45 protein-coding genes and 3 tRNA genes (2 of these 48 only partly in view) are annotated in these 57098 nt (G+C 73.3%); 25 read left to right on the top strand and 23 right to left on the bottom strand.

Annotated elements, in window-relative coordinates:
• The 3 genes in view from ACFYNX_RS07700 to ACFYNX_RS07690 are tightly spaced (at most 33 nt apart) and all read right to left on the bottom strand, a layout consistent with a single transcriptional unit that may run on beyond the window.
• Positions 1–547, bottom strand: partial view of a response regulator transcription factor gene (locus ACFYNX_RS07700; RefSeq protein ID WP_365537927.1) — the 5' portion only. It extends 137 nt beyond the left edge of the window; 547 of the gene's 684 nt are visible here — the first part of the coding sequence; its start codon is at positions 545–547; its stop codon lies beyond the left edge, outside the window.
• A 33-nt stretch (positions 548–580) separates the two neighbouring features.
• Complete coding sequence (gene murJ / locus ACFYNX_RS07695; RefSeq protein ID WP_388658733.1) at positions 581–2254, bottom strand: murein biosynthesis integral membrane protein MurJ; 1674 nt, start codon at positions 2252–2254, stop codon at positions 581–583.
• Positions 2251–3429, bottom strand: coding sequence for a lipid II:glycine glycyltransferase FemX (locus ACFYNX_RS07690; protein WP_388659752.1), 1179 nt, complete (start codon positions 3427–3429; stop codon positions 2251–2253). Before ACFYNX_RS07690 ends, murJ begins: the two co-directional genes overlap by 4 nt.
• Before the next feature lie 204 nt (positions 3430–3633).
• On the opposite strand from ACFYNX_RS07690, the gene ACFYNX_RS07685 reads away from it, so the two are divergent.
• The 4 genes from ACFYNX_RS07685 to ACFYNX_RS07670 all read left to right on the top strand — a co-directional run bounded on the left by ACFYNX_RS07685 (position 3634) and on the right by ACFYNX_RS07670 (position 7122).
• A complete protein-coding gene (locus tag ACFYNX_RS07685; RefSeq protein WP_388658731.1) occupies positions 3634–4794 on the top strand; it encodes an Ig-like domain-containing protein in 1161 nt (386 codons plus the stop codon).
• Between the two features lie 122 nt (positions 4795–4916).
• Positions 4917–5741, top strand: a complete 825-nt coding sequence (locus ACFYNX_RS07680) for a DUF5753 domain-containing protein (protein ID WP_388658728.1) — start codon at positions 4917–4919, stop codon at positions 5739–5741.
• Positions 5725–5919: a DUF397 domain-containing protein gene (locus ACFYNX_RS07675; protein ID WP_388658725.1), complete on the top strand. Its 195-nt coding sequence runs from the start codon at positions 5725–5727 to the stop codon at positions 5917–5919. The genes ACFYNX_RS07680 and ACFYNX_RS07675 overlap by 17 nt, the downstream gene beginning before the upstream one ends.
• A 192-nt stretch (positions 5920–6111) precedes the next feature.
• Entirely contained in the window at positions 6112–7122 is a 1011-nt protein-coding gene (locus ACFYNX_RS07670; RefSeq protein ID WP_388658722.1) for a quinone oxidoreductase family protein, read from the top strand.
• 166 nt (positions 7123–7288) lie between these two features.
• Here ACFYNX_RS07670 and ACFYNX_RS07665 read toward each other — a convergent pair whose 3' ends face one another.
• Positions 7289–7948, bottom strand: a complete 660-nt coding sequence (locus tag ACFYNX_RS07665; protein WP_388658719.1) for a pirin family protein — start codon at positions 7946–7948, stop codon at positions 7289–7291.
• Between the two features lie 92 nt (positions 7949–8040).
• Here ACFYNX_RS07665 and fasR point away from each other — a divergent pair, with 92 nt between their 5' ends.
• From fasR to fabF, 5 genes are all read left to right on the top strand, one after another.
• Positions 8041–9222, top strand: a complete 1182-nt coding sequence (gene fasR / locus ACFYNX_RS07660) for a fatty acid biosynthesis transcriptional regulator FasR (protein ID WP_365537953.1) — start codon at positions 8041–8043, stop codon at positions 9220–9222.
• A gap of 89 nt (positions 9223–9311) precedes the next feature.
• Positions 9312–10232, top strand: a complete 921-nt coding sequence (locus ACFYNX_RS07655) for an ACP S-malonyltransferase (protein WP_388658717.1) — start codon at positions 9312–9314, stop codon at positions 10230–10232.
• An 18-nt stretch (positions 10233–10250) separates the two neighbouring features.
• Positions 10251–11282: a ketoacyl-ACP synthase III gene (locus tag ACFYNX_RS07650; protein ID WP_125664663.1), complete on the top strand. Its 1032-nt coding sequence runs from the start codon at positions 10251–10253 to the stop codon at positions 11280–11282.
• Positions 11283–11337: 55 nt separating this feature from the next.
• Positions 11338–11586 carry an acyl carrier protein gene (locus tag ACFYNX_RS07645; RefSeq protein ID WP_125664665.1) on the top strand — a complete coding sequence of 83 codons (249 nt, stop codon included), beginning with the start codon at positions 11338–11340 and terminating at the stop codon, positions 11584–11586.
• Positions 11587–11665: 79 nt separating this feature from the next.
• Positions 11666–12928: a beta-ketoacyl-ACP synthase II gene (fabF, locus tag ACFYNX_RS07640; protein ID WP_125664667.1), complete on the top strand. Its 1263-nt coding sequence runs from the start codon at positions 11666–11668 to the stop codon at positions 12926–12928.
• Positions 12929–13006: 78 nt separating this feature from the next.
• Here fabF and ACFYNX_RS07635 read toward each other — a convergent pair whose 3' ends face one another.
• Positions 13007–13501 (bottom strand): DUF3145 domain-containing protein, encoded by a 495-nt coding sequence (locus ACFYNX_RS07635; RefSeq protein WP_388658712.1) that lies wholly within the window; start codon positions 13499–13501, stop codon positions 13007–13009.
• Between the two features lie 259 nt (positions 13502–13760).
• On the opposite strand from ACFYNX_RS07635, the gene ACFYNX_RS07630 reads away from it, so the two are divergent.
• A complete protein-coding gene (locus ACFYNX_RS07630) occupies positions 13761–14639 on the top strand; it encodes an SGNH/GDSL hydrolase family protein (protein WP_365537962.1) in 879 nt (292 codons plus the stop codon).
• Positions 14640–14700: 61 nt separating this feature from the next.
• Here ACFYNX_RS07630 and ACFYNX_RS07625 read toward each other — a convergent pair whose 3' ends face one another.
• Positions 14701–17238, bottom strand: coding sequence for a beta-glucosidase (locus tag ACFYNX_RS07625; RefSeq protein ID WP_388658709.1), 2538 nt, complete (start codon positions 17236–17238; stop codon positions 14701–14703).
• Positions 17239–17394: 156 nt separating this feature from the next.
• Between ACFYNX_RS07625 and ACFYNX_RS07620 the strand changes: the two genes are divergently transcribed.
• Positions 17395–17970, top strand: a complete 576-nt coding sequence (locus ACFYNX_RS07620) for a TetR/AcrR family transcriptional regulator (RefSeq protein WP_365537968.1) — start codon at positions 17395–17397, stop codon at positions 17968–17970.
• Between the two features lie 33 nt (positions 17971–18003).
• Positions 18004–18723: a carbon-nitrogen hydrolase family protein gene (locus tag ACFYNX_RS07615; protein WP_388658706.1), complete on the top strand. Its 720-nt coding sequence runs from the start codon at positions 18004–18006 to the stop codon at positions 18721–18723.
• 133 nt (positions 18724–18856) lie between these two features.
• Here ACFYNX_RS07615 and ACFYNX_RS07610 read toward each other — a convergent pair whose 3' ends face one another.
• Entirely contained in the window at positions 18857–21067 is a 2211-nt protein-coding gene (locus ACFYNX_RS07610) for a M4 family metallopeptidase (RefSeq protein ID WP_365537974.1), read from the bottom strand.
• A gap of 315 nt (positions 21068–21382) precedes the next feature.
• On the opposite strand from ACFYNX_RS07610, the gene ACFYNX_RS07605 reads away from it, so the two are divergent.
• Entirely contained in the window at positions 21383–22366 is a 984-nt protein-coding gene (locus ACFYNX_RS07605) for a LysR family transcriptional regulator (RefSeq protein ID WP_125665175.1), read from the top strand.
• Between the two features lie 153 nt (positions 22367–22519).
• Here ACFYNX_RS07605 and ACFYNX_RS07600 read toward each other — a convergent pair whose 3' ends face one another.
• The 3 genes from ACFYNX_RS07600 to ACFYNX_RS07590 all read right to left on the bottom strand — a co-directional run bounded on the left by ACFYNX_RS07600 (position 22520) and on the right by ACFYNX_RS07590 (position 25024).
• A complete protein-coding gene (locus ACFYNX_RS07600) occupies positions 22520–23359 on the bottom strand; it encodes an EI24 domain-containing protein (RefSeq protein ID WP_388658703.1) in 840 nt (279 codons plus the stop codon).
• A 156-nt stretch (positions 23360–23515) separates the two neighbouring features.
• Positions 23516–23938, bottom strand: coding sequence for an organic hydroperoxide resistance protein (locus tag ACFYNX_RS07595; protein WP_388658701.1), 423 nt, complete (start codon positions 23936–23938; stop codon positions 23516–23518).
• Between the two features lie 72 nt (positions 23939–24010).
• Positions 24011–25024 (bottom strand): NADP-dependent oxidoreductase, encoded by a 1014-nt coding sequence (locus ACFYNX_RS07590; RefSeq protein ID WP_388658699.1) that lies wholly within the window; start codon positions 25022–25024, stop codon positions 24011–24013.
• Between the two features lie 104 nt (positions 25025–25128).
• Here ACFYNX_RS07590 and ACFYNX_RS07585 point away from each other — a divergent pair, with 104 nt between their 5' ends.
• Positions 25129–25563, top strand: a complete 435-nt coding sequence (locus ACFYNX_RS07585) for a MarR family transcriptional regulator (RefSeq protein ID WP_365537983.1) — start codon at positions 25129–25131, stop codon at positions 25561–25563.
• Between the two features lie 48 nt (positions 25564–25611).
• Here ACFYNX_RS07585 and ACFYNX_RS07580 read toward each other — a convergent pair whose 3' ends face one another.
• Positions 25612–26592 (bottom strand): hypothetical protein, encoded by a 981-nt coding sequence (locus ACFYNX_RS07580; RefSeq protein WP_388658696.1) that lies wholly within the window; start codon positions 26590–26592, stop codon positions 25612–25614.
• A 394-nt stretch (positions 26593–26986) separates the two neighbouring features.
• Between ACFYNX_RS07580 and ACFYNX_RS07575 the strand changes: the two genes are divergently transcribed.
• From ACFYNX_RS07575 to ACFYNX_RS07560, 4 genes are all read left to right on the top strand, one after another.
• A complete protein-coding gene (locus ACFYNX_RS07575) occupies positions 26987–28078 on the top strand; it encodes a rod shape-determining protein (protein WP_125665185.1) in 1092 nt (363 codons plus the stop codon).
• Between the two features lie 53 nt (positions 28079–28131).
• Complete coding sequence (locus tag ACFYNX_RS07570; RefSeq protein WP_388658693.1) at positions 28132–29901, top strand: GAF domain-containing protein; 1770 nt, start codon at positions 28132–28134, stop codon at positions 29899–29901.
• Positions 29902–30119: 218 nt separating this feature from the next.
• The gene (locus ACFYNX_RS07565; RefSeq protein WP_388659749.1) at positions 30120–31304 is read left to right on the top strand and encodes an MFS transporter; all 1185 of its coding nucleotides are present in this window, start codon (positions 30120–30122) and stop codon (positions 31302–31304) included.
• Positions 31305–31429: 125 nt separating this feature from the next.
• On the top strand, positions 31430–32920 hold the full coding sequence (locus tag ACFYNX_RS07560) for an acyl-CoA synthetase (RefSeq protein ID WP_388658690.1): 1491 nt from the start codon (positions 31430–31432) through the stop codon (positions 32918–32920).
• Between the two features lie 50 nt (positions 32921–32970).
• On the opposite strand, the gene ACFYNX_RS07555 is transcribed toward ACFYNX_RS07560, so the two are convergent.
• The 3 genes from ACFYNX_RS07555 to ACFYNX_RS07545 all read right to left on the bottom strand — a co-directional run bounded on the left by ACFYNX_RS07555 (position 32971) and on the right by ACFYNX_RS07545 (position 38683).
• The gene (locus tag ACFYNX_RS07555; protein WP_388658687.1) at positions 32971–36660 is read right to left on the bottom strand and encodes a S8 family serine peptidase; all 3690 of its coding nucleotides are present in this window, start codon (positions 36658–36660) and stop codon (positions 32971–32973) included.
• Between the two features lie 281 nt (positions 36661–36941).
• On the bottom strand, positions 36942–38210 hold the full coding sequence (locus tag ACFYNX_RS07550) for an MFS transporter (RefSeq protein ID WP_388658685.1): 1269 nt from the start codon (positions 38208–38210) through the stop codon (positions 36942–36944).
• Complete coding sequence (locus tag ACFYNX_RS07545; RefSeq protein WP_388658682.1) at positions 38207–38683, bottom strand: GNAT family N-acetyltransferase; 477 nt, start codon at positions 38681–38683, stop codon at positions 38207–38209. Before ACFYNX_RS07545 ends, ACFYNX_RS07550 begins: the two co-directional genes overlap by 4 nt.
• 574 nt (positions 38684–39257) lie before the next feature.
• Between ACFYNX_RS07545 and ACFYNX_RS07540 the strand changes: the two genes are divergently transcribed.
• Entirely contained in the window at positions 39258–40889 is a 1632-nt protein-coding gene (locus tag ACFYNX_RS07540) for a prenyltransferase/squalene oxidase repeat-containing protein (protein WP_388658679.1), read from the top strand.
• Positions 40890–40956: 67 nt separating this feature from the next.
• On the opposite strand, the gene ACFYNX_RS07535 is transcribed toward ACFYNX_RS07540, so the two are convergent.
• Entirely contained in the window at positions 40957–41454 is a 498-nt protein-coding gene (locus ACFYNX_RS07535; RefSeq protein ID WP_388659746.1) for a MarR family winged helix-turn-helix transcriptional regulator, read from the bottom strand.
• A 116-nt stretch (positions 41455–41570) separates the two neighbouring features.
• Here ACFYNX_RS07535 and ACFYNX_RS07530 point away from each other — a divergent pair, with 116 nt between their 5' ends.
• Together ACFYNX_RS07530 and ACFYNX_RS07525 are read left to right on the top strand one after the other, a co-directional pair.
• On the top strand, positions 41571–41987 hold the full coding sequence (locus tag ACFYNX_RS07530; RefSeq protein ID WP_388658677.1) for an organic hydroperoxide resistance protein: 417 nt from the start codon (positions 41571–41573) through the stop codon (positions 41985–41987).
• A gap of 250 nt (positions 41988–42237) precedes the next feature.
• Complete coding sequence (locus ACFYNX_RS07525) at positions 42238–44292, top strand: phosphocholine-specific phospholipase C (protein ID WP_388658674.1); 2055 nt, start codon at positions 42238–42240, stop codon at positions 44290–44292.
• Between the two features lie 206 nt (positions 44293–44498).
• Here the strand turns inward: ACFYNX_RS07525 and ACFYNX_RS07520 are convergent.
• From ACFYNX_RS07520 to ACFYNX_RS07510, 3 genes are all read right to left on the bottom strand, one after another.
• A tRNA-Ile gene (locus ACFYNX_RS07520) sits at positions 44499–44572 on the bottom strand.
• Positions 44573–44738: 166 nt separating this feature from the next.
• Positions 44739–44811 (bottom strand) — tRNA-Asn (locus tag ACFYNX_RS07515).
• Positions 44812–44816: 5 nt separating this feature from the next.
• A tRNA-Asn gene (locus tag ACFYNX_RS07510) sits at positions 44817–44889 on the bottom strand.
• A gap of 181 nt (positions 44890–45070) precedes the next feature.
• On the opposite strand from ACFYNX_RS07510, the gene ACFYNX_RS07505 reads away from it, so the two are divergent.
• The 4 genes from ACFYNX_RS07505 (at position 45071) to ACFYNX_RS07490 (ending at position 50641) form a co-directional block, all read left to right on the top strand.
• Complete coding sequence (locus ACFYNX_RS07505) at positions 45071–45382, top strand: YtxH domain-containing protein (RefSeq protein WP_125665157.1); 312 nt, start codon at positions 45071–45073, stop codon at positions 45380–45382.
• A 27-nt stretch (positions 45383–45409) separates the two neighbouring features.
• A complete protein-coding gene (locus tag ACFYNX_RS07500) occupies positions 45410–46849 on the top strand; it encodes an FGGY family carbohydrate kinase (RefSeq protein WP_388658670.1) in 1440 nt (479 codons plus the stop codon).
• A 130-nt stretch (positions 46850–46979) separates the two neighbouring features.
• The gene (locus ACFYNX_RS07495) at positions 46980–48713 is read left to right on the top strand and encodes an ABC transporter ATP-binding protein (protein WP_365538018.1); all 1734 of its coding nucleotides are present in this window, start codon (positions 46980–46982) and stop codon (positions 48711–48713) included.
• Entirely contained in the window at positions 48713–50641 is a 1929-nt protein-coding gene (locus tag ACFYNX_RS07490; RefSeq protein WP_388658667.1) for an ABC transporter ATP-binding protein, read from the top strand. The genes ACFYNX_RS07495 and ACFYNX_RS07490 overlap by 1 nt, the downstream gene beginning before the upstream one ends.
• 50 nt (positions 50642–50691) lie before the next feature.
• On the opposite strand, the gene ACFYNX_RS07485 is transcribed toward ACFYNX_RS07490, so the two are convergent.
• From ACFYNX_RS07485 to ACFYNX_RS07465, 5 genes are all read right to left on the bottom strand, one after another.
• Positions 50692–51807 carry an RNA polymerase sigma factor gene (locus ACFYNX_RS07485; protein WP_388658664.1) on the bottom strand — a complete coding sequence of 372 codons (1116 nt, stop codon included), beginning with the start codon at positions 51805–51807 and terminating at the stop codon, positions 50692–50694.
• 53 nt (positions 51808–51860) lie between these two features.
• Entirely contained in the window at positions 51861–53753 is a 1893-nt protein-coding gene (gene dnaG / locus ACFYNX_RS07480; protein ID WP_388658661.1) for a DNA primase, read from the bottom strand.
• Positions 53754–53782: 29 nt separating this feature from the next.
• A complete protein-coding gene (locus tag ACFYNX_RS07475; RefSeq protein WP_388658658.1) occupies positions 53783–55042 on the bottom strand; it encodes an NAD(P)/FAD-dependent oxidoreductase in 1260 nt (419 codons plus the stop codon).
• 127 nt (positions 55043–55169) lie between these two features.
• Positions 55170–56525 (bottom strand): deoxyguanosinetriphosphate triphosphohydrolase, encoded by a 1356-nt coding sequence (locus tag ACFYNX_RS07470; RefSeq protein WP_365538029.1) that lies wholly within the window; start codon positions 56523–56525, stop codon positions 55170–55172.
• Between the two features lie 36 nt (positions 56526–56561).
• On the bottom strand, positions 56562–57098 hold the 3' portion of the coding sequence (locus ACFYNX_RS07465) for a sirohydrochlorin chelatase (RefSeq protein WP_388658654.1). It continues 270 nt past the right edge of the window; the window shows 537 of its 807 coding nt (coding positions 271–807); its start codon lies beyond the right edge, outside the window — the gene reads right to left on this strand; it ends in the stop codon at positions 56562–56564.

Raw genomic sequence — 57098 nt, 5'->3', positions numbered from 1 at the left:
CCCAGACGTGTTCGAGGAGCTGCTGCCGGCTGAAGACCTGCTCGGGGGCGGCGGAGAGGTGGAGCAGCAGCCTCATCTCGGAGGGGGCGAGGGCGATCCGCTCGCCCGCCTTGGCGACGGTGAGCCCGGCCCGGTCGACGGCCAGCTCCCCGTGGACCTCGACGGCCGACCGCCCCGAGCCGGGCTCCTCGATGCGGCGGAGCACGGCCCGTATCCGCGCCTCGATGACCTCGGTGCGGGCGGGCTTGACGATGTAGTCGTCGGCTCCGGCCTCCAGGCCGACGACGACGTCGAAGTCGTCGCCCCGGGCGGTCAGCATGATGATCGGGAGCTGGCTGCCCTCCCGGACCCGGCGGCAGACCTGGACGCCGTTCATGCCGGGCAGCATCAGGTCGAGCAGGAGCAGGTCGGGCCGGAACTCCCCGAGCGCGGCGAGCCCCGCCTCCCCGGTGGGGGCGGTCCGCACCTCGTGCCCGCGCCGCCGCAGCCCGAGCTCGACCCCCTCGCGGACGGAGGGGTCGTCTTCTATCAGGAGCACGCGGGGCATGTGTGGAGTATCCCAAGGTCGTCGGGGCGGGTTTCACGCACGGCGGGCGGAGGGACGCGACCGCCCCGGGAGCCCGTCCAGGAGGGCGCGCACCTCGGTGAGGCGCAGGGGCCGGGCCAGGACGGCGAAGACGGCGAGGATCGCGAGCGCCCCGGCGAGCCCGGAGGGCACGGCCCCGGCCGGGCCGACGAGGTCGGTGACGAGGATCCCGTACCCGGCGGCGGGCACGGCGGCGACGAGCAGCCGCGCGAGCCCGGCGACGGAGCCCCCGGAGACGCCCGTGCTCCCGGCCTTCCCGGAAGCACCGAGCCGCCGCCGCAGCACGTACGCCGTCACGCCCCAGCCCGCCCACAGCGCCAGCGAGTACGCCCCCGCCATTCCGGCGACGGTCCAGCGCGCGGGAAGCAGGAGGTACGCGGCGTACGAGAGGCCCGCGTTCAGGCCGGCGATCACCAGGTTGAGCAGGAAGGGCGTGCGGGTGTCGCGCAGGGCGTAGAAGGCACGGGTGCACACGTACTGGCCGGAGAGGGCGATCAGGCCGGGCGCGAGGGCCATCAGGATCCAGGACATCGCGCGGATGTCGTCGTCGCCCGTGGCCCCGTACCGGAAGACCACCGTCATCAGGGGCACGGCGAGCGCCAGGAGCGCGCAGGCGGCGGGGACGGCGGCGGCGGAGCTGGTCCGCAGCGCGTACGAGACGTCCCGCCGGACCCCGGCGAGGTCGCCGTCGGCCGCCGCCCCGCTCATCCGGGGCAGCAGGGCGGTGACCAGGGAGACGGTGACGATCCCGTGCGGGACGGCCCACAGCAGGTAGGCGTTGTTGTACCCGGCGAGGCCCGCGCCGCCCCCGGTCGCCGCGCCGCCCGCCGAGGTGGCGATCCAGGTGGTCACCCAGTACGCGCCCTGGTTGGTGAGGACGAGCAGCACCAGCCAGCCGGCCGACCGCAACGGGCCCGTGAGGCCGCTGCCGCGCCAGTCGAACCGGGGCCGCCAGCGGAACCCGGCGGCGCGCAGCGAAGGGACGAGGGCGAGGGCCTGGAGCGCGATGCCGGCGGTGGTGCCCCATCCGAGGAGCGCGGTCTCCCCCGCGCCGAGCGCGCCCCCGTCGCTCACCACCAGGAAGAGGCCGAAGACCCCGACCACGACCACGTTGTTGAGGACGGGCGTCCACATCATGGCGCCGAACCGGCCCCGGGCGTTGAGGACCTGTCCGAGGAGCGTGAAGAGCCCGAGGAAGAGGATCTGCGGGAGGCAGGTGCGGGCGAAGGCGACGGTCATCTCCCGCTGCGCGCCCGTGTAGTCGGTGTACGTGTCGACGACGAGCGGCGCGGCGAGCACGGCGGCGGCGGTGAGCGCGACGAGGGCGAGCGCGCACAGGGTGAGCAGCCGGTCGGTGTAGGCGACGCCGCCGTCCTCGTGCTCCTTGGCGGCCCTGACCAGCTCGGGGACGAAGACGGCGTTGAGGGCGCCGCCCAGGAGGAGCGTGTAGACGATCGTGGGGACGGAGTTCCCGACCGCGTAGCCGTCGGCGACGGCGGCCGCGCCGAGCGCGGCGGCGACGACGGCGGCGCGGACGAACCCGGTGGCGCGGGAGACGAGCGACCCGGCCGCCATGAGGGCCCCGCTGCGCAGGGCGGAGGGGGCCTTCGCCTCCTTCGGGCCCGGAGCGGCGGCCGGGGCGTCCGTCACGGACACGGGCGCCGTCATCGACGGGCCAGGTACGCCCGGAAGGCGCGGTAGAGCGCCTGGTTGGCCGCTCCGTGCATCGGTGTCTCCCACTCCCCCAGCGTCTCGACGACCCGGCCGCCCGTGCCGAGCTTCCAGCGGAGGAGGCCGTGGGCGCGGTCGTCCGGATCGAGGGTGGAGGGTACCCCGCGCAGGTCGTAGACGGCGGCGCCGAGGGCGTGGGCGTCGAGCAGCATGCGCCACTGGAGGGCGTTGGAGGGGCGGACCTCGCGCCGGTGGTCGGCGGAGGCACCGGTCTGGTACCAGACGCGCCCGCCGACGGCGACCATGGTGTGCGCGGCGAGGACCTCGCCCTCGTGCCGGGCCAGGTAGAGCCTCATCCGCCCCGGCTCCTCGGCGTTGAGGACGGCGTACTGGCGCTCGTGGTACGCGAGGGACCGCCCGAGCCGGAACCCGTCCCGTTCCTCGGTGATCCGCAGCAGCCGGTGGAACTCGGGCAGGTCGGCGGCGGAGCCGACCGTGACCTCGACCCCCGCCTTGCGCGCCTTCCGCACGTTCCTCCGCCATTCCTGGTTGAGCCCGGACCACAGGTCGTCGGTGCTGCGGCCGGTCAGCGGGACCTGGAAGACGTGCCGGGGCTGGGCGTCGGCGCCGTCCTCGGAGTCGCCGCCGCAGCGCCGCCAGCCCCGGGCCCGGAGGCGTTCGGCGACGGCGGTCCCGAGCGGGTCGACCTCGTCGGCGAGGACGTCGGAGAGCCGCCGCCCGGTTCCGGTGGCGGCCTTGACGGTGGAGGCGTTCCAGCGGCGGTGGGCGGGTGCGGGGCCGATGCGGACGGCGAAGGCGCCCGAGGTCCTCAGGTGCCGCAGCAGCGGCCCGAGCCATCCGTCCAGGTCGGGGTCGGCCCAGTCGGCGACGGGCCCCTCGGGCAGGTAGGCGAAGTACTTCCGGGTGCCGGGGAAGGGCCGCAGCAGCACCAGCGCGACACCGGTCAGCCCGCCCCCTTCGGGCCCCCACCCCACCAACTGGTGGCACCAGCCCTCCTTCACCCGGGCCCACGCGGGCACTTGGAGGAAGCTGGGCCCGTCCGCGCCGGTCCGGGTCGCGAGGAACGCGCGGTACGCCTCGGGGGACACGGGACCGAGCCGGAGGGGGACGGTCCGTTCGACGGACGCGGCCGTCACGAGCAGCGCTGACACCACGGGACCTCCTGGTTCCGCCCCTCGGTGGTGGGGCGCACAGCAGGCTCACAGCCGAATGCGACGGAGCCGCGCGGCGCGTGTGACCGGACGATGACCGTTCCGTCGCAGCCCACGTCACAGCGGTACGCGGCAACCCATCGGCGATTCCGCCCGTCATAGGGTCCGGAACATCCACCTTTCCCACTCCGCGGAGGCCTTTCCGTGCTGCCGATACGCACATCCCGTCCCACCCTCGCGGCCGTCGCCCTGGCCGTCTCCCTCACGGCCTGCTCGGCCCAGGCGGCGGACAGGGAACCGGCGGCGGGGCGCCCGGCGGCGCCGGCCCAGGTGACCGTCGCGGACCGGACGGCGGGCAAGCCGGTGACCGTGACGGCCACGGGCGGCAAGCTGACCGCGGTGAAGGTCACCGACGCGAAGGGCGAGCCCCTCACCGGCCGTACGGACGCGAACGGCACGCGCTGGACCTCGGACCGCAAGGCGGCCCCGGGCACCACGTACACGGCGGAGATCACCTCCCGGGGCGCCGACGACAAGGAGACGACGACCCGTTCGTCCTTCTCCACCCCGGCCGCCGGGAAGGTCAACAAGCTGACCCTGGCCCCGGGCAAGAACACCACCGTGGGCATCGCCCACCCCCTCTCGATCGTCTTCGACCTCCCGGTGACGAAGAAGGCGGAGGTCGAGAAGCAGCTCAAGGTGACGACCTCGAACGGCACCGAGGGCTCCTGGGGCTGGATCAAGGACTGGTCGGGCCGGGACCGGGCGGACTGGCGGCCGAAGGAGTACTGGAAGCCCGGCACGAAGGTCACGCTCGAGGCGGACCTCAACGGCACGGACTCGGGCGGCGGCTGGTTCGTACGGGACTACGCCACGGGCTTCACGGTCGGTGACGCCCAGGTGGTGAAGGTCGACCTGGACGGCCACGAGCTCACCGTCCGGAAGAACGGCGCCACCGTCCGCACGATCCCGGTCTCCGGCGGCACCCCCGGCGGCGACAAGCGCTCCTGGCGGGGCACGGCCGTCCTGATGGCGAAGGAGGGCACCATCAACATGAACTCGGAGACCGTCGGCCTCGGCGACGCCTACGACAAGATGGTCGACTACTCGATGCGCCTGACCTGGTCGGGCATGTACGCGCACGCGGCCCCGTGGAACGCGCGCTACTTCGGCAACGCCAACCACAGCTCGGGTTGCATCGGCATGAGCGACGAGAACGCCGCCGCCCTCTACGCCCTGGTGAAGCCGGGCGACCCCTTCGAGATCAAGGGCGCCGAGACGAAGGGCACGGTCGCCGAGGGCAACGGCTACGGCGCGTGGAACGTGAGCTGGGCGGACTGGAAGGCGAAGAGCGCCCTGAACTGAGCCGGGGCGCCAACGGGCCCACTCCCAGGGGTGGTTCACGCGATTCACGCCTCCGGCCCGCGACCTCCTGACTACGCTCGGCGACGCGGCGACAGGAGAGCCGCAGGCCGGAGGTGCTGACCGTGGTCAACATTCAGGAACTCGATCCCAGCGCTTCGCCGCTGGACTACTACGGGTGGGAACTCCGCCGCCGACGGGAGGAACACCGGCTCACACAGCAGCAGTTGGGGGACGTCATCTTCTGCACGGGGTCTCTGGTGGGTCAGGTCGAGACGACGAGGAAGGTCCCCACCCGGGAGTTCTCGGAGCGGGTGGACGCGGCGCTCGGCACGGGCGGGACGTTCTCCCGGCTGATCGGCCTGGTGCTGCGCAGCCAGTTGCCGACGTGGTTCCAGCCGGTCGCGGAGCTGGAGGCCCGCGCCACGTACATCTCCACCTTCCAGACGCAGGTCGTGTACGGACTGCTGCAGACGCCGGAGTACGCGCGGGCCCTGCTGGCCGTCGACTACCCGGACAACGCCGAGGAGATGGTGGCGGCCCGGCTGGAACGCCAGCGCGTCCTGGAGCGCGACGAGCCGCCCGCCCTGTGGGTCGTGCTGAGCGAGGCCGTCCTGATGCAGAAGGTGGGCGACCGCGAGGTCATGCGCGGCCAACTGGCCCACCTGTTGACCTTCCGCGACAACCCGTGGGTCCAGATCCAGGTGCTTCCGTTCGGTGCCGGCGAGCACACGGGACTGATGGGGTCGTTCACCCTCTTCAGGTTCGACGGCGACCCCGACATCTTCTACGTCGACGGCTACGACCAGGGTCACATGACCGCCAACCCTCCCGTGATCAAGGAGCGTTCCTTCGGTTACGCTCGACTGCAAGCCACGGCCCTCTCCGTCGAGGACTCGGCGGCACTGATCGCGCGCGTGATGGAGGAACGTTATGGAGACCCGTCCTGACCTGACCGGAGCGCGGTGGCGGAAGTCGTCGTACAGCGGCACCAACGGCGGCGAGTGCGTCGAGGTCGCGGACGGCTTCCCCGGCGCCGTCCCGGTCCGCGACAGCAAGAACCCCTCCGGCCCGGCCCTGGTCATGGGCCCCGGGGCGTGGCAGACGTTCGTGGACGGGCTCCGCTAGGCGTATGCCTCGTCAGGTCGGGGACGCGGCGGGTGGTGCATTCGTCGCCCCTTGACGGCCTCGGTCTCCTGTCCCGGACCCGGGTGCGGAGCAGGCTTCTCAGCTCTCGGCAGCGGCGGGCTGGTCCGCTCGCCGGGAATCGGATCGCCGTCAACGGAGTTGGTGGGGGGACGAGCCGTTACCGGAGGGGTCATGCGAGCGATTCAGGTGTACGAAGTGGGCGGTCCCGAGGTGCTGCGGGAGGCCGAGGTGGACCAGCCGCGGCCGGGTCCGGGCGAGGCGGTCGTGGAGGTCGCCGCGTCCGGGGTCAACTTCCTCGACGTCTACCACCGCGAAGGCCGGTACCGCCTCCCGCTGCCCTTCACCCCGGGCTCTGAGGGCGCCGGCACGGTCGTCGAGGTCGGACCCGGCGTCGCCGACGTCGCGGTCGGGGACCGGGTCGGCTGGGTGGAGATTCCCGGCACGTATGCCGAGCGGGCCGTCGTGGACTCCTCCCGGCTGGTGCCGCTGCCCGACGACATCGACTTCGAGACGGCCGCCGCCGTGCTCCTCCAGGGCATGACCGCGCACTATCTCGTCAAGGACGCCTACCCGGTCCAGGAGGGCGACACGGTACTCGTGCATGCGGCCGCCGGTGGCATGGGGCTGCTTCTGACCCAGCTCGTCACCCGTCTCGGCGGCAGGGTGATCGGCACGACGTCGACCACGGCGAAGGCCGAGCTGGCGAAGCGTGCCGGGGCCGCCGAGGTGATCCTCTCCTCCGCGGTCGACGATCTCGCGGCCGAGGTGAGGCGGCTCAACGGCGGTCGGGGACTGCCGGTCGTCTTCGACGGCGTCGGCGCGCACACCTTCGACGCGAGCCTCGCCAGCCTGCGGCCCCGAGGCCATCTCGTGCTCTTCGGCGCGGCAAGCGGTGCCGTGCCGCCGTTCGATCCGATCCGGCTCGCCCACGGCGGTTCGCTGACCCTGATCCGGCCCAGCCTCGGGCACTTCATCGCCGATCGGTCCGAACTGCTCCGACGGGCCGTCGACGTGTTCGAGTGGGTGCGCTCCCAGGCGCTCGAGGTCACCGTGACGGGCCGCTACGCATTGTCCGAGGCCGCCCGGGCCCACAGCGATCTGGAGGCTCGGCGCACCACCGGCAAGCTGCTCGTCGTACCCGGTGCGGCCGCCACGGGACGCCGCGAGGAGACGCAGAGCTGATCGCGGGTCTTGAAGCAGTTCGTCCTCTCGGGCGGAGATCGCCCCGATCGCGTCGACTGGAGATCCGTCGAGTTGTGATCCGCGCCCGTCTCCCGCCGGGAGGACGGGCACTCCGTGGAGCCGGCCTTCTGGTGTCCCTTCTGGCGTGGCGGTGCCACGCCACCGCTCAAGCGGCCGGGCGCCGCATCTCCCACACCAGGACCTCCGCGTCGCCGGTCGCGAGGAGGGTGAGGCCCTTCTCGTCGGTGGCGCGGGCCGCGTCGCCGGGGGCGAGGTCCTCGGTGCCGACGCGGACCGTGCCGCGGGTCACGTGGACGTACACGAAGTCGCCGTCCGGGAGCGGCGTCCGCTCGTCCTTCTCCGGGCGGTGGACGCGCAGGGTCGCGCCCGGGACCTCGTATGCCAGGTCTCCGCCGCGTCCCCGTACCACCTCGTACGCCGGTTCCCCGTCGAACGACAGCGGGGCGAGCCACATCTGTACGAAGGTCAGCGGGGCGTCGCCGTCGTTGCGTTCGGCGTGGCGGACGCCGGACGCCGCGCTGAGGTGCTGGAGGTCGCCCGCGCGGACGAGCGTCGCGCGGCCCGTCGAGTCGCGGTGGGTGAGTTCGCCCTCCACGACCCAGGTGACGATCTCGGTGTGGCCGTGCGGGTGCTCGTCGAAGCCGGCCCCCGGGGCGAGGCGCTCCTCGTTGCAGGCGATCAGCGAGCCGAAGCGGAGGTTGTCCGGGTCGTAGTGCGGGCCGAAGGAGAAGGCGTGCCTCGTTTCGACGCCGGTCGCCGGGTCGCCGCCGGGGTAGCGCTCGCCCGCGCGCTGGATGCGTATCACGGGCCCCACCGTAATCGTCCGGCCGCCCCCCGCCGGAGGGGAACCCGCCCCGGCCCCGCACGCCGGCGTCCGGATGAGGCAGTCTTGTCCCCGTGCCTGAACCCGTGAACGCCTCCCATCCGCACGCCGCGACCCTGAAGCGCCTCGAACAGTCCTCGGGGCGGCTCGCCGCCGGCGCCATCGCCCGCATGGACGAGACGCTGCCGTGGTACCGCGCGATGCCGCCCGAGAACCGGTCGTGGATCGGGCTGGTCGCCCAGGCCGGCATCGCCGCGTTCACGGAGTGGTTCCGGCACCCGGAGACCCCGCAGGCGATCTCGACGGACGTCTTCGGCACCGCGCCCCGCGAGCTGACCCGGGCGATCACCCTGCGCCAGACCGTGGAGATGGTCCGGACGACCATCGAGGTGATGGAGTCCGCGATCGAGGAGGTCGCCGCCCCGGGCGACGAGTCGGTGCTCCGCGAGGCGCTCCTCGTCTACGCCCGGGAGATCGCCTTCGCCACCGCCCAGGTGTACGCGCAGGCCGCCGAGGCCCGGGGCGCGTGGGACGCGCGCCTGGAGTCGCTCGTCGTGAACGCCGTGCTGTCCGGCGAGGCGGACGAGGGGGCGGTGTCGCGGGCCGCCGCGCTCGGCTGGAACTCCCCGGAGCACGTGTGCGTGCTGCTCGGCACGGCTCCGGACGGGGACAGCGAGCTGACGGTGGAGGCGATCCGCCGGGCCGCCCGGCACGCCAAGCTCCAGGTGCTCACCGGGGTCCTGGGCAACCGCCTCGTCGTGATCGCGGGCGGCAGCGACAACCCCCTCGGCGTGGCGAAGGCGCTGATCGGGCCGTACGCGGCGGGGCCCGTCGTGGCCGGTCCCGTGGTGCCGGACCTGCTCGCGGCGACGCGTTCCGCGCAGGCCGCCGCGGCCGGGCTCAAGGCGTGCACGGCCTGGCAGGACGCGCCGCGACCCGTCCTCGCGGACGATCTCCTTCCGGAGCGCGCCATCGCCTCGGACCCTTCGGCGCGCGAGCAGTTGGTGGAGGAGATCTACAGACCACTGGAGGAAGCGGGGTCGGCGCTTCTGGAAACTCTCAGTGTGTACCTGGAGCAGGCGAGCAGCCTGGAAGGCGCGGCGCGGATGCTCTTCGTCCACCCGAACACCGTGCGCTACCGGCTCCGACGTGTGACCGACGTCACCGGCTGGTCACCCTCCGACGTCCGCTCCGCCTTCACCCTGCGGATCGCGCTCATCCTGGGACGCTTGGCCGACGGCGACACGCAGTCCTAGACTTTTGTCGAACACCAACAATTCCCCCGACGGTTCTTCGTCCTTGTCCTCACGGGCGCTCGGAGCCGTCCCCAAGAGAGAGTGTGAGGGTGCTCGTACTCGTCGCTCCCGGCCAAGGCGCCCAGACGCCCGGCTTCCTGACCCCCTGGCTCGAACTCCCCGGCGCCGCCGACCGCGTGGCGGCCTGGTCCGACGCCATCGGGCTCGACCTCGCCCACTACGGCACGAAGGCGGACGCGGACGAGATCCGTGACACCGCCGTGGCGCAGCCCCTCCTCGTCGCCGCCGGCCTGCTCTCCGCCGCCGCGCTCGGCGACGACCTCGCGCCCGGCGTCGTCGCCGGTCACAGCGTCGGCGAGTTCACCGCGGCCGCGTTCGCGGGCGTCCTCGACGACACGGCGGCGCTGCGTCTCGTGCGGACCCGCGGACTCGCGATGGCGGAGGCCGCCGGGACCGCCCCGACCGGCATGTCGGCGCTGCTCGGCGGTGACCCCGAGGTGACCGTCCCGCACCTGGAGAAGCTCGGCCTGACGGCCGCGAACGTGAACGGCGCGGGCCAGATCGTGGCCGCCGGCACCCTGGAGCAGTTGGCCGCCCTGGAGGCGGACAAGCCCGAGGGCGTCCGCCGGGTCGTGGCGCTCAAGGTGGCCGGTGCCTTCCACACGCACCACATGGCCCCGGCGGTGGCGAAGCTGGAGGAGGCGGCGGCACTGCTGTCGCCGGCCGCTCCGACCACCCGCTACGTCTCCAACAAGGACGGCCAGGTCGTCATGGACGGCGCCGAGGTCGTGTCCCGGCTGGTCGGCCAGGTCGCGAACCCGGTCCGCTGGGACCTGTGCATGGAGACCTTCCACGACCTGGGCGCGACGGCGCTGATCGAGGTGTGCCCCGGCGGCACCCTGACCGGCATCGCCAAGCGGGCGCTGCCGGGTGTGGCCACGGTCGCCCTGAAGACTCCCGACGACCTCGACGCGGCCCGTACGCTCGTCGCCGAGCACGCGGCCGTCTGACTAGGAGTGTCGAGAAGCATGTCGAAGATCAAGCCCAGCAAGGGCGCCCCGTACGCGCGGATCCTCGGCGTGGGCGGTTACCGTCCCACCCGGGTCGTGCCGAACGAGGTGATCCTCGAGAAGATCGACTCGTCCGACGAGTGGATCCGCTCGCGCTCCGGCATCGCCACCCGTCACTGGGCCTCTCCGGAGGAGACCGTCGCCGCGATGTCGGTGGAGGCCTCCGGGAAGGCCATCGCGGACGCCGGGATCCGCCCGGAGCAGATCGGCGCCGTGGTCGTCTCCACGGTGTCGCACTTCCACCAGACCCCGGCGATCGCGACGGAGATCGCGGACCGCATCGGGGCGGGCAAGCCCGCCGCGTTCGACATCTCCGCCGGCTGCGCGGGCTTCGGCTACGGCCTGACGCTCGCCAAGGGCATGATCGTCGAGGGTTCCGCGGAGTACGTGCTCGTCATCGGCGTCGAGCGGCTGAGCGACCTGACGGATCTGGAGGACCGCGCGACGGCCTTCCTGTTCGGCGACGGCGCCGGCGCCGTGGTCGTCGGTCCGTCGGACGAGCCGCACATCGGCCCCACGGTCTGGGGTTCCGAGGGCGACAAGGCGACGACGATCAAGCAGACCGTGCCGTGGGACGCGTTCCACGGCGGCGACGTCTCGAACCTGCCGCTCGACTCGCAGGGCGCGATCAAGTTCCCGGCCATCACGCAGGAGGGTCAGGCGGTCTTCCGCTGGGCCGTCTTCGAGATGGCGAAGGTCGCCCAGCAGGCCCTGGACGCCGCCGGCATCACGGCGGACGACCTGGACGTCTTCATCCCGCACCAGGCGAACATGCGGATCATCGACTCGATGGTGAAGACGCTGAAGCTGCCGGAGCACGTCACGGTCGCCCGTGACGTGGAGACCACCGGCAACACCTCGGCCGCCTCGATCCCGCTCGCCATGGAGCGGCTCCTGGCGACCGGGAAGGCGAAGAGCGGCGACACCGCGCTCGTCATCGGCTTCGGGGCGGGTCTCGTCTACGCCGCGACGGTCGTTACCCTCCCCTAGGCACCCGGATCTCCCGGAAGCCCCTTACCGAAGCAATCACAGAAGGAGCGCCACCATGGCCTTCACCCAGGAGCAGATCGTCGAAGGTCTCGCCGAGATCGTCAACGAGATCGCCGGCATCCCGACCGAGGACGTCGAGCTCGACAAGTCCTTCACCGACGACCTGGACGTCGACTCGCTGTCCATGGTCGAGGTCGTCGTCGCCGCCGAGGAGCGTTTCGAGGTCAAGATCCCGGACGAGGACGTCAAGAACCTCAAGACCGTGGGCGACGCCGTCGACTACATCCTGAAGCACCAGGGCTGATCCGGCCCTCGCTGTTCCGGTCAGCCACCCGGCGGTGGCGCCGCATTCCGACCATCACACACATGGAGAACGAATTCCTGTGAGCTCGACCAATCGCACCGTGGTCGTCACCGGTATCGGCGCAACCACACCGCTGGGTGGCGACTCCGCATCGACCTGGGAAGGTCTGATCGCGGGGCGCTCCGGCGTCCGTCCGCTCGAGGGCGAACGTTTCGCCGAGCTGCCCGTCAAGATCGCCGCGACGGCCGCCGTCGACCCCGGCGATGTCCTTCCCCGTCCGCTGGCCCGCAAGCTGGACCGCTCGGCGCAGTTCGCCGTGATCGCGGCCCGCGAGGCGTGGGCCGACGCGGGCTACACCGCTCCGGCCGGTGAGGACGAGAAGATCGTGCCCGAGCGGCTCGGTTCCGTCATCGCCTCCGGCATCGGCGGTGTCACCACGCTGCTCGACCAGTACGACGTGCTGAAGGAGAAGGGCGTCCGCCGCGTCTCCCCGCACACCGTCCCCATGCTCATGCCCAACAGCCCCTCGGCGAACGTGGGTCTGGAGGTGAACGCCCGGGCGGGCGTCCACACCCCGGTCTCCGCGTGCGCGTCGGGCGCCGAGGCGATCGGCTACGCCGTCGAGATGATCCGTACCGGCCGTGCCGACGTGGTCGTCGCCGGTGGTACCGAGGCCGCGATCCACCCGCTGCCGATCGCCGCCTTCGCCAACATGATGGCGATGTCCAAGAACAACGACGCGCCGGAGAAGGCCTCGCGCCCGTACGACACCGGCCGTGACGGCTTCGTGCTCGGCGAGGGCGCGGGCGTCGTGGTCCTGGAGTCCGCGGCGCACGCGAAGGCGCGCGGCGCGCGCGTCTACTGCGAGGTCCTGGGCCAGGGCCTGTCGGCCGACAGCCACCACATCGCGCAGCCCGAGCCGACCGGCCGGGGCATCGCGGCCGCGATGCGGAACCTGCTGGACTCGACGGACCTGAAGCCGTCGGAGGTCGTCCACCTGAACGCGCACGCCACGTCGACGCCGCAGGGTGACGTCGCCGAGGTCAAGGCGCTGCGGAAGGTCCTGGGCGACGACCTGGACCACGTCGCGATCTCCGCGACGAAGTCGATGACGGGTCACCTCCTGGGCGGCGCGGGCGGCATCGAGACCGTCGCGACGGTCCTGGCGCTCCACCACCGCCTCGCCCCGCCGACGATCAACGTCGACGACCTGGACCCGGAGATCGACGCGGACGTGGTCCGCGGCGAGCCGCGCGCGCTGCCGGAGGGCACGATCGCCGCGATCAACAACTCGTTCGGCTTCGGCGGCCACAACGTGGTGCTGGCGTTCCGTACGGTCTGATCACGGATCCCGCTGGACGTGTGAGGCCCGCTCCCCCGGCTGAGGGGGGGGGCGGGCCTCCGTCGTGTTCCAGGGCCGTCAGACGACCTGGTGGAGCCAGCGGACCGGGGCGCCCTCGCCCGCGTAGCGGAAGGGTTCCAGTTCGTCGTCCCAGGGCTTGCCGAGGAGTGCGGCGATCTCGGTTTCCAGCGGGGTCTCGCCCTGCGCGGAGCGCGCCAGGGCGGCCCGGAGGCGGTCCTCGGGGACCAGGATGTCGCCGTGCATGCCGGTGACGGCGTGGAAGATGCCCAGGTCGGGGGTGGCGCTGTAGCGCTCGCCCTCGGCGGTGGGGCAGGGCTCCGCGGCGACCTCGAAGCGGAGCATCTGCCAGCCGCGCAGCGCCGAGGCGAGCCGGGAGGCGGTGCCGGTCTCGCCCCGCCAGGAGAGCTCGGCTCTCCAGGTGCCGGGGGACGCCGGCTGGCGGACCCAGTCGAGCTGGACCCTCGCACCGAGGACGCCCGCCACCGCCCATTCGACGTGCGGGCAGAGCGCGCGCGGTGCGGAGTGTACGTACAGGACTCCACGTGTCGTCACCGGGACCTCCAGTGTGGGACGAGGTTCGCCTTTTCCCAGCGGCCTCAGTAAACATCATCGGGAGTAGATCTTCACAAACCCTCAAAAAGTGGACAGGTTGTGACCTGATGTAATTTACCGGAGCCGATCGGCGAGGGCGCCTCTGGTTCGACGGGGGAAAAGCTACCGTGCCGCACCGTCATCGGGGTGACGTACGGTCGGACCGATGACGGTGCACACGAAGCTTTCACCCACCAGGACGCCGAAGGAGGGACCCGGGATGCGCGCCCGACGCCGTTTCCCCACCGCCGTCGCCACCGCGACGGCGGCGCTGCTGTGCGCGGGAGCGCTGGCCGGGTGTTCGTCCGGGACCCCCGGGAAGGCGGCTCCCACGAGCACGCCGGCTCCCGCGCCCACCTCCTCCTGGGACGTCTCCCCCGCCTCCCTCGCCGCCGTCGGCGACTCCATCACCCGCGCCTTCGACGCCTGCTCGCTCCTCTCGGACTGCCCCGAGGCGTCCTGGGCGACCGGCACGGACGCGGCCGTCAACAGCCTGGCACTGCGCCTCCTGGGCCCGGAGAAGGCGGCCGGCCGGAGCTGGAACCTGGCGCGGACGGGGGCGCGCATGGCGGACCTCCCCGGGCAGATGACCGCGGCCGCGGCCCGGAAGCCGGAGCTGGTGACGGTGATGATGGGCGCGAACGACGCCTGCCGGCCGACTCCCGGCCTGATGACCCCGGTCGAGGAGTTCCGCGCCTCCTTCGGGGCGGCGCTCGCCCGACTGCGGAAGGCCGCGCCGAAGGCGCAGGTGTACGTGGCGAGCGTGCCGGACCTGAAGCACCTGTGGTCGACGGGGCGGATCGGCGGTGCGGCGAGCGTGTGGGACCTGGGCATCTGCGGCGCGATGCTGGCGGACGCCACGGACCTGGGGCCCGCGGCCGAGCGACGGCGCGCGACGGTGTCGGAGCGGGTGGACGCGTACAACCGGGTCCTGGCGGAGGTCTGCGCGCAGGACGAGCGCTGCCGCTACGACGGCGGGGCGGTCCACGGGTTCCGCTTCGGCGAAGGGCAGTTGAGCCCCTGGGACTGGTTCCATCCGAGCCGGGACGGCCAGGCGCGACTGGCGGAGCTGGCGTACCGGCGGATCACGGCGGGGTGAGGGGCCCCGGGGCGGGTGTCAGGTCCCGCCCCGGAGCCGTCCCGGGGCCCGCGCCGGAGGGTCAGTCGATCTCCAGCGCGACCGTCAGGCGCACGTCGTCGAGGGAGTGTGCGGCCCTGACCTCGTATGCCCCGGGAACGAACGTCCAGTCGTCCTTCTCCTCGTCCCAGACCTCGAAGGCCCGGCGGGAGAGCGCGATCGCGGTCTCGACGGTCTCCCCGGGGCCCGCCGCGACGCTCGCGAAGCCGGCGAGGACGCGGGCCGGGCGCTCGACGGCGCCCGAGGAGGGCGCGGGCGCCAGATAGACCTGGACGGTCTCGCGGCCCGGCCGGTCGCCGGTGTTGGTGATCCGGACGGTGGCCGTGTCGGGGCCCGCGACCAGGGAGTCGTACGACCAGGTGGTGTAGCCGAGGCCGTGGCCGAAGGCGTACGCGGGGGTCCGCCCGCTCCGGTCCCAGGCGCGGTAACCGATGAAGGGGCCCTCGGCGTAGGCGAGTTCCCCGTCGACGGGGACGACGTCGGTGACGGGGGCGTCGGCGAGGACGGCGGGCCAGGTGGTGGGGAGGCGTCCGCCGGGCTCCTCGGCGCCGGTGAGGACGTCGGCGAGGGCGGCGCCGCCCTCCTGGCCGGGGAACCAGGTGAGCAGGACCGCGGCCACGTCCTCGCGCCAGGGCATCTCGACCGGGGAGCCGGCGTTGACCACGACCACGGTGTTCGGGTTGGCGGCGGCGACGGCCCGTACGAGGTCGTCCTGGCGGCCGGGGAGGGCGAGGTCCGTGCGGTCGAAGCCCTCGGACTCGACGCGTTCGGTGGTGGCGACGACCACGACGGCGGTGTCGGCGGCGCGGGCTTCCTCGACGGCTTCGGCGATCAGTTCGTCGGGGTCGCGGCGCGGACCGAGGTGGACGAGGGAGAAGGCGACGACCGGCAGCGGGGCCGCGAACTCCTCGTCCAGGGTGTGGAGCAGGGAGACCTCGACGGTCTCGCCCGCGGTGAGCGGGACCCTGGCGCGCTCGACCGGGGAGCCGAAGAAGGCCTCGAAGGGGTCGGTCTCGGAGCCCATGGCCTGGACGCCGTCGAAGACGGTCCCGCCGGCGACGGTGAGGACGAAGGCGCCGAGGCCGCGGGTGCCGAAGGAGTGCTCGCCGGTCTCGCGCGGGGTGAAGGTGCCGACGACCTCGACGGAGGCGAGGGCCTCGTGGGTGACGCCCTCGGGCAGGTCGTCGCCGATCCACTGCACCTGGCCGCCGGGCAGGGAGCCCTCGCCGAGCAGGTTCCCGGCGGCGTCGCGGCAGCGGGCGCGGAGGGCGAAGCCCTGTCCGGCGGGGGCGGGTTCGTCGCTGGGGTCGGCGCCGACCGCGTACGTCAGGGCGCCTTCGGGCGGGGCGGCGGCGAGGCCGTCGAGCGGGGAGACGACGTGGTCGGGGAAGACCTGGGCGGAGCCGCCGCCGAGGACGCGGGCGTCGCGGGCGGCGGCGCCGGAGAGGGCGACGGTGGTGCCGGGGGCGAGGGGGAGGACGGGGTCGCCGGTCCGTACGGGGTCCTCCGTCCGTGCGGGGTCCCCGGCCCGTACGGGGCTCCCCGCGGACTCGCGGACGGCGTTCCGTACGAGGACGAAGCCGCGGTGGGCGAGTTCGCGGGCCAGGGCGTCGCCGTCGATCGGGGCGGGAGGCTCCGTGACGGCCGGCGGGGCGCCTTCGAGGGCGCCGACGCGGGCGGCGAGCCGCAGGACGGTGCGTACGGCCGCGTCGACGGCGGACTCCGCCACCTCCCCGGCGCGGACGGCGGCGGCGAGGGCCTCGCCGTAGACGGTGGCCGGTCCGGGCATGGCGACGTCGAGACCGCCCCGGAGGGCGCCGGCGGTGGAGCGGGCGGCCATCCAGTCGGAGACGTTGATGCCGTCGAAGCCCCACTCGCCGCGCAGGACCTCGTTCACCAGCTCGTGGTGTTCGGTCATGGTCACGCCGTTGACCTGGTTGTAGGCGGTCATGATCCCCCAGGGGCGGGCGTTCTTGACGATGGCCTCGAAGGGGGCGAGGTAGAGCTCGCGGAGCGGGCGGGGGGCGACGCGGTTGTCGACGGTGAAGCGGTCGGTCTCGGCGTCGTTGGCGACGAAGTGCTTGACGGTGGTGCCGACCCCGCCGTCCTGGACGCCCAGGACGTAGCCGGTGCCGATCGCGCCGGTGAGGAGCGGGTCCTCGCCGTAGGCCTCGAAGTGGCGGCCGCCGAGGGGGCTGCGGTGCAGGTTGACGGTGGGGGCGAGCAGGACGTGCACGCCCTTGCGGCGGGCCTCCTGGGCGAGGAGGCGGCCGGCCCGGCGGGCGAGCGCGGGGTCCCAGGCGGCGGCGAGCGCGGTCGGGGAGGGCAGGGCGACGGAGGGGTCGTCGGCGGTCCAGCGGACGCCCCGGACGCCGATGGGCCCGTCGGACACGACCAGGGACTCCAGCCCGATCTCGGGCAGGGGGTGCAGGCTCCACATGTCCCGCCCGCCGAGCAGCCGGGCCTTGGCGTCCAGGCCGAGCTTGCCCAGTGCCGCCTCGACGACCGCCTCCCGGGCGGCCTCCCCCGCCGTGCCCGCGTCCGTGCCGCTCTCCGCCATGGCCGTACCTCCTCGTCGACGTGCCGATGGGCCCATCGTGCACCCGTTTCCCTGTAGGGAGGTAGGCGATGTGATGATTCTGTTACTTATATGAAGGGGTGAAGAGGTGAAGAGGTACGGTCCTGTCCGACGGACCTGTGGAAGGGGGCCCCGGGGATGGTGCGGGCCAGGAGCGAGGAGCGGCGCGCGGACATCGTGCGCGCCGCCCTCGAAGTGATCGCCGAGCGCGGTTACCGGGGCGCGTCGCTCGCCTCCGTCGCCGAGCGCGTCGGACTGTCCCAGCAGGGGCTGCTGCACTACTTCCCGACGAAGGAGGCCCTGCTCGTCGCCGTCCTGGAGGAACGGGACCGCTGGGACACCAGCGGCGGTCGGGGCCGCGAGGGCTGGCGCCTCGACCTGATCGACTCCCTCGTGGAGTACAACGCGATGCGCCCCGGGATCGTGCAGACCTTCTCCGCGCTGCTCGGCGAGAGCGTCACGGAGGGGCATCCGGCGCGGGAGTTCTTCACCGAGCGGTACGCCCAGGTCCGGGCGCACATGGCGGAGGTGCTGCGCCTGGAGTTCGGCGAGCGGCTGCCCGGCGGCCTCACTCCGGAGCGCGCGGCGCCGCTGCTCACGGCGGTGATGGACGGCCTCCAGTACCAGTGGCTCCTGGACCCGTCGGCGGTCGACATGCCGGGCGCCTTCCGGGACTTCGTACGGTTGCTGTACGGCGGCGGGGACCCTTCCTGACCGGTGTCGCGGCCCGAGCGGGATGATGGGGCCATGATCGTCGCAGCCACCCAGTTCGCCCCGGTCGCCGGGGACGTCGACGCCAACGCGCGGACCGTCGCCCGCCTGGTCCGGGAGGCCGGGGAGGCGGGGGCCCGCGTGGTCGTCTTCGCCGAGCTCTGCCTCAGCGGGTACGAGCCCACGCTGATCCGGGACTCCCCCGGCCTGGTCCTCGCCGAGGACGACCCCCGGCTCGCGCCCGTGCGGGAGGCGTGCCGCGCGGTGTCGGCGGCGGCCGTGGTCAACGGGCCGGTGCGGACGGCGGACGGACGCCCCGGCATCACCTCGCTGGTGATCGGCCCGGACGGCGAACTCCTCGCCCGCTACGACAAGCGGCACCTGTACGGCGTCGAGCGGGAGGTCTTCGCGCCGGGCACGGAGGACGGGCGGTTCGCGCTCGACGGGGTCCGGTTCGCGACGGCCACCTGCTACGACAACCGCTTCCCGGAGCTCGCCGGGCGGGCGGCGGCCGACCACTGCGCGGTCTACCTGGCGAGCTCGGTCCTGACCGCGGGCAACGACTCGTTCACGGAGGTCTATCCGGTACGGGCCCGGGACTTCGGCCTGTACGTGGTGCTCGGCAACGTCCTGGGGCCCAACGAGGACGGGGTGGGCCAGGGCGGCGCCGGCGTCTGGGGGCCGGACGGGGAGCGGCTCGCGGACGCGGGGCCGGACCGTCCGGGCTTCGTCCTCGCCGAGGTCGGCGGGGGCTGAGGCGCTTCGTGCGCGGGCGCTTCGGGCGCGGGTGCTTCGTGTGCGGGCCCTTCGTGTGCGGGCGTGCGGACGCCGGGCGGCCGTCGGGTCGGCCGCCCGGCGCGGGACCCCGTGGTGCGGGACCCCCGGCCCGCTACGGGGCGCTCAGACCCAGCGTGTAGGCGCCGGAGCCGCTGTACGCGTGGACCACGTACCGGTAGTAGCCCGCGGTGCCGTTGTAGCTGGTGTTCTCGTCGGCGGTCGCCGTGCCGCCCACGGCCACGTCGGTCCAGCCGTACCCGTTCCACTTCTGGAGGTACAGGTCGTAGTCCTGGCCGGACGGGCCGCGCAGGCAGCCCGTGTGGGTGCCGGACGTCGCCGAGTAGTAGTACGAGCCGTCGGGCTGGACCGCGGTCTGGCCGGACGTCAGGCTGCCCTGGTAGGTGCGCTGGGCGTTGGCGCAGCCGGTGGGCGGGGTCGTCGAGCCGACCGACAACTGGTAGGTGACGGTGTGGGTGGCGGAGCCCGTACCGGTGACGGTGATCGGGTACGTGCCGTTGGCGGTGCCCGCCGCGACCTGGACGGTCATCGTGGAGGAGTTGCCGGAGGTCACCGAGGAGGGGCTGAAGGAGACGGTGACGCCGCTCGGAGCGCCGCTCGCGGAGAGCTGGACGGTCTGCGCGTTGCCGCCGACGGTGGTGGTGTTCACCGTGGAGGTGACGGAGGCGCCGGCCTGGACCGAGCCCGAGGACGGGTTCAGGGCGAGCGAGAAGTCCGGGGTGCTGGTGCCGCCGCAGTCGGTCTCACCGGACTGGGCGGGGACGCCGATCGCGTTCCAGGCGGCCTTCACCGCGTTGCACTCGGCGCTGCCGTAGGTGTTCTTGGCGCTGGTCAGGGTCGCCTTGCGGGCGGCCAGGTGGTTCCAGGACGAGGTCTTCATCAGCAGGGCGCCCATGAAGATCTTGCCGGCCTTCTGGATGCCGACGCCGGTCACCGAGGAGGGGCCGCCGGAACATATGGGGCTGTTGGGCTTGCCCCCGCCCGGGTTGGAGCCCTCGGCGAGCAGGTAGAACCAGTGGTTCTGCGGGCCGGCCGCCGCGTGCACCTCGGTGCCCGAGGTGAGCTGGGTGTAGCAGTTGGGGTCGTTGCCGACGAGCGACGGGTTGTACATGTTGCGGATCGGCTGGTTGTTGCCGGTGAAGTTCAGCTTCTCGCCGACCGTGTAGTCGGGGGTGTCGTTGGGGTTGTTGGCGTAGTGCTCGGTGAGCGCGCCGAAGATGTCGCCGGTGGACTCGTTGAGGCCGCCGTTCTCGTTGGAGGAGCCGGCGCTGCCCGGGGTCCGGTCGAAGATCTCGTGGCCGTACTCGTGGGCCACGACGTCGATGCCGGTGAGCTGGTTGGTGCCGTTCTGGTTGCGGCCGTAGGTGGTCTTCGTACCGTCGTAGTACGCGTTGACCTCGCTCAGTCCGGCGCGGGCCGGGACCATGCCGCCCTGTCCGTTCTGCCCGTTGTAGCCGAACCACTCCTTGAGCATGGAGTGTTCCTTCTGCGCCGCGTACATGATGTCGACGCAGGCGGTCACCAGGTCGTTGGCGCCGTTGTTGCCCCAGGGCGGAGTGCCGGTGTAGGCGCTGCCGTTCTGGCCGCCGCACTTGAAGGAGCCGCGGGTGGTGTCGGTCATGGAGTTCGCGGCGGTGTCGATGGTGACGTTGCCGTTGTGGTAGCCGCGGCCGTCGGCGTGCAGGATCTTCTCGACCGCCTGCGCGACGGCTCCGGTGCGGGCGTCGACGTGGGTGTCGAGGGAGCTGGGGGCGCCCTTCGCGGTCCGGCCGACGACCAGGGTGTGCCAGGTCAGGACGGGCTTGCCGGCCTTGAGGAGCACGGTCAGTTCGGGGGTGCCCGCGGACTCGACGGAGGCGAGCTGCCCGCGTGCGGTGGCGAGGGCCGCGGCGGCGGGGACCTTGGCGGTGGTGGTGGCGAGCCGGATCGCGGGGGCCTTGGCGCCGGTGACCTCGCGGACCGCGCCCGCGGAGTCGGTGAGGACGACCGCGTCGCCGCCGCCGGCGACCGGGAGGCCCTTGTAGGTGCGCTCGTAGGCGGCGTAGTACAGGCCGTTCGCCCAGGGGGTGACCGAGGTCCGGACGAGTTCCTCGTCGGTGCCGTGCCGCAGCTCGTCCAGGCCGCTCTCGGCGGCGGTGTCGGCGGCGGCCAGGGCGAGGGACCTGCCGTGGCCGGGCGGTACGGGCTGGGCCTGCGGGCCGGACGGGGCCTGCGGGGCCGCGGTGGCGGGACCGGCGAGGGCGGTCGCGAGGCTCGCCGAGAGCGCCAGGGCGGCCACGGCCGCCGTGAGTCTGGAGGGGTGCACGTGGGCTCCGTTCGAGGTGGGGACCCGGGGTGGGGATGCCGGGGTGTGGGATCGGCCGGTGATCCGGGGTGCGGGGTCGGACCGGTGATCCGGGGTGCGGGGTCGGACCGGTGATCCGGGGTGCGGGGTCGGACCGGTGATCCGGGGTGCGGGATCGGGTGGGGATCCGGAGTGGGGGTCCGGAGTGAGGATCCGCAGTGGGGAAGTCGGATCGTCGGGCCGAGTATGGGCGTGGACATGGCCGGTCCGGGACATCCCATGCGGCATAAGACGCGGGTTATGGTGCGCCCGCGCGGTGCTGCGTACGCTGCTGAAATGCAACTGGAGTTGAGGCATCTCGAGGCCGTCTGCCGGATAGCGGAAGCGGGCAGTCTGGGGCGCGCGGCGGTGCGTCTCGGGGTCTCGCAGCCGGCTCTTTCGGCGCAGTTGCGGCGGATCGAGCGGGTCGCGGGCGGGGAGCTGTTCCTGCGCGGTCGCAGCGGCGTGGAGCCCACGCCGCTCGGCGAGTTCGTGCTCGCCAAGGCGCGTCTGGTCCTGGGCGAGATGGACGCGCTGGCGGCCGGGGCCCGGGCCGTCGCGCCGGACGCCCCGCTGCGGCTCGGCTGCATCCTGCTCGTCCTGGTGGACCGGCTGATGGAGCGGCTCGAAGAGGTCCTGGCGGGGCGGGAGATCGCGGTGACCGTGGAGCACTCGGTAACCACGCTGACCCGGCAGTTGGGCGCGGGCCGGTACGACGCCGTGCTGTACGGGGAGGTCAACGACCACGAGGTGCCGCTGCCGGAGGGGGCCACGGCCCGGACGCTGGTCCCCAAGGAGCCGTTCTGCGTGCGCCTTTCGGCAGATCATCCGCTGGCCGCGAAGGAGCGGATCGCGCTCGCCGAGCTGGCGGGCGAGTCCTGGATGACGCTGGTGGAGGACGACGACGGCGGCCCGGAGGCGCTGGTCGCGGCCTGTGCGCGGGCCGGATTCGCCCCGCTGCTCCGGCACCGGGTGGCCGACCGCAAGATGCACTACGACCTGATCGCGGCGGGCCGGGCGATCTCGCTGAGCCAGCCGACGGCGCCGCCGGCCGCGGGGACGGTGCTGCGACCGTTGGAGGGCGATCCGGTGACGGGGCGGATCCGGCTGGCCTGGAACCGGGCGGCGGTGCCCGCCCGGCACGCGGAGCTGCTGTACCGGGCGGCGGCCGGGGCCTACGTGGCGAACGTGGGGACGAACGCCTTCCACCGGGAGTGGTGGGAGGCCCGGCCGGAGCTGCATCCGGCGCTGGAGGACCTGTCCGGGGAGGGCCGTTCGTAGGGGCCTCCGGGGTCACCCGTGACGGTCTCCGGGTCATCCGTGGTGGCTCCCGGGGTCACGGGTGTCGGCCCCCGGGGTCACGCGTGTCGGCTTCCGGAGTCACCCGGGGGAAACGTCCCCGGCCATGTGGCGGCAGGTCGTCGCGCTCCTGCGTCAGTGGGGGAAGCGGTGCACTCCCTGGGCTCCGTCGGACGGAGGAAGGATGCCGTCGTGTCGCCCGTTCTCCGGGAAGTCGTCGTCCCGGTCCGCGTCGGCGGTCTCGCCGCGCAGGTCGCGGGCCATCAGGGTGGCTCCGGCGACCGCGCCCGGCATCAGGAAGACGGCGACGAAGGGCACGAGGAAGGCGAGGGTCAGCGGAACTCCGAAGCCCAGGACGGTGAACCGGCGCCCGCGGAGCAGCCCCAGCCGCTCCTTGAGCGCGACGCCGCGGCGCTGGAGCGCGACGGAGGTCAGCTCCTCGGTGAGGAAGAAGCCGGAGACGCAGAAGCCGATGACGGGGACGACGGTCTGGCCGACCACCGGGATGAAGCCGCAGGCGAAGAGCAGGATGCCGTAGAACGCGACCCGCAGCAGGATCCGCAGGCTGTCCCGGGCCGAGATCCACAGCTCGCGCCAGAGCGGGAGCCCGGACTCGGGCACCTCGCCGCCCTCGCCGCGGTCGACCGCCTCGGAGAGCGACTCGTAGAAGGGCTGGCCGACGAGGAGGGTGACGGCGGTGAAGGTGATGACGGCGAGGAAGAGGCCGAAGAGGAAGACGAGGGCCGTGAGGGCGCCGCGCAGGACGTCGAGCCAGGGCGAGGTCCAGTCGTCGGCGAACGGGGTCGCCCAGGCGGCCAGGTCGTCGGCGCCGTAGCCGAGCCCGACGAGGGCGCCCGCGTAGAGGACGAGGGTCACGAGTCCGGGCAACAGCCCGAATCCGAACCACCGCCCGTGCTTGGCCACCCACTTCTGGCCCTTGACCAGGTATCCGAAACCCGCCCCGAGATCACGCATGGGGGTCACCCTATCGGGGCCGTTCGAGGGCCTGTTTCCGGCCGCGGACCTGCTTCCGGACACAGGCCTGCTTCCGGACGCGGCGAGGGCCGCACCCCGGTCGGTCGGGGTGCGGCCCTCGTGCGCTGTCGCGCGTCCGGACCCGGAGGTCCCTGCTCAGACCGCGAGCTCCACCGTGATGTTGCCGCGGGTCGCCTTGGAGTACGGGCAGACCTGGTGGGCCTTCTCGATGAGGCTCTTGGCGGTCTCGGCGTCCACGTTCGGGATGGTCGCCGAGATCTTGACGATGAGGCCGAAGCCGTCGTCGTTCTTGCCGATGCCGACCTCGGCGGTGACGGTCGAGCCGGACACGTCGGCGTTCTCGTTGCGGGCGACGACCCCGAGGGCGCCCTGGAAGCAGGCGCTGTAGCCGGCCGCGAAGAGCTGCTCGGGGTTGGTGCCCTCGCCGGAGCCGCCCATGGCCTTGGGCGGGTTGACGACGACGTCGAGCTTGCCGTCGTCGGTGGCGACGCGTCCGTCGCGGCCGTTCTCGGCGGTGGCGACCGCGGTGTAGAGGACGTCGGAGTGCTGGATGGACATGCTGGGTACTTCCTTCTGCGGTTCGCCGCGACTCGCGCCCACGATCGCGACGGCTGGGGGAAGCCTAGCGGGTCACACCGAGACGATCATCTTCCCGGTGTTGTCGCCGCGCAGCAGGCCGAGGAAGGCGTCCACGCCGTTCTCGATGCCCTTGGCGAAGGTCTCGCGGTGCTTGAGCTCGCCGGAGGCGAGCCAGCCGCCGACCTCCTGGACGAAGCGCTCCTGGAGGTCGTAGTGGTCGCCGACGAGGACGCCCTGGAGCCGCAGCCGCTTGCCGATGATCTGCGCCATGTTGCGCGGGCCGGGGACCGGCTCGGTGTCGTTGTACTGGGCGATCATGCCGCAGATGGTGGCGCGGCCGTGCACGTTGAGCGAGGAGATCGCGGCTTCGAGGTGGTCCCCGCCGACGTTGTCGAAATAGACGTCGATGCCGTCCGGGGCGGCCTCGCGGAGCTGGTCCTTGACCGGGCCGTCCTTGTAGTTGAAGGCGGCGTCGAAGCCGAGCTCCTCGACCAGCCACGCGACCTTCTCGTCGGAGCCGGCCGAGCCGATGACCCGGGAGGCGCCCTTGATGCGGGCCATCTGACCGACCTGGCTGCCGACGGCGCCGGCCGCGCCGGAGACGAAGACGGCGTCGCCCTCCTTGAAGGAGGCCACCTCGAAGAGGCCGGCGTAGGCCGTGAGGCCGGTCATGCCGAGCACGCCGAGGTAGGCGGAGAGGGGCGCGAGGTCGGGATCGACCCTGGTCGCGTGCTGGGCGGGCACGTCGGCGTACTCGCGCCAGCCGAGACCGTGCAGGACGTGGTCGCCGACGGCGAACCCCTCGGCGTTCGAGGCGACGACCTCGCCGACCGCGCCGCCGTCCATGGGGTGGTCGAGCTTGAACGGCGGGACGTACGACTTCACGTCGTTCATCCTTCCGCGCATGTACGGGTCGACGGAGAAGTGCAGGTTGCGCACGAGGATCCGGCCCTCGGCGGGCTCGGCGACCGAGGTCTCGCGCAGGGCGAAGTCCGCGGGGACGGGCCAGCCGTGCGGGCGGGCGACGAGGTGCCACTCACGGCTGGACACGGGAAGAGCGGACATGGCACGGCCTCCAGAAAAGCTTCAGATCGAAAAAGATTCACTGCCTGAAACAACCATGCGCCTTGATATTTCATGTTGTCAAGCATCCGGGTAGGATGGGCCCCATGGCCACCTCACGCACGGACCCCCTGACCTTCGAAGTCGTCGAGCTGATCGGCACGGTCGTGGCGCGCTACTACGAGGAGTACGAGCAGGCGGCCGCGCAGCACTCCCTGACCGGAGCCCAGGCCCGGGTCCTCGGCCTGCTCTCGCTCGAACCGCTGCCGATGCGGCGCATCGCCCAGAAGCTGAAGTGCGAGCCGTCCAACATCACCGGGATAGTCGACCGCCTGGAGGCGCGCGGCCTCGTGGAGCGCCGGCCCGCCCCGGACGACCGGCGGGTCAAGCTGGCCGTCCCCACGGACGAGGGCCGGGCCGTCGCCCGCCGGCTGCGCGAGTCGCTCGACTTCGCGCGCGAGCCGCTCGGCGAGCTGACCGAGGTCGAGCGGACCCTGCTGCGGGACCTGCTGAAGCGGATGCTGGGCGAGGCCCCGGCGTAGGGCGCGGGCCGGGGCGTACGCCGGGAGTCCGCGCCCGTACGCGCTTCCTTACACGCACCACCAGAGGAAGCGGGTGCAGGTGGGGGTCGGCTCCGGCGTCGGGGTCGCGGTCGGCGCGGGGCCGGTGGCCGGGGGCGTGGAATTGCCGGGCTTGCCGGGGTTCCCCGGAGTCCCGGGCCTTCCGGGGCCTGAGGACGTCGGGTCGTCGGCGGACGGGGTCGCTTCGGGCGAGCCGGAGGGCGGGGCCGGGGAGGTGGCGTCCGGCGACTGCGCCGGGGCGCCGCCGTCCCCGCCCTGGCCGGTGGCCGGACCGGAGCCGGCGGATCCGGAGCCGGGTGCGACGCCGGAACCGGAGCCGGAGCCGGTGTCCGATCCCTCGTCGGCCCCCTGCCCCGTACCGACGCCTGTACCAATGCCCGTACCGACGCCCGTACCGACGCCCGCGCCGGCTCCGGCGGTGGAGCCCGCGCTGACCTGACGGGGGCGGGTGGACGCGGAGTCCGGGGCGTCCGTCACCGGGGCCGGGCCGGAACCGTCCGGCGCTCCGGTGCTCTCGACGGGGTCCGGACGCAGCGGGCTCTCGGTGACCTCCAGCTCCTGGACGGCCGTGGCGGGGCCGCCCGGCGGCGGCTCCTCCAGGGCCAGTTTCGCCAGGCTCAGCGTGCCGGCCGCGAGCACGAGGCCCAGCGTCCCCAGCAGGACCGTGCGGCCCCGGCGCGCCCGCGAACGCCTCCCGCGGCGCGCGGAACGGCCCCGCGCGGCGGTGCGGGTGGCGCGGCGGCCGGCGGCGGGCGGGCGCGGCGGCTCGACGACGTCCAGTTCGTAGACGTGCTCGGGCGCCACGGCCGGGGAGGGCCCCGGGGTCGCGGCCGGGGCCGGGGAGGGCTCCGGCGCCGGGGTGGCGGCGGGGGCCTGCCGGGGAGCGGCGCTGTGGGGGGTCTCGTACCGCAGTTCCTCCACGGGGGTCCCGCACCCGGCGCAGGCGAGGGCCCCGTTGAGATGCCGCCGGCACGCGTGGCAGTAGTCCATGGGGCCCGCAGGCTATGCGTCCCGGCGCACCGTCAGATAGGCGCGAACGTGAGGATCCTGTGAGGAAACCGCAGGTCGGCGCCGGTGCGTCGCGATTCTCCCGCTTCGGGAAGGATCGCCTCCGGATCCTCCCCCCGAGCCTCCGGGTCCCTTTCCGACGCTCCGGAACCGACCGGCTCCGGAGGGTTCGCCTCCGGTGGCGCAGGACCCCCGGGCGGTCCCGTCGACGGCACCGCCCGATCCTTCCGAACCGTCCTCCTCCGCCGGGGAGGGCGCCCCGCCACGCCCCCGGCCGGCGCAGCCCAGCGCGCGCCCGGGGCCGGACGGCCGGACGATGCGAAGAGGACCGCGCACCACCTCGCACGTGCCGGCACCGCACTCCGGAGGAACCGCCATGACCGTCAGCCTTGAGCAGTTGCGCCGCTGCCATGTCGCCGTCGACCTGGGTGCCTCCCGCACCCGGGTCTTCGTCAAGGGCGCCGGACTCGTCGTCGACGAGCCGAGCGTCGCCGCCGTCAACATCCGTACCGGCGCGCTGATCGCCGTGGGCGAGCTGGCCGAGAAGATGACCGGCCGCACCCCCGACTACATCCGGGTCGTGCGCCCGGTCTCGGGCGGCACGGTCGTCGACATCGAGATGGCGCAGCGGATGCTCCGTCACCTCCTGGGCGAGAAGCTGCGCCGGCAGTTGCGCCGCAAGCCCCGGCTGCGCGCGGCCGCGTGCACCCCGCACGGCAGCGACCCGCTGGCGCAGCGCGCCACCGTGGAGACCCTGGTCGGTCTCGGGGCGCGCCGGGTCGAGCTGGTCGACACCCTGATCGCGGCGGCCGTGGGCTGCGACCTGCCCGTCGAGCAGCCGACCGCGACCATGATCATGGTCTGCGGGGCGGCGACCACACAGGTCGCGGTGCTCTCGCTGGGCGCGATCGTCACGGCGGAGCGGATGCCGGTCGGCGGCGACGCCATCGACCACGCGATCGTCCAGCACCTGCGCCACCACCACGAGCTGATGCTGCCGAGCCAGTCGGTGCGTCCGCTGCAACTGGCCCTCCGGGGCAACGGCCTGACGGCCGAGGGTCCGGCCTGGACCGAGATCCACGGCCGGGACGTCGCCACGGGCCTGGCCCGTTCGGTGACCGTCGACACCGCCGCCGTGCGGGAGGCCATCCACACCCCGCTGACGGCGGTCCTCGACGGCATCGGGAAGGTGCTGCGGGACTGCCCGCCGGACCTGGTGGCCGACCTCGCGGACCGGGGAATCATGATGGTCGGCGGCTCCGCCCTGCTGCCGGGCCTCGACGAGATGCTGCGCGAGGCGACCGGGATGCCGGTGCAGATCGCCGAACGGCCGGACGTGTGCGCGGTCCTGGGCCTCGGCGCGATGCTGGAGGGCAGGGTCCAGCCGATGACGCTGGACCCGCTGTCGGTGCGGGACCCCTTCGCCGAGGAGGAGAAGGAGAAGGAGGAGGAGAAGGAAGAGGTGTGACCCCCGGTCTGCCGCAAAGCACCGAAAAGACCCCTTCGTACGACAATGAGACCATGACGCTCATGCACGAGGACAGGGACGAGGGGGTCTCCGGAGCGCGGGACGGGAACGGGGACTCCGGAGCAAGGGCCGGAGGCAGGACCGAGGACACCTCCGGAGCGCGGAGCAGGAACACGGCCGAGGACACCTCCGGAGCGCAGAGCAGGAACACGACCGAGGACACCTCCGGAGCGCAGAGCAGGAACACGGCCGAGGACACCTCCGGAGCGCAGAGCAGGAACAGGACCGAAGACGCCCCCGGGCCGCAGGGCGGGGACCCGTCCCGTCTCCCCCTCCTGCTCGAAGCGGTCCTCGGCGTCGGCACGGATCTCGAACTGCACGCCACGCTCCAGCACATCGTGGACTCCGCCACCGAGCTGATCGGCGCCCGCTACGGCGCGCTCGGGGTCGTCGACCCCGAGCGCCGCCGGCTCACCGACCTCTTCACCGCCGGCATGACGGAGGAGGAGCGGCGGCGCATCGGCGGCCTCCCCGACGGCACCGCCGACCGGACCGGCGCCCTGGTCCGGGACCCGCGGCCGCTGCGGCTCGACGACCTGACGGCCGATCCGCGCTCCTCCGGCGTGCCCGAGGGGCACCCGGAGGTCCGCGCCTTCCTCGGCATCCCGATCCGGGTCCACACCGAGGTCTTCGGCAACCTCTACCTCACCGAGAAGCGGACGGGCCGCTTCACCGAGGAGGACCTCGCCCTGCTCCGGGTGCTCGCCTCGCAGGCCGGGATCGCCATCGGCAACGCCCGTCTGTACGAGACGGCCCGGCAGCGGGAGCGCTGGATCGAGGGCGCGGCCGCGGTGACCACGGCCCTGCTCACCGGCGCGTCCGCCGAGAACGCCCTGACGACCGTCGCCGAACGGGCCCGCATCCTCGCCGCCGCCTCGGCCGGGGTGGTCCTCCAGCCCACCGCGGAGGGCGGGATGGAGATCGTCGCGGCCTCGACCCGGGACGACCCGGGCGACCTGATCGGCACGACGATCGCGCCCGGCTCCCCCGTGCTCGTCCAGCTCCTCGGCGGGGAGCCCGTCTTCGTCGAGGACTCGGCGACCGACCCGCGGATGACGACCCGCGTCCGGTCCCGCTTCGGACCGTCGATGATGCTGCCGCTGCGCAGCGGCGGGAAGCTCGTCGGCACCCTCGCCCTCCCCCGGCGGCGCGGCGACCCGCCGTACTCGGCGGTGGACCGGCTGCTGGCCTCGCAGTTCGCCTCGCAGGCGGCGCTCGCGCTCGTCCTCGCCGACGCGCGCCAGGACCGGGAGCGGCTCGCGGTGTACGAGGACCGGGACCGGATCGCCCGGGACCTGCACGACCTGGTCGTCCAGCGCCTGTTCGCCACGGAGATGATGCTGGAGTCGACCCGGCGGCGGGCGGCGGGATCCTCCGAGGAGAGCACGCTGCTCGGCCGGGCGGTGGACGAGCTGGACTCCACGATCCAGGAGGTCCGCACGGCCATCTTCGCGCTCCAGCAGCCGCCGGCGGACGCCCCGACGACCTTCCGGGGACGGGTGCTGCGCGAGACCGGCGGGGCGGCGGCCCTGCTCGGCTTCCAGCCGTCCGTGCACTTCTCCGGCGCGGTCGACGCCCTCGTCGACGAGGAGACCGGGGAGAGGCTCCTCGGCGCCCTGCGCGGGGCGCTCGCGGCGGCGCACCGGCGGTCCGGCGTCGGCGCGATCACCGTCGGGGTGACGGCCGGGGACGGGGGCGTCCGGCTGCGGATCGAGGACGACGGGACCCCGCCGACCGTGGTGACCTGGCCCGAGGGCCCGTAGGGAGGCACGTACAGGACCCGTAGGGGATCAGGTACGGGGCCGTAGGAATCACGGACGGGATCCCCGTAAGGAATCACGGACGGAGTCCCCGTACGGAATGAGGTACGGAGCCCCCGTACGGAGCAGTCCGGCGCGCCCCGCCCCCGCGCCGGACCTTGACTGGAGGGGTGGACACCGACACCAAGCCCCCGACCGCGGCGGCCTACCGCAATCTGGTGATGGCCACCATCGGCTTCACGCTCACCTTCTGGGCGTGGAACCTGATCGCACCGCTCGCGAGTTGGTACGGCGACCGGCTCGGCCTCAGTTCCTTCCAGCAGTCGCTGCTCGTCGCGGTGCCCGTCCTGGTCGGCTCGGTCGGCCGCGTCCCCGCCGGCGCGCTGACGGACCGGTACGGGGCGAAGCTGATGTTCCCGCTGGCCTCGGCGCTGACGATCGTCCCCGTCCTGCTCCTGACCGTGGTCAAGGACAACTACGGCCTGATGCTGGTCGTCGGGTTCCTCCTGGGCCTGGGCGGCACCACGTTCGCGATCGGCATCCCGCTGGTCAACTCCTGGTTCCCGCCCGCCAAGCGCGGCCTGGCGCTCGGGGTGTTCGGCATGGGCATGGGCGGCGTGGCGCTCTCCGGCTACTTCACGCCCCGGATCGCGAAGCACGGCGAGAACCTGCCGTTCCTCGTGGTGGCGGTCGCGCTCGCCGCGTACGCGGTGCTCGCCTTCCTCCTCATCACCGACCGGCCCGACCGGCCCGTGCCCACCGCGTCGCTCGCGACCCGGCTGGGCTCGGCGGCGCGGCTGCGGGTGACGTGGGAGCTGTCGGCGCTGTACGCGATCGGCTTCGGCGGCATCGTCGCGTTCGGCGTCTACCTGCCGACGTACCTGAAGACCTGGTACGAGCTGGACCCGACGGACGCGGGCACCAAGGCCGCCGGCTTCGCCCTGGTCACCGTCGTCTTCCGGCCGATCGGCGGCTGGCTCTCGGACCGGTTCCACCCGGCGCTCGTGACGGCCGTCGCGCTGGGCACGGCCGCCCTGTTCGCGATCGTCCAGGCCTTCGACCCGCCGCTGTACCCGGGCGGCACGATCGCCCTCCTGGTGATGGCGGCCGGGCTCGGCACGTCGAGCGGCTCGGTCTTCGCGCTGGTCTCCCAGGTCACCCCGCAGGCCAAGGTCGGCAGCGTGACCGGCATCGTCGGCGCGATGGGCGGCCTGGGCGGCTTCCTGCCGCCGCTGGTGATGGGCGCCATCTACAGCGCCAAGGACTCGTACTCGATCGGCTTCATGCTCCTCTCCGACCTGGCGCTCGCGGGCTGCGTGTACGCGTACGGGCGGATGCGCGGACTCCGGCCGGGCGGCGAGGAGCCGGATCCGGAGCCGGCGCGGACGACGGCGGGGCGTCCCTGAGGAGGCCTCCGGGCAACCTCGGGGGAAGCTCGGGGAAGCGTTCGGAGAATGCCGCCGGCGCACGGGCAGAATCCTCCCGGTGACCTTGGCGAGACCCCTCGCCCCCGACCCGAGGAGGACGACCGGTGAGTGAGCTCTTTCCCGCCGTCGCTGCCCGTTCCGACCGGCCCGCGCTGCGCTGCGGCGCGGACTCGCTGACGTACGGGGAGCTGGCGCGGGCCGCCGGTTCCCTCGCCGCCCGGCTCGGCGGCGTGGAGCGGGTCGCCGTCTGGGCCACCCCGAGCGCGCGCACGGCGGTCGCGGTGGTCGCCGCCCTGCTCGCGGGCGTCCCCGCCGTGCCGCTCAATCCGCGCACGGGCGAGCGGGAGCTGGCGCACATCCTCGGGGACAGCGCGCCCGGCGCGGTGCTCGCGGGCCCGGAGGACATACTGCCGGCGGGGCTCGCGAAGCTCCCCCGGATCGACGTGGGGCTCGACGCGACCGGTTCCCTCCCGGCGGCGCTCGACGCGACCGGTTCCCTCCCGGCGGCCGGGGAGGAGGAGATCGACCCCGAGTCCCCCGCCCTGGTCGTCTACACCTCCGGCACGACGGGCCCGCCGAAGGGCGTCCTGCTCTCCCGCCGGGCGGTCGCCGCGTCGCTCGACGCGCTCGCCGAGGCCTGGGCGTGGACGGCCGACGACGTCCTGGTGCACGCGCTGCCGCTGTTCCACGTCCACGGACTGGTCCTCGGGATCCTGGGTCCGCTGCGACGCGGCGGCGAGGTCCGGCACCTGGGCGCGTTCTCGGTGGAGGGGGTGGCGCGGGAGCTGGGCGCCGGGGGCGGCACGGTGCTGTTCGGCGTGCCGACCATGTACCACCGGCTCGCGGACGCGCTCTCCGACGACGAGGGGCTGGTCCGGGCGCTGGCCGGGGCGCGGCTCCTCGTCTCCGGTTCGGCGGCGCTGCCGGTCCACGACCACGAGCGGATCGCGGCGGCGACGGGCCGGACGGTCGTGGAGCGGTACGGGATGACGGAGACCCTGATGAACACCAGCGTGCGGCCGGGCGGGCAGCCCCGGCCGGGGACGGTAGGCACCCCGCTGCCGGGCGTGGAGCTGCGGCTCGTGGACGAGGACGGCTCGGTGCTCGGCGCGTGCGACGGGGAGGCGGTCGGGGAGGTGCAGGTGCGCGGCCCGAACCTGTTCTCCGGCTATCTGAACCGTCCGGAGGCGACGGCGGCGGCCTTCGACGGGGACTGGTTCCGCACCGGTGACGTGGCGGTGCGGGAGGCGGACGGGACGGTGCGCCTGGTGGGCCGCCGGGCGACCGACCTGATCAAGAGCGGTGGCTACAAGATCGGGGCGGGCGAGATCGAGAACGCGCTCCTCGACCATCCGGGGGTGCGGGAGGCGGCCGTCACCGGCGAGCCCGATCCGGACCTGGGCGAGCGGATCGTGGCCTGGGTGGTGCCGGCGGACGCTTCGGCGCCCCCGGTGGAGACGGAGCTCGCGGACCACGTGGCCGGGCTCCTCGCCCCGCACAAGCGGCCCCGGGCGGTGCGCTATCTGGACGCGCTCCCCCGCAACGACATGGGGAAGGTCCTGAAGAAGGCGCTGCCGACGGCGGGGCGGACGTGAGGAGGCCGGGCCCCCCGGAGGGAACCCGGCCCCGCGTGCCGTGCGCGCGCCTACCGCACGCCCACCGCGCGGATCAGCTCCTGCGTGACCGAGCCGCCCCGGTCGTCGCTCGCGCCGGCCCGCAGCGAGACGGATTCCGCGCCGCGCGGGATCCGCAGCTCGCCGTTCCAGGCGGCGCCGTGGCGGTCCTTCTTCAGGGCGACCTTCCGCCAGGTCTTCCCCTCGTCGTAGGAGACCTCCAGGGTGCCGGTGCGGATGGTGCCGGTGCCGGTCGCGCCCTTCACGTACTCCGCGAAGATCCCGACGGGCAGGCGGCCTCCGGCGCGGACGTCGCCGTGGAGGTCGGTGTCCAGGTCGAAGCCGAGGTTGAGCATCGGCAGGTAGGTGACCCGGTCGGACGGGGTCTCGGCGGAGCGGAAGGTCCACTCGCTGCGGCCCTTGGTGCCGAGCCGCCAGCGGTCCCGGTCGAGCGCGGTGTCGGTGACGACCTTGTAGGCCGCCTCCCGCGCCGGGGCGTCCCAGGCGTAGGCGCCGGAGCTCATGTTGCGGTCGACGCGGACGCCGTCGACGTACACCTCGGTGTACTGGGTCATCGAGTCGTCGTTCCACACGTTGCCGAAGCCGGTGTGGTCGGTGCCGGAGTCGCCCCAGCCGGGGGTGTTGAACCGCAGGTCGTTGCCGGTGCGCTGCTGGCCCCAGCCGAGGCCGGTGCCCAGCCACGGGTGCCAGACGGGGCCGAACCAGTCGAGGTCGACGCGGCTGCCGCCCCGGTAGGACGGGGTGCCGCCGCGCTCCTCCAGGGAGTCGCCGAGGTCGACGGACTCGTGCCAGCGCTGGCCGGTGCCGGTGGAGACGTACTCGGTGCGCTCGGCGGGGAAGGCGACGTACTCCTTGAAGCCGAAGCCGATCGGGAAGGCGTCGGTGATCGAGTACCTGAACTCGCCGCCCGGTTCGTTCCGCTTCGTGGGCGCGTGGAAGGTGGCGGAGATCGTGGCCAGGTCCTTGCGGCCGGGACGGAAGACGAGGTCCTCGCCGATGGCGCCGGGGTGCCCCTCGGAGAGGTCGTAGGTGTACGGGGTGAAGCGGGTGCCGGTGAGGTCGACGCGCTTGCCGCGGGCGGCGGCGGTGGCGAGCTTCTCGGCGTCGGCCGCGTTCACGGTGGCGACGGGGAGCGGGCGGTCCTGGTAGTCGGCGGTGCCGAACCACTTCATCAGGCGGCCGGGCTCGTCGTCGGTGACGAACAGGGCCTTGGCGCCCGCGTCCTGGGCGGTCTGGGCGAGCCGGACGGGGTCGGTGCCGTCCGTGAGGCGGACGAGGACGGCCCTGCCGGTGACGTTCCTGCCGGTGTACGCGCCGGGGGAGCCGTCGCCCGCGTCGACGAGGCCGAGGCGGTGGCCGCCTTCGAGGAGGACGGTGCCGGCCTGCGGGGTGGCGCCGGAGAGGCGGGCTCCGTCGACGGAGGCCTCCAGGAGCGGCTTGCCGAGGCGCCAGACGGTCCGGTACTCGAAGGTGCCGGTGGCGGGCTTGCCCGTGGGCGCGGCGAAGATCGAGTCGTAGGTCAGGGGGACCTGGACGGCTCCGCCGTAGGAGGCGCCGTTCGCCTTGCGGTCGAACTCCATGAGGAGCTGCCGGGTCTCGGTGCGCTTGTCGACCTCGGCGCGGATCTCGCGGAGCCGCCGTCCGTCGAGGGTGATCTCGCGGTCCCGGTCGAGGACGATCTCGGGCGCGGTGAGGAAGCCGAGGCCGAGGGAGTCCGGGCCGTGGGAGCCGCGCACGTCGAGGAAGGTGTCGACGGTGTACGTGCCGGGCTTGAGGCGCAGTTCGAGGGTGCCGGACCCGCCGACGGCGGCCGGGAACGGGTCCACGCCCGGGGCGAGCTGCTGCACGCCGAGGGAGGCGGGGGCGGGGGCGCCGTCGCGGTCCTTGACGTGGACGGTGAGGGTGTGGCGCTCCTCCTCCTTGACCAGGCCGAGGGCGGTGCGGGCGACGGGCGCGCCGCCGGCGGTGGCGGTGATCCGGCCGGAGGACTGTCCGACGGGGGCCTTGGTGCCGTCGCCGGTGACGGTGGTGGACGCGGTGCCGTGGGCGGGGACGGTGAGGACGGTGTCGGCGAGGGCGGCGACCCCGGCGGGCATGCCCTCGACGGCGAGGCTCAACTCGACGGTTGTGTCGGAGGAGTTGGTGTAGGTGACGGTCCTGGTGACCGGCTCGCTCTCCTCGTACGGCCAGGAGGTGAAGCCGAGGTCGGCGGAGCCGGTGGCGGTGACGTGCGCGGAGATCGCGGCGGGCACGTCCACCCGGCCGGCGCCGAGCGCGTACGCGGTGGCGTCGAGCGGCTTCGACGAGGACATCAGCGCGTCCTTGAGGCGGGCGCCGGTCCAGTCGGGGTGCCGTTCGGCGAGGAGGGCGGCGACGCCGGCGACGTGCGGGGTCGCCATGGAGGTGCCGCTCATCGCGGTGTAGAGGCCGTTGCCGGAGGTGAGCCGGGAGCGGGCGGCGAGGATGTCGACGCCGGGGGCCGAGAGGTCGGGCTTGAGGGCCTGGTCGCCGTGGCGGGGACCCTGGCTGGTGAAGTAGGCGGCGCGGTCGTCGGAGTCGACGGCGCCGATGGTGAGCGCGGAGTCGGCGGCGCCGGGCGAGCCGATGGAGCCGGGGGCGCCGGAGTTGCCGGCGGCGATGACGAAGAGGGCGCCGGTCTCGGCGGAGAGGGTGTCGACGGCCTGGGCCATCGGGTCGGTGCCGTCGCTGGGTTCGGGGGAGCCGAGGCTCATCGAGACGATCTTCGCGTCGACGTCGTTGGCGGCCCACTCCATGCCGGCGATGATCTGCGACTCGGTGCCGGAGCCCTCGTCGCTGAGGACCTTGCCGACGGCGAGGACGGCGCCGGGGGCGACGCCCTTCTCCTTGCCGTCGGAGCCGGCGCCGCTGCCGCCGACGGTGGAGGCGACGTGGGTGCCGTGGCCGTTGCGGTCGGCGACCTCCTCGCCCTCGATGAAGGACTTCGACTCGGCGACCCGGCCGGCGAGGTCGGGGTGGGCGAGGTCGGCGCCGGTGTCGAGGACGGCGACCTTGACGCCCTTGCCGGTGAGTCCGGCCTCCCAGGCCTTCGGGGTGCCGATCTGGGCGTTGGAGTCGGCCATGGCGGCCCGGACCCGGCCGTCGAGCCAGACCTTGACGGGGGCGGCGGGGGCGGCGGCGGTGCTGCGGGCGGCCGGGGCGGTGAAGGCCCGCCAGAAGGCGGCGGGGTCGGTGGCCGTGACGGCGGCGCCGCCGATGCTGGGCAGGGGGCGGACGGTTTCGGCGCCGCGCGGGGCGGCGGCCAGGCTCCGGGCGCCCTTGCCGCCGTAGGTGACGATCAGGGGCAGGTCGCCGGTGACGCCCTGCTCGACGAGGCCGGTGACGTCGAAGAGGCGCGGGTCCAGCGCGCCGGAGGCCAGGTGGGGGCGGGCCTCGTCGGGGATCACGGTGATCCGGCCGTTCGAGGTCCGCGTGCGTATCGCGCCGGTGGCGCCCTTCGCCCGGTCGACGGTGACGGTCCGCCGTCCGTCGCCGAGTTCGGTGAGGGTGACGCGGTCTCCGGTCACGAGGGTGACGGTGCTGCTCGTCGCGGACGCCTTGAAGGTGTCCGGCGGGGCGGAGGCGGTGGTCCCGGCGGCGGCGGTCTGCCCGGCCGAGAGCATCACGAGGGAGACGCCCGCGGCGAGCAGCCCGGCCCTTCCTCTGGCGATGGGTGTGGACATCGGCGACGTACTCCTCGTGGCCCCGGGGTCGGGGGTGTTCCGGGTGCCGCGAGGAGTCTTGGCTCAGGGAAGGGGTGTTGACCCCTGTCCTTCCTGGCGGTTATGTGCCGTGGCGGCCAACCGCCAGGACAGGCGGGGTCGTTCGGGGAGATTGCTCACGGAACTCGTAGAACTCACAGAACCCACGGAATCCATGGAGCTCACGAAGGTCACGGAGGTCACGGAGGTCACGAAGGTCACGAAGGTCACGGAGCTCACGGAGGTCAGGGAGGTCAGGGAGGTCACGGAGTCGGATCGAGGGCGTCGTAGCGGCGGAATCCGCGCCCGTACAGGGCGAGCAGTCCGACGGCGACGACGCAGGCGATCCCGCCGCCGGTGATCGCGACGGCCGGGGAGGTCAGGTCCGCGGCGGAGCCCGCGAGGAAGTCCCCGAGCCGGGGCCCGCCCGCGACGACCACGATGAAGACGCCCTGGAGCCGGCCGCGCATCTCGTCGGGGGCGGCGACCTGCATCATCGTGTTCCGGAAGATCATCGAGACGGTGTCGGAGTATCCGGCGAGGGCGAGGAACAGCAGTCCGAGCCAGAGGTTCCGGGTCAGTCCGAAGACGGCGATGGCGGTGCCCCAGCAGGCGACGGCGATCAGGATCGCCTGCCCGTGGTGGCGGATCCGGCCCTGCCAGCCGGACAGGACCCCGCCGAGCAGCGCCCCGAACGCGGGCGCGGCGACCAGGAGTCCGGCGGTCTTCGCGTCCCCGCCGTACCAGAGCACGGCCACGGCCGGGAAGAGGGCGCGGGGGTGGGCGAGGATCATCGCGCAGAAGTCGGAGAAGAACGTCATGCGCAGGTTGGGCCGGGTGGCGAGGAAGCGCAGCCCGTCGAGGACCGAGGCCCGCTTGCCGCCCTTGCGGTCGGGGAGCATCGACGGCAGCCGCCACATCGCGTACAGGCTCGCGGTGAAGGCGACGGCGTCGACGAGGTAGGCGGCCTGGTAGCCGGCGAGCCCGACGATCAGACCGCCGAGGCTGGGGCCGACGAGGGTGCCGAAGGTCATGACCATCGAGTTGAGCGCGTTGGCGGCGCGCAACTGCTCGGGCGGCAGGAGCCGGGGGATCATCGAGCTGCGGGCGGGCGAGTTGAGCGCGGCGCACACGGCCTGGAGGGCCACGATCGCGTACAGGAACCAGACGCGGTGGAAGCCGGCGAACGCGGCGCCCGCCAGCGCCACGGAGAGCACGGCGGAACCGGCGGCGCTGGCGAGGCCGAGCTTGCGACGGTCGACGGTGTCGGCGATCGCGCCGCCGTACAGGCCGAAGACGACGAGCGGGACGAGGGAGAAGAGTCCGACGAGCCCGACGGAGAAGGGCGAGCCGGTGATGTCGTACACCTGGAGGGAGATCGCGAGGGCGGTCATGCCCTGCCCGACCCAGGAGACGGTGTTCCCGAACCAGAGGCGGCGGTAGTCGGCGGAGGTGCGCAGCGGGGTGAGGTCGGCGAAGACCCGCCGGCGCTCCCGCTCGTGCTCCTGCTCGCGCGCGTCGGTGGCGGTCACGCGACGTCGTACCGCAGCTCGGGGCGCTCCCAGTGGACGCTGCCGGAGGGCGGGACGGTGCCGGTGCGGACGGCGCCGGTGCGCAGGTAGAACTCCTCGGAGGGCGGGTGCGCGACGACCTTCACGGAGCCGGCCCCGGCGGCCCTGGCCTGCCCGGCCATGTGCTCCATGAGCAGCCGCCCGATGCCGAGCCCCTGGGCCTCGTCGGCGACGAACGCGAGGTCGAGTTCGGCCTCGCCCCCGGCCCCGACCCCGATCCCGTCGACGAGCAGCGCGTAGAACCCGAGCACCTTGCCGTCCCCGCCCCCGTCTGCGGCGACGAAGACGGGATGGTGCTCGATGTAGGGACCACCCACCTGGTACCCCTCGACCATGGCGGCGTAGTCCCCCCGATAGGCCCGGGAGCCCCGTACGAGCCGGGTGAGCCGCCGGGAGTCGTCGGCGGTGGCACGCCGGATGGTGATGTCGGACATGGAGTGAGTATAGGGGCGGGTAGGGAATCCGCTCCTTACAGTTTGGTGAACGGGGAGACGGGAGGGCGAAGGCCCGACCTTCCGGGATTCGAACGGCCGATTCGGCAGGGGGTTCGGGAGTCGACCCGGGAGGGGTGCGGGAGGAGGGTGAAGATCGCCGTTGGGTTTACGATGCGTCATCATGCAAGCACGACGCGTCACCCCCGGTGCGCTTCCGGCTCCCGTTCGCGGGGGTGCCGTACAGGTCTCCGGAGCACCCCTCCTCGGCCTCTGCTTCAGGCCTTTCCGGGCAACACCCCCACCCGGTGACGGAACGCCGACCGCCGGACCGAGGGTTACGCATCGTCGCGGGCGGATGTGAGCACACGGGCCCGGAAACCGCACGCCCCCAGCGCACGTCAGCCCTCCGCACGCCCCCTCCTCCCGCGCCGCTTCGAACAGGCCGACCACGTCGATCCCCGGAAGCGGCGAGGAGGACCGGGCGGCCGCACTCCGACGGATCCGGCCCTGTCGTCCCCACACCCCCGCCGGCCCCCACCAGTCCCCACCCGCCCTCACCAAGGACATCCCCGCCATGACGTACTGCGCGCCGCCCTTACCCGGCGTCTCCCTCGCAGCCCCCGGCCCCCGACCGGTTCCGACGCCCCCCGGCGCGGGTCGGCTCGACCGGGCGCGGGCCCGGCTCGCCGCCCGGCTCGTGGCCGCCGCCGGGCCGGACGGCCTGCTGCGGGCACCCTGTGACAGCCGGATGCTGGAATCCGCCCTGGCCCTGCGCCTGCTGACGGTGACGGACGTGGATCCGGACGCGCGGGAACGGCTCACGCGCCGTCTGAAGACCGGCCTGGACGAGGGCGCCCCCGATCCCGTGCAGGAGGCGGCGGCCCGCGCGGCCCTCGGCGAGTGCGCGGACGGGCGGGGCGCCCTGGCCCGGCTGCTCGGCGGCTTCGACCACTTCACCGCCGGGCGCAAGCACCTGATGTTCCGGACGGTCCTGGCGGAGCTGGGCGCCGACGCGTTCGCCGAACTCCCCGACTCCGGCTCCGACCCCGACTCCGGCTCCGACCCCGGCTCGGTCTTCGAGGCGCGCGGCCAGCAGCGCTGGCTGATCACGGAGATGGCCGCCCTGAAGGTCCTGCACGCCTTCGGCACGCGTGCGCCCCGGCTCGTCACCGAGGACGACTGGCGGGCCCTGGAGCCCTGCGCGCTCCCCGGCCCGCCTCCGTACGGCAACCACCTCGCGCGGATCCTCGCCCTGCTCGCGCTGCGGCTGCACCCCCGGTACGCGGCGGCCGTCCGGGCGCGGGCGCGGGAGCTGCGGAACGTGCTGCGCGAGGACGGCGGGCTGCCGTTCCTCACGGGCATGGACGTCTTCGCGACGGCGACGGGCGGCCTCGCCCTGGCCGGCGCGGGGGCTCCCGCACTCACGCTGCGTTCCCTCGCGACCGCACTGACGCGGCATCAGAATCCTGACGGAGGATGGGGGTTCGACCGGGGGGTCGGACAGAGCGACGTGGACGACACGGCGTACTGCGTGGAGTTCCTGCGGACGGCGGCCCCGAAGCGGCCCGGAGTCGGAACCGAAACGGCGGCCGGCGAGCGGTACCTGCTCGCCCGGCAGGGCGCGGACGGCGGCTTCCCGACCTTCGAGCGCGGGACGGCCTCGGAGGTGGCGATAACGGCGGCGGCGGTGAACGCACTGGCTCCCGAGCCCGCGCACCGCGCGGCGGTCGCGGCCGCCGTCCGGTTCGTCACGGCCCGGCAGGAGGCGGTCGGCCCGTACGAGCGGAGCTGGAGCCTCAACGAGAGCAACGCCCTGTTCCGCACGGTCCTCGCCCACGACTCCTTCCTCGCGGTGGCGCCCGGCCACCCGGCGGCGGCCGGGGCGGCGCGGGCCCGGGCGCGGGCGGCGGCCCGGCTGCTGGAGACCCAGAACCGGGACGGCGGCTGGGGGCACGTGCCGTCGGACCCGAGCGACCCGATCAGTACGGCGTACGCGCTGATCGCCGTGGCCCGTACGCCGGGCGCGCGGGTCGCGACCGCGCGGGCGGTGCGCCACCTCCTGGAGCGGCAGCGGCCGGACGGCGGCTTCACGTCACGCCCGGACCAGGCGGGCCCCCGGCCGCTCGCCTACCACGTACCGCTCCTGACGGACGTCTGCGTGCTGCTCGGCCTGAACCACGCGCGCGCGGCGCTGGCAGGGCCCTGAAGGCATCGGGCGCAGCCGGAGAGATCCCACGGATCACGCGCGCGGGCCCGACGGGGATCCAGGAGGCTCAGGCGCAGCCGGAGAGGTCCTCGGGGTCGGCCGCGTCGAGCCGGACGGCCAGCGCGTGGAGCCGTTCGCGCAGGTCGCCGAGTTCCGCGAGGTCGAGGCCGGTGGCGGCGGCGATCCGGCGCGGCACGCCGAGGGCCTTCTCCCGCAGCGCGATCCCGGCCTCCGTGAGGCGCACGGTGACGGACCGCTCGTCCTCGGGGCTGCGCCGCCGCTCGACGTATCCGGCCGCCTCCAGCCGCTTGAGCAGCGGCGACAGGGTCCCGGAGTCGAGGCGCACCCGCTCCCCGATGCCCTTCACGGACAGCTCGCGGTGCTCCCAGAGCACGAGCATCACGAGGTACTGGGGGTAGGTGAGCCCGAGCTCCTTGAGGGCCTCGCGGTAGACGCCGTTGAAGGCGCGGGTCGCCGCGTGCAGCGAGAAGCAGATCTGCCGGTCGAGGCGCAGGAAGTCCCCGTCGGGAAGACCGACGAGGTCGTCGGGGAGGGTCTCGGACATCTCCATGCCTCCAGGATACGCGAGCACACCTCACGCGCGATTGAGTTGCGCACAACTAAATAGCGCGCTACAAATGAAGGGCCACCGCATCCCAGGACAGGACGGAAGAGGAACCCATGGACGCGATCTACACCGCCGTCGCCACCGCCAACGGCCGCGAGGGCCGCGCCGTCAGCTCCGACGGCCGCATCGACCTCCCCCTCGCCCACCCGCAGGCCCTCGGCGGCAACGGGCAGGGCACCAACCCCGAGCAGCTCTTCGCCGCCGGGTACGCGGCCTGTTTCGCGAGCGCGATGGGCGTGGTCGCCCGCCAGGAGAAGATCGACATCACGGACGCCTCCGTCACCGCCGAGGTCTCCATCGGCAAGGACCCCGCCGACGGCGGCTTCGGCCTCGCGGTCGTCATGCGCGCCGAGTTCCCGGAGCACCTCCAGGGCGAGGCGGGCCTGGCCCTCCTGAAGAAGACCCACGCCTTCTGCCCGTACTCCAAGGCCACCCGCGGCAACATCGAGGTCGAGCTGGTCGTCGAGTAACCAGACCACGCCCCCGCCCCCGCCTCCCCCTCCGGGCGGGAGCCGTACGAAGGTCCCGGTGCCGCCCCCGCGCGCCGGGACCTTCGCACGACCGGCACCGGGGGTTCGTCCGCCGTACGGCGGGCAGCCATGGGACGGCCGCCGGGCGGTGGCCCGTGGGCGCTGTCCTTGGGGCGCCCGTCGGGCAGGAGCCCGGCCGCCGCACGCGCGCCCCACCCGTGCCCGCCCCCACCCGGAGGAGAACTCCCCCATGGCCGACCTCGACCGCCGCCGGTTCCTTCAGTTGACCGGCGGCGCCGCCGCGTTCACCCTGCTCTCGGAGAGCATCGCCCGCGCCGCCGCGATACCGGCGCAGGGCTCCACCGGCACCCTCCAGGACGTCGAACACATCGTGGTCCTGATGCAGGAGAACCGTTCCTTCGACCACTACTTCGGCTCGCTGAAGGGGGTGCGCGGCTTCGGCGACCCCCGGCCGGTGACCCTGCCCAGCGGGAAGTCCGTCTGGAACCAGTCCGACGGCTCCAAGGTGACCCTGCCGTTCCGGCCGCAGAGCACGAAGCTGGGCATGGAGTTCCTCCAGGGCCTGAACCACGACTGGGCGGGCGGCCAGAAGGCCTTCGCGCAGGGCCGGTACGACCAGTGGATCCCGGCCAAGACCAAGGCCACGATGGCGTACCTCACGCGCGAGGACATCCCGTTCCACTACGCGCTCGCCGACGCGTTCACGATCTGCGACGCCTACCACTGCTCGTTCATCGGCTCCACCGACCCGAACCGCTACTACCTGTGGAGCGGCCACACCGGCAACGACGGCACGGGCGGCGGCCCGGTCCTCAACAACGCCGAGGCGGGGTACGGCTGGAAGACATATCCCGAGCGCCTGGAGGCGGCCGGGGTCTCCTGGCGGATCTACCAGGACGTCGGCGACGGCCTGGACGCGGCGGGCTCCTGGGGCTGGATCAACGACGCGTACCGGGGCAACTACGGCGACAACTCCCTCCTCTACTTCAACAGCTACCGCAACGCCCAGCCGGGGAACCCGCTGTACGACAAGGCCCGCACGGGTACGAACGCCAAGAACGGCGAGGGGCTCTTCGACCGGCTGCGCGCCGACGTCCAGGGCGGCCGGCTGCCGAAGGTCTCCTGGATCGCGGCCCCGGAGGCCTTCTCCGAGCACGCGAACTGGCCCTCCAACTACGGCGCCTGGTACATCGCGCAGGTCCTGGACGCGCTGACCTCGAACCCGGACGTGTGGGCGCGCACGGCGCTGTTCCTCACGTACGACGAGAACGACGGCTTCTTCGACCACGTGGTCCCGCCGTACGTCCCGGCCTCGGCGGCGCAGGGCCTCTCCACGGTCGCGACCGCCCTGGACCACTTCCCCGGGAAGACGGGGTACGCCGCCGGCCCCTACGGCCTCGGCCCGCGCGTCCCGATGATCGTCGTCTCGCCCTGGTCGAAGGGCGGCTACACCTGCTCGGAGACCTTCGACCACACCTCGGTCATCCGCTTCATGGAGGCGCGCTTCGGCGTCCGGGAGCCGCAGATCTCCCCCTGGCGGCGGGCCGTCTGCGGCGATCTGACCTCGGCCTTCGACTTCACGCGCACGGACGCCCGGCCGGCCGCGCTGCCGCCGACCGCCGGCTACTACCCGCCGGACCGGGACCGCCACCCCGACTTCCCGGCCACCGCGCCCGCGACGGGCACGATGCCCCGCCAGGAGCGGGGCGCGAAGCCGACCCGCCCGCTGAAGTACGCGCCGTACGTGGACGGCGCCGCCGACACGGCGGCCGGCACCTACCGCCTGACCTTCGGCGCGGGCCCCGGCGCGGGCGCGCAGTTCCACGTCACCTCGGCGAACCGCACGGACGCGCCCTGGACGTACACGGCGGAGGCGGGCAAGTCGATCGCGGACACCTGGAACACGAAGTACTCGGCCGGCCTCACCGACCTCACGGTCCACGGCCCGAACGGCTTCCTGCGCCGCTTCCGCTCCCCCGGCAAGACGGCCGTCCCGGAGGTCGCCGCCCGCCACAACGCCGCCACGGGCCGCCTGGACCTGACCTTCACCAACACGGGCGCGACCACGACGGTGACCGTCACCGACGCCTACGGGGGCACCCCGAAGACCCTGACGGTCACCAAGGGCGCCACGACCACCCACACGGTCACCCCGGCCACCGGCCACCGCTGGTACGACGTGACGATCACCTCGCCCGTCTCCCCCGACTACCTCCGCCGCCTCGCGGGCCACGTGGAGACGGGCACCCCGGACGTCTCGGACCCGGGGATCCTGACGTACTGACCGGCCCGCCCCGCGCTCCGCACCGGCTCCCCCGCCGGCGCGGGGCGCGGGCGCACGCGCGCTCGAAAGGCGGTCGGAGTGGCGAACGGGTGATTCCGGCGTGTCCCTCTGGTGGCACGCGTCACGACGGTTGCATCGTGGGCGCAGGCATCGCGGATGCCCGGCGCATCCGCGGGCAAAACCTTCCTGCGCTCACGAACGGTGAGTGGGGCGGGTGGGACTCGAACCCACGGCCGACGGATTATGAGTCCGCTGCTCTAACCGGCTGAGCTACCGCCCCGTTCGGTGAGGCGCGTACATGTGTGCGCGCCGTCTGCCGCAGCATAGCCGCTCATACGATCTCCTGCTCCGGATGATCGACTCTGCTCGACCATGAGGACTCCCCCGCGCCCCGCGCGGTTCCCCCGGACGCGAAAAAGGACCCCGAAGGGTCCTCTTCCGTTCCGCTCCCCCGGCTGGACTCGAACCAGCAACCCTCCGGTTAACAGCCGAATGCTCTGCCAATTGAGCTACAGGGGATCGCGCTCCCCCGACTGGACTCGAACCAGTAACCTGCCGGTTAACAGCCGGCTGCTCTGCCAATTGAGCTACAGGGGATTGCTGCGTTGCACCGAACGGATCCACCTCGGGCCTTCCCGGGCGGCGCTCGCTCGCTGCGACACATACATTAGCGCAAGCAGGGGGGTGCTCCGCCAATCGGTATCGCCGTGGCACCGCCGTGGACACCGGCGATGCGTCGGGGGCGCATCAGTGAAGCTCTTCAGGGAAGGTGTTGGCCATGCGATACAAGCTGACCTTCGTCATCGGACTCGCCCTCGGCTACGTGATCGGAACGCGGGCCGGACGCGAGCGCTACGAGCAGTTGAAGAAGTCCGCCAAGGAGTTCACCGACAACCCGGCCGTGCGGAACGCCGCCGAGTCCGCCGCCCAGACCGGGCGGCAGGTCGCCGGCAAGGCCGCGCACGTCGTGGGCGACAAGGTGGGCGACCACCTGCCGCCCGCCGTGGCCGACAAGGTCCACGCGCTGCGCGAGCGCGGCCAGAGCAACGGAAAGGTCGCGAACGACGAGTGGGGCACCAGCAACACCTGAGGCCCCGCGTGCGGCAGAATCTGTCCCATGGGGATAGTCGCCGGACTGGACAGCTCTGCCGAGTTCACACGCATCGTCGTCTGTGACGCCGACACGGGTGCCGTACTGCGCCAGGGGTACGCCTCGCACCCCGGCGAGCCGAAGGCCGTGGACGTCGATCCGCAGACCTGGCTGCTCTCGCTCGGGGAGGCCGCCACCGGCGGTCTCCTGGAGGGCGTGGAGGCCATCGGCGTGTCCGCGCAGCAGCACGGGCTCGTGCCGCTCGACGCGCAGGGCGGCCTCGTGCGGCCCGCGCTCGTGCGCAACGACAAGCGGGCGCAGGTCGCCGCCGCCGACCTCGTCGACGGGCTCGGCGGGCGGCACGCCTGGGCCGAGGCCGTCGGCAGCGTGCCCTCCGCCGGGCAGCCGGTCGCCAAGCTGCGCTGGCTGGCCCGCACCGAGCCCGAGCACGCCCGGCGCACCGCCCTCGTTCTCCAGCCGCACGACTGGCTGGTCTGGCAGCTCCTCGGCCGCCCCGCGCGCCGCACCACCGACCGCGGCGCCGCCTCCGCCACCGGCTACTGGTCGGCCCGCACCGGCGCGTACCGCCCCGATCTGGTCGAGCTCGCACTCGGGCACCAGGCCGCGCTGCCCGAGGTCCTCGGGCCCGCCGACGCCGCCGGCACCACCCCCGAGGGCCTGCTGATCTCCGCCGGCACCGGCGAGACGATGGCCGCCGCCCTCGGCCTGGGGCTCGGCCCCGGCGACGCGGTGGTCTCGCTCGGCGCCTCCGGCTCCGTGATGGCCGTGCACCACGAGGCCCTCGCCGACCCCGGCGGCATGATCACCTCCTTCGCCGACGCCACCGGCATGCACCTGCCGGTCGTCTCCACCTCCAACGCGGTGCGGGCGCTGCGCGGCACCGCCGAGATGCTGGGCCTCGACTCCCTCGAAGAGCTCTCCGCGCTCGCCCTGAAGTCGACGCCGGGCGCCTCCGGGCTCGTCCTGCTGCCCTATCTGGAGGGCGAGCGGACCCCGAGCCTGCCGCACGCGGCGGGCACGCTCAGCGGGCTGCGGCGCGAGTCGATGAAGCCCGAGCACCTGGCGCGGGCCGCGTTCGAGGGGATGCTCTGCTCGCTCACCGACGCCCTGGACGTGCTGCGCGGGCGGGGCGTGGAGGTGCGGCGGGTCTTCCTGCTCGGCGCCGCCGCCGCGCTGCACGCGGTGCAGGCGCTCTCGCCGGCCCTCTTCGGTGCGCAGGTCGTCGTCCCCCAGCCGGCCGACTACGCGGCGCTCGGCGCGGCCCGGCAGGCCGCCTGGGCCCTCGGGGTCGCGCGGGGCACCCTCTCGCCCTCCGCTCCCCCGGCCTGGCAGGGCGCCGCCGCGCAGGTCCTGGAGCCGGGCGACGAGCTGGCGGCGGGGAAGGCCGTGCGGCAGCAGTACACGGCGACGCGGGAGCAGATCCACCCGGGCGCGTTCGGCGGGTAGCGGGGCCCGGGAGGCCCAGGCCGGGCGCGTGAGGGACCCTCCCGGGTCCCTTCGTAAAGACTTCCCCAGGGTTTCCACCGCCCCGGAAACCGGTCGTAACGGCCCGGGGCCGCGGGCGATAGTAAGTCCCGTGCTCATAAGACTTCTCCGGACCCACCTACGGCCGTATCGAAAACCCATCGCGCTGCTCGTGCTGCTCCAGTTCCTGCAGACCTGCGCGAGCCTCTACCTGCCGACCTTGAACGCCGACATCATCGACAACGGCGTCGTGCACGGGGACACCGGCTACATCCTCCGGTTCGGCGCCCTGATGGTCGGCGTCTCCGTCGTGCAGGTCGTCTGCAACGTCGGGGCCGTGTACTACGGCGCGCGGACCGCGTCCGCCCTCGGCCGGGACGTGCGCGGCGCCGTCTTCGACCGGGTGCAGTCCTTCTCCGCCCGGGAGCTGGGGCACTTCGGCGCGCCCTCGCTGATCACCCGCACGACCAACGACGTGCAGCAGGTCCAGACGCTGGTCCTCATGGCGTTCACGCTGATGGTCTCCGCGCCCATCATGTGCGTCGGCGGCATCGTGATGGCGCTCGGCCAGGACGTGCCGCTCTCGGGCGTGCTGCTCGCGGTGGTGCCGGTGCTCGGCGTCTCCGTGTCGCTGATCGTGCGGCGGATGCGGCCGCTCTTCCGGACCATGCAGACGCGCCTCGACACGGTGAACCGGGTGCTGCGCGAGCAGATCACCGGCAACCGGGTCATCCGGGCCTTCGTGAAGGACGGGTACGAGGAGGAGCGCTTCCGGGGGGCCAACGGCGAGCTGACCGACGTGTCGATGGCGACCGGCCGGCTGATGGCGCTGATGTTCCCGACGGTGATGACGGTCGTGAACGTGTCCAGCGTGGCCGTGGTCTGGTTCGGCGCGCACCGCATCGACGGCGGCGACATGGAGATCGGCGCGCTGACCGCCTTCCTCGCCTATCTGATGCAGATCGTGATGGCCGTCATGATGGCCACCTTCATGTTCATGATGGTGCCGCGCGCCGAGGTCTGCGCCGAGCGCATCGAGGAGGTCCTCGCGACCGACTCCAGCGTGGTGCCGCCGGCCGACCCGGTGACGGCGCTCGACCGGCGCGGGCACCTGGAGGTCAGGAGCGCGGAGTTCCGCTACCCGGGCGCGGAGGAGCCGGTCCTCAAGGACGTCGGGCTCGTCGCCCGGCCCGGCGAGACCACCGCGATCATCGGTTCGACGGGCAGCGGCAAGTCGACCCTGCTCGGGCTCGTGCCCCGGCTCTTCGACGCGACCGGCGGCGAGGTCCTCGTGGACGGCGTGGACGTCCGCGCCCTCGCCCCCGCCCTCATGGCCAGGACCGTCGGACTCGTGCCCCAGAAGCCGTACCTCTTCTCGGGGACGGTGGCGACGAACCTGCGGTACGGGAAGCCCGACGCGACCGACGAGGAGCTGTGGCACGCCCTGGAGGTCGCCCAGGCCGCCGACTTCGTACGGAAGCTGGAGCACGGTCTGAACGCGCCGATCGCGCAGGGCGGCACCAACGTCTCCGGCGGGCAGCGGCAGCGGCTCGCCATCGCGCGGACGCTCGTGCAGCGGCCGGAGATCTACCTGTTCGACGACTCGTTCTCCGCGCTCGACTACGAGACGGACGCCCTGCTGCGGGCCGCGCTCGCCGAGGAGACGGCCGACTCGACCGTGGTGATCGTCGCCCAGCGGGTGTCGACCATCCGGGACGCCGACCGGATCGTGGTCCTCGACGAGGGCCGGGTCGTGGGCACCGGGCGGCACCACGAGCTGATGGCGGACAACGGGACGTACCGGGAGATCGTGCTCTCCCAGCTCACCGAGGCGGAGGCAGCCTGATGGCCGGTCCTGGCGGACGCATGATGGCCGGTGGCGGCCCCGACCAGCGGTCGATGGACTTCAAGGGCTCGGGCAGGCGGCTGCTGAGGCAGCTCGCGCCGGAGCGCGGGACGCTCTGGGTGATGCTGGTCGCCGGCGTGCTCTCGGTGGCGGCCTCCGTGGTCGGGCCGAAGATCCTGGGCCGGGCGACGGACCTGATCTTCGCCGGTGTGATCGGACGGCAGACGGACCCGGGCACGACGAAGGCGGAGACCCTGGAGCGACTGCGCGCCGGGGGGCAGGACGGCATGGCGGACATGCTGTCGGGGGTCGACTTCACCCCGGGGCAGGGGATCGACTTCTCGGCCGTGGGCGGGGTGCTGCTCCTGGTCCTCGCGGTGTACGTGGCGGCGGGCCTGCTGATGCTGGTCTCCACCCGGCTGTCGATCAAGGTGATCAACCGGACGGTCTACCGGATGCGGGAGGACGTCCAGACGAAGCTGGCGCGGCTGCCGCTGTCGTACTTCGACAGGGCCAAGCGCGGCGAGGTGCTGTCCCGGGCGACCAACGACATCGACAACATCTCGCAGACGCTCCAGCAGTCGATGGGCCAGCTCGTCAACTCGCTGCTCACGATCGTGGGCGTCCTGGCGATGATGTTCTGGATCTCGCCGCTGCTCGCCCTGGTGGCGCTGGTGACGGTGCCGGTGTCGGTGTTCGTGGCGGCGCGGATCGGCAAGCGCTCGCAGCCGCACTTCGTGCAGCAGTGGAAGTCCACGGGCACGCTCAACGCGCACATCGAGGAGATGTACACCGGGCACGCCCTGGTGAAGGTCTTCGGGCGGCAGGAGGAGTCCGCGCGGGACTTCCGCGAGCAGAACGAGGCGCTGTACGAGGCCGGGTTCAAGGCGCAGTTCAACTCCGGCGTGATGCAGCCGGTGATGTTCTTCGTGTCGAACATCAACTACGTCCTGGTGGCCGTGGTCGGCGGTCTGCGGGTGGCGAGCGGCACGCTCTCCATCGGCGACGTGCAGGCCTTCATCCAGTACTCGCGCCAGTTCTCGATGCCGCTGACGCAGGTGGCGTCGATGGCGAACCTGGTGCAGTCGGGCGTGGCCTCGGCCGAGCGGGTCTTCGAGCTGCTCGACGCGGAGGAGCAGGAGCCGGACGCCCCGACGGGCGAGAGGCCCCTGGAGTCCGAGGGCCGGGTCGCCCTGGAGCACGTCTCCTTCCGCTACGAGGAGGACAAGCCGCTCATCGAGGACCTGTCCCTGACGGTGGAGCCGGGCCAGACCGTCGCGATCGTCGGTCCGACGGGCGCGGGCAAGACGACCCTGGTCAACCTGCTGATGCGGTTCTACGAGGTGACGGGCGGCCGGATCACCCTGGACGGGGTGGACATCGCGAAGACGTCCCGCGAGCGACTGCGGAGCGGGATCGGGATGGTCCTCCAGGACACCTGGCTCTTCGGCGGGACGATCGCGGACAACATCGCGTACGGCGCGACGCGTCCGGTGACCCGGGAGGAGATCGAGGAGGCGGCGCGGGCCGCGCACGCCGACCGGTTCGTCCGGACCCTGCCCGACGGGTACGACACGGTCCTCGACGACGAGGGGGCGGGGGTGAGCGCGGGCGAGAAGCAGCTCATCACCATCGCGCGCGCGTTCCTCTCCGACCCGGTGATCCTCGTCCTGGACGAGGCCACCAGCTCGGTCGACACCCGCACCGAGGTCCTGATCCAGAAGGCGATGGCCCGCCTCGCCCACGGCCGCACCTCGTTCGTGATCGCCCACCGGCTCTCCACGATCCGGGACGCGGACGTGATCCTGGTGATGGAGAACGGCTCGATCGTCGAGCAGGGCACGCACGAGGAGCTGCTGGCGTCGGGCGGGGCGTACTCCCGCCTGTACGCGGCGCAGTTCGCGCAGGCGGTCGTCGAGGTCGAGTGACGGCGGACGGCCCGTACCGCTCCACGGGCGGTGCGGGCCGCGGGCCGGTCTCAGTCCAGGTACCCCCTGAGCTGGTCCGCGTAGGCGTGGTCGCGGAGTTTGTTGAGGGTCTTGGACTCGATCTGGCGGATGCGTTCGCGGGTGACGCCGAAGAGCTGCCCGATCTCCTCCAGGGTGCGGGGGCGGCCGTCGTCGAGGCCGTAGCGGAGCTGGACGACCTTGCGTTCGCGTTCGCCCAGGGTGGAGAGGACGTCCTCCAGGTGGCGGCGCAGGAGGAGGAAGGCGGCGGACTCGACCGGGGAGGCGGCGTCGCCGTCCTCGATGAGGTCGCCGAGGGCGACGTCCTCCTCCTCGCCGACGGGGGTGTGCAGGGAGACCGGTTCCTGGGCGAGGCGGAGGACCTCCCCGATGCGCTCGGGGGGCAGGTCCAGGTGGGCGGCGACCTCTTCGGCGGTGGGCTCGTAGCCGCGTTCCTGGAGCATGCGGCGCTGGACGCGGATGACCCGGTTGATGAGTTCGACGACGTGGACGGGGACGCGGATGGTGCGGGCCTGGTCGGCGAGGGCGCGGGACATGGCCTGGCGGATCCACCAGGTGGCGTACGTGGAGAACTTGTAGCCGCGCGCGTAGTCGAACTTCTCGACGGCCCGGATGAGGCCGAGGTTGCCCTCCTGGACGAGGTCGAGCATGGTCAGGCCCCGGCCCACGTACCGCTTGGCGACGGAGACGACGAGGCGGAGGTTGGCCTCGATGAGCCTGCGCTTCGCGATCCTGCCGAGGACGACGAGGCGGTCCAGGTCGCCGGCGAGGCGGGTGTCCAGGTCCGGGGTGCCGGCCAGTTTCTCCTCGGCGAAGAGGCCGGCCTCGACGCGGCGGGCCAGTTCGACCTCCTCCTCGGCGGTGAGGAGGGGGATGCGGCCGATCTCGCGCAGGTACTGGCGGAAGAGGTCGGAGGAGGGGCCGTTGCCGCCGGGGTCCGGGCGGCCGCGCGGGGCCGGGACCGGGACCGCGGGCTCCTCCACCTCCTCGACGGCCTCCGCCCGGTCCTGCTGGTCCTGCTGGTCCTGCTGGTCCTGCTGGTCCTGCGGCACGGTCTGGGTCTGCACGGCGGGCGACCTCCAGGAGGAGCGGAACGGCACCGTCGTCCAGTGTGGGGTACGACACATCGCCGCCACGAGGGGCGTGCGGTGACTTTTTGAGTCCGCCGGGTGACCGTGCGTCAGAGCGCGGCGGCGCCGTTGTTCCGCAGGGACTGCCCGTACTGGGTGAGCACCCACAGCTCGTTCTGCACGGCCGCGACCTTCTCCGGGTCGCCGTTCGGGCCGAGGCGGGCCAGGGTGCCCTGGACGTCGCGGATGCGGCGGTCGACGGCGCGCAGGCGGACGGTGACGAGCTGGTCGCCCGCGTAGGCCTCGTCGACCGTCTTGGCGAAGATCGTCTCGACGGCGAGTTCGGTGACGAGGGCGCGGACCGTGTCGTTCGGGGCGGCCGCGCGGACGGCGTCGAGGTAGTCGGCGGGGGCGCCGGTGGCGCCGCCGGCGTCCTGGACGCACTGGCGCACGGCCGCGTAGGGCGGGGCGGTGAACTCGTCGACGCCGTAGGCGTCGAAGGCCGGGGAGACCAGTTCGGGCCGCTGGAGGGCGAGCTTGAGGAGTTCGCGCTCGGTGCGGTGGGCGGGGCTGCGCAGGTTGAGCGCGGGGCCCGGCGGGGCCACGGGGGCCTGGATCGCGGGCGTCTCGCGGCGCGGCCGGTGGTCGTCCGTACGGCCCCGGCCGCCGCGGTCGCGCTGCCAGTGGGCGATCTGGCTGACCCGGTGCACGACGAACCGCTCGTCCATGATCCCGAGCATGCCCGCGAGTTGGACGGCGACGCCGTGCCGCACGGCCAGGTTCTTGAGCTTGGCGACGATCGGGGCGGCCTCGTCCAGGGCGGCGGCCCGGCCCGCCGGGGTCTCCAGGTCGTAGCGCCGCACGATCTGGCGGAGGGCGAACTCGAAGAGCGGGGTGCGGGGTTCGACCAGGTCGGCGACGGCCTCGTCGCCCTTGGCGAGCCGCAGGTCACAGGGGTCCATGCCCTCGGGGGCGACCGCGATGTACGTCTCGGCGGCGAACTTCTGGTCGTCCTCGAAGGCGCGCAGGGCGGCCTTCTGGCCGGCGGCGTCGCCGTCGAAGGTGAAGATGACGCGGGCCGAGCCGTTGTCCATGAGGAGGCGGCGGAGGATCTTGACGTGGTCGCCGCCGAAGGCGGTGCCGCAGGTGGCGATGGCGGTGGTGACCCCGGCGAGGTGGCAGGCCATGACGTCGGTGTAGCCCTCGACGACGACGGCCCGGCTGCTCTTGGCGATCTCCTTCTTGGCGAGGTCGATGCCGTAGAGGACCTGGGACTTCTTGTAGACCGGGGTCTCGGGGGTGTTGAGGTACTTGGGTCCGTTGTCGTCGTCGCGGAGCTTGCGCGCGCCGAAGCCGACGATCTCGCCGCCGACGTCCTTGATCGGCCACATGAGCCGGCCGCGGAAGCGGTCGATGGGGCCGCGGCGGCCGTCCTGGGAGAGTCCGGAGAGGATCAGCTCCTTGTCGGAGAAGCCCTTGCCGCGCAGGAAGCGGGTGAGGTGGTCCCAGCCTGCCGGGGAGTAGCCGACGCCGAAGTGCTCGGCGGCGGCCTGGTCGAAGCCGCGCTCGGCGAGGAACTTCCGGCCGATCTCGGCCTCGGCGGAGCCGAGCTGTTCGGCGTAGTAGCGGGCGGCGGCCTGGTGGGCCTCGATCAGGCGGATGCGCTCGCCGCGCTGGTGGCCGGGGTTGTAGCCGCCCTCCTCGTACCGCAGCGTGATGCCCGCCTTGGCGGCGAGGCGCTCGACCGTCTCCGAGAAGGAGAGGTGGTCGATCTTCATCACGAAGGCGATGGTGTCGCCGCCCTCCTGGCAGCCGAAGCAGTGGAAGAGTCCCTTGCTCGGGCTGACCTGGAAGGAGGGCGACTTCTCGTCGTGGAAGGGGCAGAGCCCCTTGAGGTTCCCGCCGCCCGCGTTGCGCAACTGGAGGTATTCGGACACGACGGCGTCGATCGGGACGGCGTCCCGCACCGCCTTCACGTCGTCGTCGTTGATCCTGCCTGCCACGCGTGAAGTCTACGGGGAGGCGGGGGTGATCAGATCAGCCCGTCCAGGGGTACGGAGGGGTCCGCGAGGGCCTCGGGGTCCACCGGCATCCGGGAGCGGACGAGGTTCCGGATCGGCTCTGTGACGTCCCACACGTTCACGTTCATCCCGGCGAGGACGCGGCCTTCCTTGAGCCAGAAGGCGATGAACTCGCGCTTGCCGGTGTCGCCGCGGACCACGACCTGGTCGTACGAGCCGGGGGGCGCCCAGCCCGAGTACTCCATGCCCAGGTCGTACTGGTCGGTGAAGAAGTAGGGCACGCGGTCGTACGAGACGGGCTTGCCGAGCATGGCGCGGGCGGCGGCGGGGCCGCCGTCGAGGGCGTTGGCCCAGTGCTCGACGCGCAGCCGGGTGCGCAGGAGCGGGTGGTGGGCGGCGGCCACGTCCCCGGCGGCGAAGATGTCGGGGTCGGAGGTGCGCAGGGACTCGTCGACGGCGACGCCGCCGCCGTCGGCCCGGTCGACGAGGGCGAGCCCGGAGTTCTCGGCGAGGGCGGTGCGGGGGGCGGCGCCGATCGCGGCGAGGACGGCGTGCGCCGGGTGCTCCTCGCCGTCGTCGGTGCGGACGGCGAGGACCAGGCCGTCCTGGCCGACGATCTCGGTGAGCCGGGCGCCGAAGTGGAAGCGGACGCCGTGGTCGCTGTGGAGGTCGGCGAAGAGCTGGCCGAGCTCGGGGCCGAGGACCCGGTGGAGCGGGGTGGGGTCGGCCTCGACGACGGTGACCTCGGCGCCGTAGCCACGGGCGGCGGCGGCGGCCTCCAGGCCGATCCAGCCGCCGCCGGCGATCACCAGGTGTCCGTTGTCCCGGCCGAGTCCGGCGAGGACCTGGCGGAGCCGGTCGGCGTGGGCGAGCCGGCGCAGGTGGTGGACGCCGGTGAGGTCGGTGCCGGGGACGTCGAGGCGGCGGGGCTCGGAGCCGGTGGCCAGGAGCAGCTTGTCGTAGCGGATGACGGTGCCGTCGCCGAGGCGGACCGTGCGGGCCTCGCGGTCGATCGCGGTGACGGCCTGTCCGAGGTGCAGCTCGACGTCGTTCGCCGCGTACCAGGCGGGTTCGTGGACGAGGGTGCTGTCGCGCTCCTTCGCGCCGGTGAGGTAGCCCTTGGAGAGGGGTGGGCGCTCGTAGGGGTGGTCGCGTTCGTCTCCGATGAGGATCACCCGGCCGTTGAACCCTTCGGCGCGCAGGGTCTCCGCCGCCTTGGCCCCTGCCAGGCCCCCGCCGACGATGACAAAGGTCTGATCTGCGTCGACCACGTCGTTTCCTCCTCGTTGCGACCGGTTCCAACCTACGCCCCCGGGCGTTCTTCGGGCCGTACCGCCCCGGGGCCGCATGCGAGCGTCCCGCACGGAGGGGGACGGCGGAAGAGGGCCGTACGGTCCCTCACCGCACCCGCGGCTGGTGGAAGCGGGCGTGGAGGGCGCGGGCGGAGGCGTCGGTGAGGGAGGCGATCTGGTCGACGACCACGCGCTTGCGGGCCCGGTCGTCGGGGGCCTTGTCGTACGCGGCGCGGAACTGCGGTTCGAGGCCGTCGGGGGCGCGGGCGACGAGCGCCTCGGCGAGTTCGGCGACGACGATCCGCTGGTCGGCGCGGAGGGCCTCCTGCTCGGCGCGCTGCATCACGTACCGGTCGGCGACGGCCTTGAGGACGGCGCACTCGTTGCGCGTGGAGCGGGGGACGACGAGCTCGGCGGCGTAGCGGGTGAGGCGGCCCGAGCCTCCCCCAGTGCCTGAACGGCCTGGGCGGTGCCCCCATGCCTGCCGGGTGGCGCCCTCGGCGGCGAGGCAGAAGCGGCCGATGAGCTGGCTGGTGGCGTCCTTGAGGCGGGCCTGGGCGACGGCCGAGCCGTCGTAGCCGTGCGGCCACCACTCCTGGTCGACGAGCCGGTCCAGGGCCTCGGCCAGCTCCTGCGGGTCGGTGTCCTCGGGTACGTAGCGGCCGATGGCGACCTGCCAGATGTCGGCGCGCTCGGGCTCGGCGAGGAGGAGGTTGGGGTCGATGTGCCCTGCGTGCAGGCCGTCCTCGAAGTCGTGGACCGAGTAGGCCACGTCGTCGGACCAGTCCATGACCTGGGCCTCGAAGCACTTGCGGTGGGCGGGGGCGCCCCGCCGGACCCACTCGAAGACGGGCAGGTCGTCCTCGTAGACGCCGAACTTGGGCGAGCCGGGGTCCTGGGGGTGGCCGCCGCGTCCCCAGGGGTACTTGGTGGCGGCGTCGAGGGCGGCGCGGGTGAGGTTGAGGCCGACGCTGACGAGTTCGCCGTCGGCGTCCTTGACGAAGCGCTTGGGCTCGATGCGGGTGAGGAGGCGGAGCGACTGGGCGTTGCCCTCGAAGCCGCCGCAGTCCTTGGCGACGTCGTTGAGCGCCTGTTCGCCGTTGTGCCCGAAGGGCGGGTGGCCCATGTCGTGGGAGAGGCAGGCGGCCTCGACGAGGTCGGGGTCGCAGCCGAGGGCGGCGCCGAGCTCGCGGCCGACCTGGGCGCACTCCAGGGAGTGGGTGAGCCGGGTGCGGGGGCTGGCGTCCCAGGCGTGGCTCCTGGTGCCGGGGGTGACGACCTGGGTCTTGCCGGCGAGGCGGCGGAGCGCGGCGGAGTGCAGCACGCGGGCGCGGTCGCGCTGGAAGGCGGTGCGGCCCGGCTGCTTGTCGGGCTCGGGGTCCCAGCGCTCGGTCGCGGCGGGGTCGTATCCGGGGATCTCGGGGGTGTCGGTGCTGTCCTTGGTGTCCTTGATGCCTTCCATGTCCCCGAAGGTAACCGGAGGGGCCGACAGAAGCGCTCAGACGACGGCGAGTTCCCGCCCGTGGAGGGCGGCGGAGGCGGCGAGCGCGCGGTCGTGGCGGTGGAGGACCAGGCGGGCGAGGGCCGGGTGGGCGCCGAGCGGTGCGGCGGCGATCCAGGGGGTGTGGGCGGCGGCGCGGGCGGCGAAGAGGCCGGGGGCGGTGAAGCAGGAGGCGACCGCGATCCGGTGGCGGCCCCGGGCGGCGAGGGCGGCGACGGCCTCGGGGACGGTGGGCGCGGCGGCGGAGGCGTACGCGGGGACGACGGGCACGCCGCCGAGGCGCTCGCCGAGGAGGGCGGCGATGCGGCGGGTCTCGGCGCCGGACCGGGGGTCGCGGGAGCCGGCGGCGGCGAGGACGACGCCGGTGGTGCGCGGGTCGTGGGCGTCGGGGTGTCCGTCGGGGCTCCAGCCCGCTTCGGCGAGGCGGCCTGCGAGGGCCTCGGCGAGGAGGGGGTGGGCGCCGAGGGGCGCGGCGACGCGGGCCCGGAGACCGGATACGGCGGCGACGGCGGCGGGCAGGTCGTGGGTGACGTG

The sequence above is a fragment of the Streptomyces sp. NPDC007872 genome (assembly GCF_042868165.1).
Lineage (GTDB): Bacteria > Actinomycetota > Actinomycetes > Streptomycetales > Streptomycetaceae > Streptomyces.
The sequence above is the reverse complement of the archived record's forward strand: the minus strand, read 5'-3'. Positions and strand labels throughout refer to the sequence as shown.

Coding starts and splice junctions, on each gene's coding strand:
- ACFYNX_RS07625 (WP_388658709.1), bottom strand. CDS start 17,238: ATGGCGGAGAGCGGCACGGACGCGGGCACGGCGGGGGAGGCCGCCCGG.
- ACFYNX_RS07555 (WP_388658687.1), bottom strand. CDS start 36,660: ATGTCCACACCCATCGCCAGAGGAAGGGCCGGGCTGCTCGCCGCGGGC.
- ACFYNX_RS07650 (WP_125664663.1), top strand. CDS start 10,251: ATGTCGAAGATCAAGCCCAGCAAGGGCGCCCCGTACGCGCGGATCCTC.
- murJ (WP_388658733.1), bottom strand. CDS start 2,254: ATGACGGCGCCCGTGTCCGTGACGGACGCCCCGGCCGCCGCTCCGGGC.
- ACFYNX_RS07630 (WP_365537962.1), top strand. CDS start 13,761: ATGCGCGCCCGACGCCGTTTCCCCACCGCCGTCGCCACCGCGACGGCG.
- ACFYNX_RS07500 (WP_388658670.1), top strand. CDS start 45,410: ATGGGGATAGTCGCCGGACTGGACAGCTCTGCCGAGTTCACACGCATC.
- ACFYNX_RS07540 (WP_388658679.1), top strand. CDS start 39,258: ATGACGTACTGCGCGCCGCCCTTACCCGGCGTCTCCCTCGCAGCCCCC.
- ACFYNX_RS07605 (WP_125665175.1), top strand. CDS start 21,383: ATGCAACTGGAGTTGAGGCATCTCGAGGCCGTCTGCCGGATAGCGGAA.
- ACFYNX_RS07535 (WP_388659746.1), bottom strand. CDS start 41,454: ATGTCCGAGACCCTCCCCGACGACCTCGTCGGTCTTCCCGACGGGGAC.
- ACFYNX_RS07525 (WP_388658674.1), top strand. CDS start 42,238: ATGGCCGACCTCGACCGCCGCCGGTTCCTTCAGTTGACCGGCGGCGCC.
- ACFYNX_RS07570 (WP_388658693.1), top strand. CDS start 28,132: ATGACGCTCATGCACGAGGACAGGGACGAGGGGGTCTCCGGAGCGCGG.
- ACFYNX_RS07545 (WP_388658682.1), bottom strand. CDS start 38,683: ATGTCCGACATCACCATCCGGCGTGCCACCGCCGACGACTCCCGGCGG.
- ACFYNX_RS07620 (WP_365537968.1), top strand. CDS start 17,395: ATGGTGCGGGCCAGGAGCGAGGAGCGGCGCGCGGACATCGTGCGCGCC.
- ACFYNX_RS07470 (WP_365538029.1), bottom strand. CDS start 56,525: ATGGAAGGCATCAAGGACACCAAGGACAGCACCGACACCCCCGAGATC.
- ACFYNX_RS07575 (WP_125665185.1), top strand. CDS start 26,987: ATGACCGTCAGCCTTGAGCAGTTGCGCCGCTGCCATGTCGCCGTCGAC.
- ACFYNX_RS07595 (WP_388658701.1), bottom strand. CDS start 23,938: ATGTCCATCCAGCACTCCGACGTCCTCTACACCGCGGTCGCCACCGCC.
- ACFYNX_RS07645 (WP_125664665.1), top strand. CDS start 11,338: ATGGCCTTCACCCAGGAGCAGATCGTCGAAGGTCTCGCCGAGATCGTC.
- ACFYNX_RS07615 (WP_388658706.1), top strand. CDS start 18,004: ATGATCGTCGCAGCCACCCAGTTCGCCCCGGTCGCCGGGGACGTCGAC.
- ACFYNX_RS07600 (WP_388658703.1), bottom strand. CDS start 23,359: ATGCGTGATCTCGGGGCGGGTTTCGGATACCTGGTCAAGGGCCAGAAG.
- ACFYNX_RS07565 (WP_388659749.1), top strand. CDS start 30,120: ATGGCCACCATCGGCTTCACGCTCACCTTCTGGGCGTGGAACCTGATC.
- ACFYNX_RS07490 (WP_388658667.1), top strand. CDS start 48,713: ATGGCCGGTCCTGGCGGACGCATGATGGCCGGTGGCGGCCCCGACCAG.
- ACFYNX_RS07675 (WP_388658725.1), top strand. CDS start 5,725: ATGGAGACCCGTCCTGACCTGACCGGAGCGCGGTGGCGGAAGTCGTCG.
- ACFYNX_RS07580 (WP_388658696.1), bottom strand. CDS start 26,592: ATGGACTACTGCCACGCGTGCCGGCGGCATCTCAACGGGGCCCTCGCC.
- ACFYNX_RS07530 (WP_388658677.1), top strand. CDS start 41,571: ATGGACGCGATCTACACCGCCGTCGCCACCGCCAACGGCCGCGAGGGC.
- ACFYNX_RS07585 (WP_365537983.1), top strand. CDS start 25,129: ATGGCCACCTCACGCACGGACCCCCTGACCTTCGAAGTCGTCGAGCTG.
- ACFYNX_RS07670 (WP_388658722.1), top strand. CDS start 6,112: ATGCGAGCGATTCAGGTGTACGAAGTGGGCGGTCCCGAGGTGCTGCGG.
- ACFYNX_RS07505 (WP_125665157.1), top strand. CDS start 45,071: ATGCGATACAAGCTGACCTTCGTCATCGGACTCGCCCTCGGCTACGTG.
- ACFYNX_RS07485 (WP_388658664.1), bottom strand. CDS start 51,807: ATGTGTCGTACCCCACACTGGACGACGGTGCCGTTCCGCTCCTCCTGG.
- ACFYNX_RS07590 (WP_388658699.1), bottom strand. CDS start 25,024: ATGTCCGCTCTTCCCGTGTCCAGCCGTGAGTGGCACCTCGTCGCCCGC.